This window comes from Terrimonas ginsenosidimutans (assembly GCF_022012415.1).
Lineage (GTDB): Bacteria > Bacteroidota > Bacteroidia > Chitinophagales > Chitinophagaceae > Terrimonas_A > Terrimonas_A ginsenosidimutans.
In genome coordinates this window covers 461,372-519,042 of sequence record NZ_JAKLTR010000002.1, presented here as the reverse complement: position 1 = coordinate 519,042, position 57,671 = coordinate 461,372, and the positions used below count along the sequence as shown (strand labels likewise).

Genomic DNA, 57,671 nt, shown 5'->3' with positions numbered 1-57,671 from the left:
ATTCTGACTGTCCAGTCCGGTATTCTGATACGCGACACTGATCTCCACAGGGTTGATCCTGTACCCCGCTCTCAATGCCCAACTGAATGAAGTCTTTGAAAGATCGGTACTGGCATTGGTTGTCTTGATATGAACGTTATTAAATCCGACGCCTGCATTGGATTCCAGGAAAAAACCACCTAAAAAATAACGGTAACCGAGCAGCACCGGCGTTGTGGATAAATTGGCTTCAGCGCCGGCGGGGAGGCCTTTCACCGGGAAACGCGAATAGCCTACAGTCAGTGTTACTTGTTGGGGTTTATCACTGAATCCTAAAAATCCACGTGCATATCCGCCATAACCTGTCTTGGCTCCATCAGCCATATCAAAAACGGGAAATCCAATATGACCCGAGATCTGCAATTGATTACTCCCTTTTTGAGATTGAGCACTGGTTGCCAGAATTAGCAGGCAGATAAGTGTTGAAAGACTTCTCATACGTTTAATTGTTTTGGTATTTGGTGTTGATCATGATCGGGCGTAGGTGTAAACACGTAGCTATCCTAAACGCTGATCAAATTTAATTACAAAAATTAACTGAATAATGGGATATGTCTAAGATTTATATAAGACTCTTTTCATCCTTGTTGATCGATGTCGTTTAGTTCAATGATTTTCCCGAAAGTTCATTCGATGGCCGTTGGCCGAATATATATATATATACCTACTAGTGTCAATACCCTATACCAATTGCCCGCAATAGTTTCCATCCAAATGCGGCCATCGGCCATCGAGCTAGTGTAGGATCTCTTAACTAAACGACATTGCCTATTTGTCGTACCCGGGTTGATGTCAGCTTATGCCCAATACTGGTTCAATCCCAAAAAAAGCTTGCAAAGACTGATCCATTTTAAGCTGATCATGTTCCTGGGCTTACTGAGATCATTGTCAAAAGCTTTTTTGTTCAATAAATTAAGACTTTATTATTTTTGATCTGCTCCGACAGGCAGCCGTATTACGAAACCGGAGATTACTTCTGATACTGCGTTTGCAGACGACCATTAAACCCGGATCTTATTAATGAAAAACATCCTCAAAATATCAAATTCGTTCAGGTGCCTGATCGGCGGGGCGGCTCTAGTGTTGTCAGCATGCGGAAACGAAACGCCTGCCGATAAAAATACCCGTACAGATTCCCTGGATGCGACCGTGATCAGAAACGACTCAACTCCTCCGGTCGCCACAGATACGACCTCTGCTGAGCATTTTCCCCATACCGATACCGCTACAATCGCATTGATCAAAAATGCGCTCACTACACACTTGCTAACGGAAGATCTGCCGGCTATCCCGGGCAACCAGCGCAATTTTATGTACAGCCGGATCGATCTCAACAATGATAATCATCCCGAAATCTTCGTTGGAATGACGGGCGCCTATTTCTGTGGGACAGGCGGCTGCACAGCCTTTCTTCTTGACTACAAAGGAAAACTGATAACCCGGTTTACGGTCGCAGAATTTCCCATCGTCGTACGGCCTCATTCGACAAATGGCTGGCGTGACCTGCTTATCGGCACAGCTGCTACACATCCGTCTTTGCACCTGGTGAAATGGAATGGTAAAAAATATCCGGGCAATCCTTCTCTTGCACCAATATTTTCAGAAGTGCCAAGCGAACATTCGGCACGAATACTGACCTGTAAAGATCATGCTGAGCACTGGTTCCAATTTTGAATACGTTACTCTTCATAATGACCAAAACTAAAACTACATACTCTGCCCTGAATCGTCTCTTCGCCGGTGTGATCTGCTTGTTTTTTACAATGACGCATACGCATGCACAGGATACCGATTCAACCAAACCCATCACCGATTCAGGCTACGTAGAGAAATTCAACAACTGGATCAATCTGAAGGTAGCACTTGTCAACACTTCGGAATCTTATATTGCACAGGGAGATAATTTCAAACAGGTCCTTAAAGCGAATCCCTCCCAGATCTTCCGCACTTATCTTAACTATCGTTTTATCGCATTCTATGTTGATTATATCCCTCGATTTCTTCCCGGCAATAATGATGAAGCGGAAAAAGGAAGGAGCAAAGGTCTTGGCTTCGGAACCGGCCTCATTTTTCACAACTGGTTTACAGACCTGGGTTTTTCTCATACAAAGGGATATTACCTTGAAAATATGAAAGATCTTAACCCCGCCTGGCAACCGGGAGAGCCATACTTCCAGGTACCTGACTTTCATATAACCAGTTATGACGCGGCAGTAGGATACAATACCAATCCCCGGCTTTCCCTGGTCGCGACGTCTTCTCAAACGTCAAGGCAGTTGAAAAGCGCGGGCGCTTTTATTCCGAGGGCAACGTTTCGCTATTTTATCACGGACAACCGCACCCCCGGTCCGGGTACTACACAAAAAACAAATCATTTCCGGGCGATGCTTGGTGCGGGATATCAGCACACATTTGTCATCAGCCGGTCTGTATATGCAATGGGCGCTTTTACTCCCTATTTTGGCTATATCGTTTCATCAACAAAGACACGTAACAGTCCGCAACTGGGAGACTTCACAAATTATGGTCCGGCTTACCAGTGGGATGCGAAGCTGGGTCTGGGCTATAACGGGCATCGCTTTTTCGGAGGAGCTTATCTGACGGCAGGTTCCGCAAAATTCTCGCAGGGACTTACTTCGGCAACGCAGCAGGATGCCGCCATTTTCTTTCAACTGTTTGCGGGACTTCGATTCAAAGCGCCAAAATTCCTCGACAAAGCCTTAGATAAACTCTGATGTAACAAGAATGAAAATAGCATTCACGATATTACTCCTCATCATCGCCACCGGCATATCTGCACAAAACGGTGACACGATAAAACCTGTCAAGAAAAGATTCTGGAGAGCATCCGGAGAACTGCTGCTTACTGAATTAATGCCATGGTCATACAACCGTTTCATACGCAAGGCGGAGTTTGCCAAAGTCAATTTTAGATCGATCGGAAATAATCTTAAGCCATCCAGCTGGGAATGGGACGATAATAATTTTCAGACCAACCAGTTCGGGCATCCGTTTCATGGTAATCTGTATTACAGTTCCTTTCGTTCTAACGGACATTCCTTCTGGCAGGCCGTGCCGGCGGCTTTCGCTGGAAGTTTTCTCTGGGAAGTAGCCGGGGAAACGCATAAGCCTGCGCCCAATGACTTTATCAATACAAGTCTTGGTGGTATTACCCTTGGAGAAATGACTTATCGTGTGTCCAATAAGATCGTACATCATCCTGCTTCAGGACTAGGGAGGCAGGGCCAGGAGATCGTCGGCTTTCTGATCAACCCTCTTAACGGACTCAACCGTATCATCGATGGCAAATGGGGAAAACGTGAAAAAGATCCGGATAGTAGTATCGTGTTGCACGCCGATCTGAATGCAGGCATACGCCGTTTTGGCTTCCGCGATATGAACAAGCGTTCAAAAGGGAATAATGAATTATTGCTACGGTTTCGTTTGGTTTATGGCGATAAATACAAATCGTCAAACATTCCATTCGAACATTTCTACGCACAGGTGGAAGCGGGCAGCGGTGATTCCACCTATATGAATAATATACAGGTCAGCGGTGCATTAAAAACCTGGCGTTTTCGCGAAGATGCAAAAAGGCTTCATCTCTACTCCATCACGCTGAATTATGATTTCATCAAGAACAATGCCTTTGAATATGGCGGGCAGGGACTAACATTCAAACTTTTGTCCGATTGGAGTAAACAGAAAAAAGCGAAGTTCAGGACAGAGATCGGCAGCGGAGTTACCGTTCTTGGTGCAGTGCCGGACAATTATCTCTATTATGGAGAAGGCCGGAATTATGACTATGGCCCCGGCATTCACGTTACTGCCGCTGCATCACTCAACCTTAACGGGCGACTTGAAGCTGAGCTATATTATAAAGGCTTCCGCTTTCAGACAGTGAACGGTAACCATTCATCTTTTATCGTGAACATGCTGTCCGCTGATATCAGGGCTAACCTCACCAAACGACTCAATATTTCTGCTGGTGTAGGCCAGTATACACTGAGCGGCTTTTACCGGGATTATCCCAATGTCAGCCAGATCTATCCTTTCTCACGGTTCTCTATGGGTTACCGGCTTTGAGCAAAATGAGTTATTTTCAACAACCGATGAACAGCACTAACCGGCTTATGCATAAATTCCTGCTAACATTAATTGCCGCCCTGACCGTACTGTCACACCAATTGATTGCGCAGCAACCCGCCGCGACAGATTCAGTACACAGTGACACAACTGCTCCGCCTTCCCGTATAAACCAGATAGCAACCATTATGCGAAATGGCGCGATCAGCAGCCGCCAGGAATTTGAAGACGAGAAAAAGAAGCTGAAACAAAAACACCTGCTGGAAGCGCTTGAAGCCAGTACCATCAAAGCAAAGAACTATCTCAAACACCAACTGGATACGGCCGACATCAGGGAAGGATTACTCTCCGTCGAACGATGGCTTGAACTCTCAGTGAATGATGTGATCGGCTACCAATCCTACATCTCCTACCGCGACCTTGTCACGACCGGTAAGCTGCTCAACGAACTCGACCAGCGTATCTCAGGTATAAAACAAAGGCTGGATCTCTATGAAAAAGCACTGGTGAATTTTCGTTTTATTGCTGATTCTCTTAGTGCCGACTCTGCCATCTATTACCTACCGGCAGATTCAGCCGGAACGATGGAGTTTCTTCAACAGTACAGCTTCGTTGCTGCAAGGCTCCAGCCTGCAGACAGCATGGTAAGTAAAGCCCTTTCAGGCATTCATGCATTGCAGGGGAAAGCAAACCTGTTACAATACAAGGTAAGTGCGGATCTCGAAGAGATCGACGCTATGCAAAGGCAGACATCAAAAACATTATTCCTTGCCAGCTCCGGGCCGGAAGACCTTCAAACGATACGTGGATCACTTGGCCGGTCAAAAGATAAAACGCTGCTGCTGCTGGGTTTTTATCTTGAACATCATGCGGGGAAAGCTATCGCGATCTTACTGCTGATCGCTGCTTCTACGATCTTCCTTGTTTCGTTAAAAAAAATCGCAAAATCAAGAAACCTCCTCGATGCTGATCATAAGGGCCAGATCGTACTCAGGTATCCATTTTTATCTGCGGTGGTGCTTGTGTTCAGCTTATTCCAATTTCTTTTTCCTGAACCGCCATTCGTCATCAATCTTGCCTGCTGGTTATTCTCAGCCTTTGCGCTGGCCGGTATCTTTCGTGGTTTTGTCGTGCATTTCTGGTTTAGGTTCTGGCTGATCACTGTTGCCTTGTTCACCTGCGCCGGTATATGCAACCTGAGCCTGCAATACTCTGCTTTCGAAAACTGGCTGATCCTTGCCCTGGCTTTTGCCGGCGTCCTTACAGGATCTTATTATTTTTTCTCGCGTAGAAGAAAAGAACTAAAAGAAAAACTCATACTTACGTTCATTGGTTTGCAGATGGTGATCGAGATTGCTTCGATAGCGACAAACCTTTCAGGCTATTTTAATTTATCAAAAGCCTTCTTTGTTTGTGGCTACTGCAATATTCTGATCGGCGTGTTATTCCTTTGGACTGTCAGGTTTATCAATGAGGGTCTTCAACTGGCATCAGAAGTTTATACCAAACAAAGCCCGAAACTTTTTTTTGTCAACTTCAACAAAGTTGGTTCACGTGCGCCTCTGCTTTTATATATTCTCCTGGTAGCCGCCTGGTTAATACTTCTGGGGCGCAATTTTTACGAATACCAGTATATAGCCGCTCCTCTGAAAGAATTTTTTATTAAAGAGAGAACAGTTGGTGATTATACATTTGCCATCAGTAATATACTCATCTTCTTTGCGATCATGTTGCTGGCGGTACTTACATCAAGGATCACTTCTTTCTTTGCGTCGGAAAAACATACCAGCCATTCAGCAGGTACGCGAAAAGCAGGCCTTGGCAGCTGGTTGTTGCTGGTGAGAGTGATCATTATCAGCTCCGGTCTTTTCCTTGCACTGGCTGCTTCCGGTTTTCCGATAGACCGCATCACGATCCTCATCGGAGCGCTCGGAGTAGGTATTGGTCTCGGTCTGCAAAGTCTCGTCAATAATCTTGTCAGTGGTTTGATCATCGCGTTCGACAGACCGGTCAATGTAGGAGATTTTGTAGAGATCGGTGCACACGCTGGTGTTGTCAAAGCCATCGGCTTTCGAAGCAGTGTACTTTCATCGGGAACGGGTGCGGACATTGTCATCCCTAATGGTGATCTGTTAAATGCACACCTGGTCAATTGGACGCTTGGCGGCAATCGCAAACAAATAGAGCTGCGGCTGAATATTGCGTATGGCTCTGATCTGACCCGGATAAAAACGCTGATACTCGACCTGATCCGTGCGGACGAACGCATTCTTGAATATCCGGGGCCGGCTATTTTATTCGAGCAGTTTGGCGCCAGCTCCATCGAAGGAAAGATCTTATGCTGGGCGCGCGATTACCGAGAAGCAGGATCGTCAAAAAGTGATCTGCTGCAGGCTATCAGTACAGCTTTTGAAAAGAATGGTATCAAAATACCATTTCCTCAGCAGGATATATTTCTCCATCAGGATAAGAAAGATGATGCGGCAGAAAAAGATCAACTATAGAAATATGATCCTGCCAGAACGATCCTAAGATAAGTCTGATGTTCTGGCCAGGATGATTGGCGGTAGTCAGATCGTAAAGACGGAGTTCTAAAATATATGTCTGTATAACTCATAAATATCCCAATGATCCCTCAATTCTCCTCAGCAGAAAAGGCGGTTGCCTTTCCACCCGACAGACGTTTTGTGATCAAAGCGAAACCAACAGCGGTGATCCTGCTTATGGTGATCATTGGATCTGCCCTCCTGGCTGCGTGGATCCAGTATCTGATCATGGGACTTCCTGCTGATCCTGCTTTATCTGAGAATCCTACCGGATCAATGGGCACTGCCGGCTTTCCCGCACTTGTCAGATTCACTCACTGGATCAATTTTTTCTTCCTGATATTACTCGTGCGAAGCGGGCTTTCCATCCTGATGGATCACCCGCGCCTTTATTGGAACAATAGCTGCCAGCCCGGATCTGAATGGATAAGGTTTACACCGTTGAAGGTTCCTGCAGACCGGGTATGGACCGCCAAAGACGATGCAAGATATATCAGCCCGCTTGCAGGCTTGCCGGGATATCGCCACACAGTTGGATTAGCCCGCTGCTGGCATTTTATCCATGTTCCATTTTTTTTGGTGAATGGACTAGTATTTATTTCATTCATCTTTTTCACAGACCATTGGAAAAGACTCGTTCCTGCTTCCTGGCAAACCTTTCCCGATGCCTGGAGCATATTCGTCCATTACGCCACGTTTCATATGCCAGTAGAGCCCAATGGGTTTTATCAGTATAATGCCTTACAACAGCTTGCTTATTTCTCAGTGATCTTTGTATTACCGCCTCTCGCAATGTTATCCGGCATGGCAATGTCTCCTGCGATAGAAAACAGGTTTCACTGGTTCCCTAAAATATTTGGTAACCGTCAGGGGGCAAGGTCAGTTCATTTTCTTGTGATGGCCTCTTACCTGGTCTTCATCATTATTCATGTGGCGATGGTTGCTGCAACAGGATTAGCGCGTAACCTGAATCATATCACGGTGGGAACAGATGATCCGAATGATCCGGCCGGACTATACATCGGTGCTGTATTGATCGCCTTGCTGATAGGAACCTGCATTGCTGCACATTGGATCTCCTGGCGCCGCCCCAGGTGGCTGCAATATGCCGAAGCAAAATTAAATGGCACGTTATGGCGTCTGTCAATCAATAAACTCAAACCAAGACGGTATTTTACCAAAAAAGATATTTCTCCTTTCTTCTGGCCTAACGGTAAAATGCCGGTGTCTAAAGAATGGCAAGATCTTTCACTGGAGAATTATGCCGGTTATAAATTGAAAATCGGCGGGCTGGTTGAAAATCCTGTTGAATTGTCACTGGATGAATTGAAAGCATTAGGATCGGATGAGACCATCACCATGCATCATTGTATCCAGGGATGGTCAGGGATTGCGCAATGGCGTGGCCTGCCTTTAAAAGCACTTGCAGATCTCGTTAAACCGCATTCATCCGTTACCACCATCGTGTTCTATTCCTTCGGAGAAGGATTGTATGGCGGCACATATTACGATACGCATACACTGGACAATTGCCTCAAACCCGGGTCGATCCTCGCCTGGGAAATGAATTATCAACCACTTCCTGATCTTTATGGTGCGCCATTGCGGCTAAGAGTAGAAAATCAGCTTGGTTATAAAATGGTCAAATGGATCAGGTCTATCGAATTTGTTGAAACGCACAAAACCGTTGGGAAAGGTTTTGGCGGAAAGAATGAAGATGAAGAATATTTTGACCTGCTGGCTAATTCGTAACCTGTTAACAGGCCCGCGTCAATAAGCCTGTACGCTTTTTCCAATGAGCTGTGGGGAATTTATCGCCGGTACAAGACTCTGTATGCCGGTCTTTCTTGCGTAACCGGGTCGCATCTACCATTAACTGCAGCGATCTCTTCAACACAAACCGATTCGAAGAACAGTCACCTCCGTCATAGCAAGAATACTAATCAATAACAATGGGATAATAGATAACAGTGCCGGGTCTGACCAGGCCGAGATAATGCAACCCCGGCGCAACGCCTGGTAGTGAGACCGTCGTGAATGTCCGGCCGGGGATTACCTGGTAACTATTGATCTCCTGGTCTTTTTTATTGAAGAGTACTATCCGTTCATGCTGCCCGGCGATTGTGTGAAAGACGACCAGGCTGCTGGAACCCGGTGAACCGGAAACGATCAACCTGTCTGCGGCTGAGATGTTGATAGACTTCTCATCACTGTTCAAAGACGTTTGCCCTTTTTGCAAACACCGGATCCTATACACATGAGTGCCTGCAGACGGATACTTTTCAGTATAGATATAGTCCTGGCTACCGCTCCCGGTCACAGAATCGATCGTATAAAATCGTCCATTCAATTTTCTTTCGATAGTAAAACAGCAGCCTTGCGGGTTCATCGGCCCGCGCCATCGCAGTTTTACCGTTGCACCCTCCTGGCTGATAGAAACGTTCAGCGTAAATGGTGCCGGTGCGGGTTTACGCATGCCGGTGTCATCATGCCTGCTGGCCAATGCAAGCAGCAGCACAAAAATAAATTGCATACAGGAACAGAAAGTTTATGATAATCGCAATGATCTCAGGATAGCTTCAGGTTGAATGGATGGTTTCAGCACATATTCAAGTTCCAGCAATCTTGCCGCCAGCAGCTCATCAGCAATATCATCGATGAGAGCAATGATCCTGACTCCTGAATGATCTACTTTTTTTAAGAAATCGAAAAAACCTGGCATCGCAATCCTGGCGAATACGATCATCTTCCCGGTGGAAGAATGAGCGGTAGTGGCCGAACTGAAGTCCGCGTAATGATCAAATGTATACTTCCGGGATTGAAGCGAACCTGCTAAAATCTGTCTCATCTGCTGTACGGTTTGCTGCTCATCGGTGATCAGGGCAAGCCTGACGGCGGTTGACGAATGCAGATTGTAATAATCGTTTGCCTGAAAACCAGCATTGGGTTGGATAGGTGGTTGATACATGGTTGGATGTTTGTACAAAGCTAGTTCGCTTATTCCGGCGGAAAAGTAGAAGTAATCACTTAGTGGGTATAGAATTAATTCTACAAAGAAAGCTGGTCGTTTTGTTGACAAATGTCAAACTATTCACCCCATTTTTTTTCACATAGTAATCTCATCTAAATTGCGGACAATGTCACCATCCTTACAGTTCCTTGTTGCCGAAGATCACAGTATCGTTCGCATGGGGATCAATTTATTGATCAGGGAGATGTACCCATCCGCTTCAGTTACAGAAAGCGCAACGTTCACCGCAGCGGTCCAGGAACTGCAGAAGCGGTCGTTCGACCTGCTGATCCTGGATATCAATATTCCAGGCGGCGGATCCGCTACCATGATCGAAGCTGCCCGTCTCAGAGCTCCTCATTTGCCCATACTCATATTTTCCAGCTATGAAGAGAAGGTTCATGCCCTGCGTTACATGAAAGCGGGAGCCAATGGCTATGTGCACAAAGAATCTCCACCCGAAACGATCAAAATCGCGATCCAGAAAATTCTGAATAACGAGTCGTACGTAAGCGAAACGGTGAAAGAACAATTATTGCAAAAGCTTATCGATCCCAGTGCAGCAGTCAACGAATTATCAGAGCTATCACAAAGAGAACTCGAGGTCATGCAGCTACTGGTAAAAGGTTATTCCTCGAGCCAGATCAAACAGACATTGCATCTTCAATTATCTACGATCAGTACTTACAAGGCCCGTATATTCGATAAGTTGAAAGTTTCCAATGTGATAGAATTGGCGGAAAAGATCAAACAACTCAGTTAATGATTTCGTTCAGACCGGTTTTAAATCGTGCAGTTCGTGTTCTTCTTCTGAAGATAATGGTCATATCTTTTATGCACGGAAGTATCCCTTCGGCATACGCTGCCGATGTTGATACCAGCAGGTACCAGCACATACGTTACACAGATGAGAACGGTCTGCCTCAGAATAGCATCAAAGCAATAGCCGCGGATGAGGTTGGAAATCTTTGGCTCTGTACAGAAGATGGCCTGGTCAGGTTCAATGGAGAAAGATTTGAACAGTTCTCGCGGCATAATATACAGGTGAATTCCAGCCGGTTTGGAGATTTTCTTTATGATGGGCCGGTAAAAAAACTGTACGCGGTCAACTCCTTCCAGGAGATCGTCCGGCTTGAAGGGGGAAAAGTGCTTAACGATTCCGTTTTTTACCCGGCACGCCTCCGGGCTCTTTCACTCCACCGCAATGAAACCGCTCAGCATGACCCCCTGCCCGCCTGGCATCGCGGAGCGGGCCTCTATACGGATACTGTTGTATTCTTTACAAGCGTAGCCGCTCACTATGACTTAACGCGAAATTATATTGCAAAATACAAAGGAACGCAACTGGTATGGAAGCAGCAGGTAAATGTGGCTTTACCCGCGGATCATTTTTTCACACTGGGAGATGATCTGTTTCAGCTACGAGAGGAAGGATATATTGAAGGCTTCACGCAGGATAGCATCCGGAAATTTTCCATATCCGGGTTGACCGGGGCATTAAAAAGCAATTTCAGGATCTTCCGCAGCACGGATGGACGGAATCTGATCCTGTATAACGACCGGCAATTCTTCGAGATCACCAAATCAGGAAATACATTTTCCTGCCGGCTTGTCTTAAATGATTTCGATGCGGATCAGCATGTGATCAATTGCGCGTTTCTTTCTCCGGTAACACAGCAACTTTTTTTAGGCAGTGCAACAGAAGGCTTATACCGGTTTATCACTTCTCCTTTTATCAATAGCAGAGCAGAAACGGCACACGGTTTCAATATCTTTTACTCGCTGCTGGAATTTCAGCCGGGAAGGCTACTGACTGGTCAGGGCATGATCATCGATCGCGGACAGATCAGTAAAGACCGGAGGCCGTTGATGCCACTGGTATCTGACAAATACACGATGCTGAAAGATGCGGACGGTTTTATCTGGACAAAAAAAGAACGGTGGGTCTTCCGCCTGAATCATGATGCGACGCAAGTGCTGGACAGCCTGCTAATGAGCTCGGCCGTCAACGCGCTGTATCGTGGATTGGATAACAGTATCTGGATCGGTACGCAACTGGGCCTATATCGGATCAATGTGAAAAATGGTTTGCATACAGCAGCGCTGATCATCGAGCTTCCCTCGCATGTCACCTGTCTTGCTGAGGCGACCGACTCAACCATGTGGATCGGTACCCTGCACGGATTATATACGCTCAAACGGAACGGCTCTTCTGCATTACTTTCAACAGCATTACCCACTCAGTATATCCGTAGCATTTATACGGAAAAGTCAGGACGTACATGGGTAACAACTTATGGCGATGGCTTTTCTCTTTTTGATAACGGGCAGGCCTGGCGGATGCCATTGGACACTAAGGGTTATCTGCGGAGTAGTCATTGTATCATCGAAGATCCAGGCGGCAATTTCTGGATCCCGACGAATAAAGGTCTTTTCCAGATAAGTAAAAACGACCTGGTCAATTACAGCCGCGACAGATTACTTCATCCGTATTATCAGTATTATTCCACAGAGCAGGGCTTGAACACAAATGAATTCAACGGGGGCTGTCAGCCTTGCGGGAGCATGTTATCCGGAGGGCGCATAACGTTGCCATCCATCGACGGTGTCGTGTCGTTTATGCCTGATTCCATTGCGGGCACCTATCCTTCCTATCCGTTCACTGTGGATGAAATACTGATTGATAACAGACCGGTGTCATTGGCATCCGTGCTGAATGTACCGCGAGGTATGTCTCAACTCACTGTCAGGATCTCTACCGCCAACTGGAGCCACGCAAGCAATCTCCGCATCTTCTTCGCGCTGGTAAAAAAAGGGGAACAACCTGTCTGGTATCCTGTGCCTGATAACCGGACGATCAATCTAACAACACTACCTACAGGCGATTTTACCTTGCGTATCCGCAAACAAAACGGCTTTGGTAAAAGTAACTTTCTTGAATGGTCGATGCCGCTGCACGTGCCCGCTCCATGGTTTCTGCAACCTGTTGCATTCGTCCTGCTGGTGATCATCGCAGCTGTATTGACCTGGGGGATCATCAGGCTGAGGTTGCGGATAGTCAGAAGAAAAAATATCCTGTTGCAGGAGCAGATAAAAGAAAACACCGCAGAGTTGCAGGCAGCGCTGGAAGAACTTACGCTTTCCGAACAGACCCTTCGTCAGCAGACGAAACTGCAACAGCAGTTACTGGCGGCGTTCAGCCATGACATTAAAGCGCCAATGAAACACCTGATGTTCACATTCGAGCGCATCAGTCAGAATATTCAAAACCTGGATCCGGAGTCTTACGGTAAATTCACCGAGTCTATCTATCATCATACCCGGCGCCTTTATCACCTGATGAACAATATCCTTCAGTATATCCGCAGCCAGATGAATGGAGGACAACGTCAGATCGTGACGGTGAAGCTGGCCCGGTTGCTTGAGGAAAAACTAACCATTTTCCAGGATCTTGCCAACGAGCGTGAAACCACTCTGCGCTCCAATGTTAGCGCTGCCCTCGATGTTCAGACAGATGAACTGCTATTCTCCATCATCCTGCACAACCTGGTAGATAATGCTGTGAAGGTAACAGTGGGTGGTGTTGTTACTATCACCGCACAAAGATCCGCTACTGGTTGTGAACTCATTATTCATGATACAGGAATTGGAATGTCTGAAGAACTCATCACCTGGGTCAATGAGCACGCGGATGCTGATCCCAGACCTCCGGAGCAGGTAACCGGGCTCGGCTTAATGATCGTGAAGGATCTGGCAGCACTGCTGCATATTTCCGTTAAAGTGGAAAGCAGGCCGGGTAATACGTTGTTCCGGTTATTCATTCCCGGTTCACCTGCCTGACCACCGGCTTTCCCGATCAGTTATACAGCAGTATCCGCTTTACTTTATAAATAAGACTAGATCCTTCCTCCATTTCCTCCTTATCTCTTAGCCTGTGCTGTAGGGCACTGATAGCTGGTCTTCTTTTTGATACCAATCGGTATGAGTTCAACGGCTGTTTTAGTGCATTCGATCTGTACCATTTTGTCAAATTATGGGGAAAGTGTTGCTTTTGGGGAAATTGCAACAGCGGGGTTGCTTGAAAGGCAGTTTCAACTGCATTCTCTTTGCGATCGCGTACTTAGGTATCCGGATCCGGCATTCGCTGCTTATCCGGTCGCGGACCTTGAGGATCTTGCGCAACATATCGCTGAATCAGCAAAGTCGGACTGGGCCATCTGCACGATCCCCCTTGCGCATCATGGGATCGAAGTACTGGCTTACGGCCATGAACGGCTCTGGCTTCATTACCACCTGCTTCACCCTCCTCAGTTACCCGTTCACTGGCCTCCATGGACGTCCTGTTACGAGATCATAGAATCCTTCAGCATCTTTCTTTCAACTGAATACCTTACCCGGAAAGAGGTCTGACCTATCGGAAAAAAAAGTAAAAAGGCAAAGTAGAAAATAAAAATCGACCCTGGTAAGCAAAGAGTATTCAATGCCCGGAGTTTAGTTTTACTTTCTACTTTGCCTTTTTACTTTGATCTGTTTCAGGCAGAAAAAAGCGGGAGGATCCTCCTCTCCGCTTCGGTTGCTGATTGCTGATAGATATTTATAGATAATCGTGTTTCGGCACACGGATATATCCTTTTGAAGAGATCATTGTCGTTTGTTTGACGGAGTTCTTTTCGATGTTTTCAAGACTGGTAGGAACAACTTTCATCGCCTGGTTCTCTTTACGCACAATGCTAAGCGTTGTAATTGTTGTCGTAACAGTATTGGAATTTGGGTTCATAGTTTAAGATTGATTGTTGGACTGAGTATTAATCAAACTATGTACCATGATGCCTGATAAATAATAAGATGGATAAACCATCGTAATTACTTGTGATAACTACGGGAATACCCGGATATCTTCCGGGAAGGTATTTCAGGGTGTGTGGATTTATCGGGACAGTTGAACAGCGTGTGTAGAAATAGCCTGATAGTTTTTTCATTCCATCCGAAGGTGGAGGTTTGACCCGACTGACGCGGTCAGGCCACGAGCGCTTCCCGGTCTGTGTCCTGACCCAGTTCAGCCAATGGAAAACGAATAGCAATAAAACAACCCTGGTCGGGTGCGGCGTCAAAGGTGATCTCACCCCTGTAAAGCTCCGTTCTGCTGATCATATTGGTGAGCCCCACTCCTTTTGTACGCTGTGTCATACTGAATCCAACGCCGTCATCTGATGTTGTAATAAGAAGATGATCATCATGGACGGAAAAATGGATATCGATGTTTTCCGCCTGCGCATATTTCAACGTATTATTGATCTGCTCCTGCACAATACGAAGAATGTTCAACTTGAATTTCTCATCATAATGAGTTTCTTCGAAATTAAAGCTGGAGATGTTGATCCGCAATTCATGTACTAACATCAGATCTTCTGCAATTCCCCGTATTGAATTGATCAGGCCAAAATCATTAAGCCTGGGTGTGACAAGGTGTTTGGAGAGTTTCCTGATCTCTTCGACTGCTTTTTTCGTGTAGGTTTCCGAGGTCTTTAATAGCTCGTCCCTCTCGGCATCAGTCCTCCTGGCAGTTTGTGTATAAAGAGTGGCTGCGGCTAGTAGCTGGTTTACGTTATCGTGAAGCTCCCTTCCTAGTTCCGAACGTTCTTTTTCCTGCGCAATAAAAACTGCTTCCGTGATCTCAATCTGTTTCTTTGCTTTTTCAGAAGCCAGTTGTTGTTCATGCCGCTTGATCTGTGAGATATTGCTGAGAGAAACACTGATGCCGATCAGGTTCTGCCGGTCATCCGTGACAGGGTGCATGCTGATGTGCAGCCAGAGTTGTCCTGCATTCCTGAGACCGGGGTAATCAATTTCATATTGCAGTACTTCCCTGTTCAGCACCCGCTTCAGTGAAGAGCTGATCATTTCTTTCCTATTTTCCGGCACATGATCCAGGTAGCTGCCACCTGCTACGAGTGGGTGTCCCATGATATGATTGGAGAAGGTGCTGGCAATTCCGTTGAAAGAGATCAACCTGTATTCAAGATCCATCAGAATGAACCCAACATCAGTATTGTTGAAAACGCCACGAAGGTTAGCTTCCGATTTCGCAATTCGCTCCTGCGATCTTCTCTGCTCTTCATTGTGCTTCTCTTTTTCCAGCAGGAGGCCCAGTTGAAAAGTTTGTCCGATACTGGCAATTTTATATTTATTGAGCCGGTATGCCCATAAACCACCGATAAAAAAGACGATACCTGCCAACAGGATATGGATCACAAATGTTTCAACATCCATATAAGGCATTGACGTAAAATAAACATCGCTGGCACCGGAGAACTGCAGATAGCCGAATAAGGCATGGTGGGCGATCACAACGATCGTGAGAGGGATCTGCAGCCGCCAGTTCTGGTAAATGATCAGTACTGCACTGCTGATAAAGGCTACAAAGTGCATTTCGAACATGCCATGCATCTGGTAGATGAATTGCGCCATGAATATACCCAATACAACACTCAGCACATACTGGTAAGCATTGGAGTTTGGCAGCAAAAGCCGTGTGGAATAGAAGGCAAGCAACGCTAAGCCACCGATGCCCGTCGCGATCAGCCATGTGTCATAAAAGAACGCAAGGCAGAGTCCGAATAAGAAATAAGCCGCCAGAAAATAATGAATTGTTTTGTCGGATGATTTCCGGTACTGCAGTAAAATGTTCTGAAGATGCTGCGATTCTGCGTTCCGCTGATCAGATCTTTCTTCTGTGATTATTGTTTGTTGCATGTCGGAAGTTCACAGCCATAAGCCTTAAAAGCCAACGGACCGAATGGAAGATTGTTTTTATGAAGCAGCAGCGAATCAATGGCCATCTGCGCATAATTCGTTTCCGGATCTGTGCAGTAACGGCTTTTATTATAATTACCCCGGAAGAATAATTTATTCTGTTCGATGATCACTGCCTGCGGCGTGGAGTATACCCCGCAGGTAGTGGCAAGGGTTGTATCGAAAGAAACTGGCAGTTTGAGGTCGAACCTGTCCTGTATATCAGCCACTGAGTAACGTTGATCGGGATTCATTGCCACAATGGCGAAATCGAGCGCGTTACCATAAGTGGCGACCAGTTCCTTGAAATGCCTGATGTTGAACTTTGAACAGGGGCAGTCCGGGTTAAAAAAATGGAGAAAGACAGGCTTCTCGCCGTTCATGTCAAAAGGTAATGAGATCGCTAAACTTGATCCTGGCTGTACTTGTTGGTAGTTTGACGGAACCGCAGTAGGTAACTGATATTTCAGCTCATGCGTCCAGAAAAGCCAGGAGATGCCGGAAAGACTGATCCCTAAGATCATCGCCAAAAGAAGTTTCCTCAACAGGTTACTTCCAGGCCGTTGCCGGGATGGTTGGTTCATGGTGGTGTCGATTAATGGAATATTGGATGGTCTGCATCGCAAACATACGACAGAATAATCACTTTCGGTCAAATGCAGGTCGCAAAACTACCCGCTGGGCGTGACAGTTGCAAGATTATTCCATTAAATCTTAATTAATGATCCGGCTATGGTGCTCAAATTGCCACTATGCCGGCAGGAATAGCAGTGTTTATTATTTCGCTTTCATTGGTGGCGGGGCATATGCACCAGTCTTGATCCAGGTGATCCAGACCTTTTTAAATTCTTCATGGCTTAAGGGCGGCAGCGTTCTCCCCTCACCCGGGTTCCAACCCGCTTTGACGAGACCATCATCTGCATGCTCTATCAATTGTTGCATTGATTTGTTCCCATTCGTCCTCGGATTTACCAACTGCTTTGCCAGTTGGTTCGGTGTACGTCCCTCAAAAACCATTTTCATATTTGCGGGAGGTAAGTGCCAGTCGGGATGACCAGGCGGTTTATTCAGACCTTCGATATTTGTTGGCTGGTGACAATTAGTGCATTTCATAGCGTAAAGACCTTTTCCATCCTTACCGCGCTTCGGCAGCATTGCATGCAAATGGCTGTCATCTCCCTGCAAAGGGACATCCCCCGAAGGATGGCAGTTCATACACCGCGGACTCATTAATACCTTATACACCTCAGCGAAAGCTTTAACTGACGCTACACTATCCTTAGCATTGAGTTCCGTTTTCAAGAATTCCGTATGAGCCTGCCCCACAACGGAGTTCCTGATCAGGGATTCACTTTTGAATCGGAAATTCATAAAAATGATCAGTGATGAAAGAAGCAGCAAGATGGCCATTGTCCTGACGGGAAGTATATATCGTTTTTTCACTTACGTAGTAGTTTATGTGGATCATTAGTATCAGAATGAATAGTCGGGACTATGCATCCTGCCGCTGTATTTTGGCGGCAGCATGGATCGCTTCGCGGATCCGCAAATAAGTTCCGCAACGGCAGATATTACCAGCCATGGCGTCATCAATATCCTGGTCAGTTGGATTTTTATTTTCCTTAAGCAATACTGCGGCAGACATTATCTGCCCTGCCTGGCAATACCCGCATTGAGACACGTCAAGATCCAGCCACGCCTTTTGCAGCGGATGCGTGTGCGTTTCGGATAGACCTTCGATAGTAACCACTTTCTTCCCTTCCGCCCGGCTTACTTTTGTTACGCAGGAGCGAACAGCTTCGCCATTAAGATGCACTACGCATGCCCCGCATTGGGCCACACCACAGCCATACTTCGTTCCTACCAGGTTGAGCGTATCTCTCAACACCCACAGTAATGGTGTATCCGGATCAACATCTACATTATGCTCTTTCTTATTTATTGTCAGCTTGATCATAGTAAAAATATAAGTGATGAAAGATGAGATTAAAAAGCGCGTTTATCGGTTACAGGAACAGCAAATGGTTGCTGATATAAACGGTTCCCCAATGTTTTGTACAACGCATTGGCTACTGCCCCAAACACCGGGGGAAACGGAGGCTCGCCCAACCCGGTAGGATCAATATCATTTTGCACAAAACTCACGTCGATCTTTTTGGGTGCTTCGTTAATTCTGATGATGCGGTATTTATTGAAGTTGTTTTGCTGGGCAACACCATCTTTGTGGATCAATCCTCCATAAAAAGCATTACCAATACCATCCACAACAGCTCCCTGCACCATATTGGTAGCTGCATCAGGATTCACTACGATGCCACAGTCCATTGCACTGAACACTCTTTCAACATAAGGTTGTCCGTCTTTCATCACCATATCCACCACATGCGCTGCATAAGAACTATGACAGAAATAGGCAGCCACTCCACGGTTATACTTTTTATTTTCAGGTTTGTTCCATCCTGATTTGTCCCTGATCAGCTTCAGTACACCGGCATACCGGTCAGCATCATACTCATTGTTCTTACCCACAGGCGTTTCTTTTGCCCGCTTCAGCAATTCGAGCCGGAATTCGATCGGGTCTTTACCCATTGCTTCAGCTACTTCGTCCAAAAAAGATTGTTCTGCGGCTGCATTGAAGTTGGAACGTGGTGCGCGGAATGCACCGGTCGTAATATTGGAAGGGATCTGCCAACCTTCTGCTAAATAATTATCTACAGCTCCGGCAGGAAATCTGTTGGCATGAATGGGATGTTCCGGAATGCCGCCGCCTTTTACATGAAAGGCGATCAGGTTCTTATTGGCATCGAGCGCCGCGCGGTAAGTAGCAGTATACATCGGGCGATATACGCCATAGGTCATATCATCCTCCCGCGTGTACATGAGCTTGATCGGCGCTTTCACTTTTTTTGAGATCAGTGCTGCTTCCATCAGGTAATGTCCGTAAGCTCTGCGGCCAAAACCTCCTCCCATCCGGGTCATCTGGATCTCGATCTTATCGGCGGGAAGATTGAGCAGTTTTACCAGCGTTGGTTCCGTCCAGCCCGGTGCCTGGAGCGGCCCTACGAGTAAAGCTTTTTCGTCTGTTACATGGGCAAAGAAATTCATCGGCTCCATGCAGTTGTGCGCAAGAAAGGGTGCAGTATAAGTCCGTTCGATGATTTGTGCTGCATTTTTAAACGCCGTCTCCGGGTCGCCATCTTTTCTTAACTGTTGCGCAGGCTTATCAGCGAATTCGCGCATCTTCTGGTATTGCCTGTCGGTGTTTTCCAGCTCTCCCGGCACAATTCTTTCTGTTTTTCCATTCCGGCCTCCTGCATAATCTTTGGTATCACCGGCGGCTGTCCATTCCACCACCAGTTTTTTCCGGGCATTCATTACTTCCCAGGTCGACTTACCCACCACTACCAGCAGGTCATTGAATGTTCTTGTATCAAATCCTCCCTGTTCAAATCCATCTTCAAACAATTTCAATGTGAACACATCTTTCACGCCCGGCATTTGCAGGGTTTTGGAAGCATCAAATGATTTTAGCTTCATACCGATCGCCGGAGGATGTTCGATCATCGCGATCAGCATTCCTTCGTGTGTATAATCAAGACCAAACAATGGTTTACCCGTTACGATCTTCTCTCCTTCAACGTTCTTCTGCGAATGCCTCACTACATTGAAGCTCTTTACGTCTTTCAGCTTGATGTCTTTCGGAACCGGCACAGTTGCTGCTTTTGAGGCAACATCACCATATTTGGCAGATTTTCCCGATTTTTCATGAAAGAGCATTCCTGCTTTGGTAGTGATTTCTTCCACCGGTACACCCCATGTTTGTGCGGCTGCTTCTTTCAACATATGACGTGCTGCGGCTCCTGCCTGGCGAAGCGGCCTCCAGTACATCCTCACCGAATTACTTCCCCCGGTAAATTGCGGGCCCAGCTTCACATTGTCGTGCGGGCCCATTTCTACGATCACTTTCTTCCAGTCAACATCCAACTCTTCCGCTACGATCATCGGAAGCGAGGTCATTACATTCTGCCCGAATTCCGGATTAGGACAAATGATCTTGATGAGATTGTCGGCCGTTATTTTGACATAACCGTTTATCTCATTCCATTGCTCGGGAAGATCAATGTTTCCGAGTTTTTCAGCAGGGCTGAATCTCGTCAGTCCGCTGAAATGGATCATCAGACCTCCGCCAAGCAATGCGGAAGATCTGAGAAACGCCCGCCTGCTATTAGTTGAATTGCCCTTTTCCATATTGACTGTGTTGAATTATAAGGTTTGTATGTGATGTTATTGCCCGTAATTGTCTTGCACCAATTTAGCTGTTATCCTTTTCTGATCAAAAGTTACAATAAAATATGTACACACGATTCATCAGGATCAGGCTTCATCTGAAAGAAAACAACCTTTTCAGGACCAGCCAGCCTGCTTCCGGCAAGCAGGTCCACGCAGATCTCCCCTGATCAGGGCGCGGATGTACAGATTGGTTACTGATCCAAATTTCTTCTTTCAACCGAATTGATCAGCTATACGAATTACAGGATTTTCTACCATTATTACTGATTGCCTCGGATTCTACCCGCCAATGCTGATCATGCTGCGATTGATCAGCTCATCTCCTTTTAATTCATCTATCGGACTGTTTCCGAACTGACCGCCGAGTTTTGCTGCTTTCGCAAGAATATTATTCCTGATCAACGGTTCCAATGGTAAGCCATTTCTTAGCGCAGACAGCAGATCAGTTTCGTCTTTCGAGAACAAGCAATTTTTCATTTTCCCGTCTGCTGTCAGCCGCATGCGATTGCATCCTGCACAAAACGGTTCGCTCATGGTACTGATCACGCCGAAATTTCCGGCATGTTCCGGAATATGAAAGACAGAACTTGTCGAATGCTCTGCAACGGGTAATTGCTCTATCTCATAAGTGGCGCTGATGAGGTCAAGCATTTCTTTTCGCGAAAATACCTGCGCGCCTTTCCACCGGTTGCCTGCAAAGGGCATGAATTCAATCAGCCTGATCTCAACAGGTTGCTCTTTTGTCCATTTGATGAAATCCAGGATCTCGTTTTCATTTACACCTTTCATCACTACCATGTTTATCTTAACATTGAACCGGCGTTCAATAGCAAGATGGATATTCCGGAAGGTCTGATCAAACAGATCCCTGTGTGTAAGTTCACGGAACTTTTCACGGCATAACGTATCGAGGCTGATATTTAAACTATTGATACCAGCGGCTTGAATGTTGTCCAGTTCACGATGCAGCAATGTGGCGTTAGTGGTCAGGCTCAATTCAACCGGGAGTGGCGATAATCTATTCAGGATCGCATTAAAATCGCAGCGTGCCAGCGGCTCACCACCCGTTAGCCGGATCTTGTTTACGCCTAGTGATACAAATGTTTTCGCAATTGTTTCAATCTCCGCTGGCTGCATCAGGTGGGCCACCGGCATAAAATGATAGTGTTCTTCGGGCATACAGTATGCGCAACGCAAATTGCAAAGATCCGTAAGGGAGATCCTTAAGTAAGTGTGCGCTCTATCGTAAGTGTCAACAATCATGTTTTAGGTGCGGATAATAGTGCGGAATTGAATGATTTACTGCTGCCTGTCCTGATAATCACTAAAGTTGCCGTAAATATTTCGCCCCCGGCTTATACATATTGCGGTATTTACTGCCAAAATTCCTGATCCTGGCTTTGGGAACCCGCCGCAGGGGATAAAAACACTAAATTCGGTCATTAAATCGCAGATGTCATGGATAATATGAGGCGTTTCGAGACCGTAACCGACTACAACTTATTCAATAAGAATGAGACACTGCACCCGCTGGTCAGTGTGGTGGATCTTTCCAAGGCCGATCCCCGTTCAGGTTCAAAAATGTATTTCGGTTTTTATACGATCTTTTTGAAAGATGTGAAGTGCGGAGACCTGACCTATGGGAAAAATCTGTATGACTACCAGGAAGGCACGTTGGTGTTTCTTGCACCGGGCCAGGTGGCCGGACTGAATAGTAATGGTGAGATCTATCAGCCCAAAGGACACGCCCTTGTATTCCATGCCGATCTTATTCATGGCACGCCTCTCGGAAAAACAATACAGAATTATTCCTTCTTTTCTTACTCAGCCAATGAAGCGCTTCACATTTCTGAACGCGAAAGAAAACTTGTACTGGATTCCTTTTCAAAGATCCAGTACGAACTGGAACACGCGATAGATAAACACAGCCGGAAACTGATCGCTTCAAACATAGAGCTCTTCCTAAACTATGCACAACGGTTTTATGACCGCCAGTTCATCACGCGCGAAAATGTTAATCATGGGATACTGGAGCGCTTTGAAAACTTACTGAACGCTTATTTCAAAGCTGACAAGGCCCAAACGCTGGGACTACCCTCTGTGGCGTATTGCGCCGGCGAACTGAATCTTTCTTCAAACTACTTTGGTGACCTCGTAAAAAAAGAAACCGGCAAGACCGCGCAGGAATATATCCAATCCAGGATCATAGATGTTGCTAAGGAAAAGATCTTTGACCTGAGCAAGTCCATCAGCCAGGTTTCTGCAGAGCTGGGATTCAAATACCCTGAGCATTTTACAAGGCTATTCAAACAGCGCGTTGGCATCACGCCCAATCAATACCGGAATTCTAATTAGCCGCGCAACTCACGACAATTGAGTGGCGTGGGTTCCCGCTGATGGACGCGGATCAAGGCGCTGATGCGCAGATGATTTTGTTGACAGAAATTCATCTGCGTATCTGCCTGGTTATATCTGCGTACATCAGTCGGAACCCTACGCCATAGCGAAGCGACGGCCGCAACACGTGCCAAACTTCACACAATCCGCTATAATGGCAGGTAAAACCGGAATCTGTATAATGCCCGGCAACCAGATTGGCTGGACCTTTGCTCTTCATAGATCTTATACACAATGGAAACAATACTATTAAACAATGGAGTGGAGATGCCGGTGCTTGGCTTCGGTGTATTTCAGGTAACTGATCCCGCGGAATGTGAACGCAGCGTTTTGGATGCAATCGATACAGGTTATCGGTTAATTGACACGGCAGCTGCCTACGGTAATGAAAAAGCGGTAGGAAGAGCGATCAAAAAAATTGGGATAAGCAGAGAAGATCTTTTCATCACGACGAAAGTTTGGATCCATGCTGATGGATACGAAGGGACTAAAAGATCTTTTGAAAGATCACTGGAACGCCTTGGCCTGCAATACCTGGATCTTTATCTGATGCACCAGCCCATGGGTGATGTATACGGCACCTGGAAAGCGATGCAGGAGCTGTATCGTGAAAAGAAAATACGGGCAATTGGCGTAAGTAATTTCCACCCGGACAGGTTGATTGACCTGATCGTTCACAATGAAATTGTACCGGCTATCAACCAGATCGAAACACACCCCTTTCATCAGCAACTGGAAACACATCAGTTTCTCAGCGAAAACAATGTGCAGATTGAATCATGGGGACCGTTTGCAGAAGGAAAGAATAATCTTTTCTCCAATGAGCTATTGACATCATTAGCCGGAAAGTATCATAGATCTGTTGCACAGATCGTATTGCGCTGGCTTAAACAACGCGGTGTGATCGCTATTCCGAAATCCGTCCGAAAAGAACGGATGGAAGAGAATTTCAACATTTTTGATTTCCATCTCAGTGACGAGGATATGGAAGCGATCAAAACACTCGATACGAAAGCCAGTCTGTTCTTTGATCACCGTGATCCGGCCATGGTGAAATGGCTGGGCGAACGTGAAGCGATCGATTAGTTACCGGTTCAAAATGCAATGTTGTTTAGTTAAGAGATCGTCCTACACTAGCTCGATGGCCATCGGTCATCGGCCATCGAATGAACTTTCGGGAAAATCCTTAACCAAACGACATTGGATCAACATGGATGCCTTTTGCGCGGGAGAAGACTTCTGCCATGGTTCAGGCATTCTCTGGTATAGAAATAAAAGAATTAATTCAAAAGAAAATACAAGTGAGATGGAAAAACGAATACTGGGAAAAGATGGATTGGAAGTGTCTGCCATTGGATTGGGATGTATGGGACTCAGTTTTGGTTATGGGAAAGTGACAGAGAAGCCTGAAGCGATCAGGCTGCTGCGGGCAGCTTATGATAAAGGCGTTACTTTTTTTGATACAGCTGAATGTTATGGACCTTTTACAAACGAAGAAGTATTGGGTGAAGCATTGCAGCCATTCCGGGAAAACGTAGTGGTCGCAACAAAATTTGGCTTTCAGGATGGCGATTCTACAAAAGGTGTAGATAGCAGCCCGGCAAGGATCAGAACAGTCGTGGAAGAGTCGTTGAAACGATTAAAGACAGGGTACATCGATCTGTTATATCAACACCGTGTTGATCCGAAGGTGCCGATAGAAGACGTGGCTGGCACTGTAAAAGAACTGATCAAAGAAGGAAAGGTCAAACATTTTGGTTTATCAGAAGCCGGTGTTGACACGATCCGTAAAGCACATGCGGTGCAATCAGTATCAGCATTACAGAGTGAATACTCCTTATTCTACCGTGAGCCGGAAAAAGCGATCATTCCCCTGTTAGATGAATTGGGGATCGGCTTTGTGCCCTTCAGTCCTTTGGGAAAAGGTTTTTTAACAGGTACGATCAATGAAGACACCAAATTTGAAGCAAGTGATTTCAGGAATATCGTACCAAGATTTTCAGAAGAGAACCGTAAAGCTAACCAGGCACTGGTGGACCTGGTAAAGAAGATCGCGGTACAAAAAGAGGCGACGCCTGCTCAGATTGCACTGGCATGGTTGCTGGCTCAACAACCCTGGATCTCTCCTATTCCCGGCACGACGAAACTGTATCGCCTGGAAGAAAACATTGGTGGAGCAACTATTGTGTTGAACAGTGATGATCTGGCCACTATCGATGCCGCATTGAAGAATATTGAAATCGTAGGCGCACGATATCCGCAGCATTTGCAGGAACGGGTGGGCAAATAGAGAGCTGAGATTATGCGGTATGGGAAGTGAGAATGAGAAACATTGACCGGGCAATATACTATGCGCCAGTTGGCTGATCGCAACAGTCCGGAGCATCAGTAACGCATCATATATAAATTGGAGAAAATGAACAATCGATCAGTTAAATACCTGGCTGCAGTTGGATGTGATCGGGAAATTTTCAAAAAATAAAAACTGATCATGGCAAAAAACAAAATACTTCTTGCACTGGCGATTGCTTTGAATGCAATTTATTCTACCGCAAACGCGCAGGTTACTTCAACGGAACACAGCATGCTTAGCCCTAAAGAACAGAGCCTGATCGGCATCGGCGCTTCAACAGGAAAAGGCGATCTGTCAAAATTGAAAACCGAACTGAATGCCGGCCTTGATGCAGGTCTCACAGTTAATCAGATCAAGGAAGCGCTTGTCCATGTGTATGCATATGCTGGGTTTCCGCGAAGTATCCGGGGATTACAGACTTTCATGGCAGTAATGAATGAGCGTAAGACAAAAGGGATCACCGACAGCATCGGTGCTGAGGCGTCACCTGTCAATGATCAACGCAGCAAATACGAACGGGGTAAAGCGATATTGGAACAATTATCCGGTGTGCAGGAAAAAGGACCAAAATCTGGTTATGCCGCATTTGCACCGCAAATTGAAATTTTCCTGAAAGAGCATCTCTTCGCAGATATTTTTGAACGCGATATACTGACTTATAAAGAAAGAGAACTGGTTACGGTATCGGTGCTCAGCAGCATCGGCGGCGTGGAGCCGATGTTGAATGCACATCTGAACCTATGCCTGAATGTAGGACTGACACAGCAACAATTACAACAATTTGTGGAAACCCTCATGCAGAAGACCGGTAAAAAAGAAGCGAAAGCCGCGCAAAAGGTTTTGGATGAAGTCCTGAAAAATAAAAAGTAACATCTTACACTTTTCTTCCCATGCAGGTACCCCTGTTAAAAATTCATTGGAATATAATGCCGGATGCTACAGGGAATGCTAAACACACATTAAACAGTACGAAACCAATATGAATAAAATAACAAACTACACAGCTTTAGTTTTCATTGTAACGTTCACAGCTTGTGATAGCAAAACGAAAACTGAAAATACTGAAACAACCAGCTTGAATAATATGATTTTTCCCAGGGGTGAAAAAATTACTAATAATAATTTCACTGGCACAGCATGGCTTAGCAATTTGATCCAGTCGGACAGTATCAATCAGAATTCTGTAGGGAATGTTACGTTTGAGCCGGGCGCCAGAACAAAATGGCATGCTCATCCGGCGGGGCAGATCCTGCTGGTCACAAATGGTGTTGGATATTACCAGGAAAAAGGTGGAGTCAAGAAGATCCTGCGCAAAGGAGACGTTATCAAATGTGCTCCCAATGTTTCACATTGGCATGGTGCCAGTGCGGATACAATGTTCGTTCAACTCGCCATCACAGGAAGGGAAAAAGGAGAAACGGTTTGGATGGAGGAAGTAACTGACGCAGACTATAATAATTGATGCCGGTCTTAGGACCTTCTCTTCGCTTAAATATGGTTACTATGAGACAGATCGTGCTTTCAATCTCTGCACTAATAGCATGGATGATATTGTTGTCGGGCTGTTCGGCAGCTCAAAAGCCTGTATCGGAAGACCGGATTCTGATCGTGTACCTGTCGCGAACAAAGAATACCAAAGCTGTCGCGCACATGATCCATCGAAAGCTTGGAGGCAAGCTGGTGGAAATAGAACCGCAGAAACCGTATCCCGAAAATTATCAGGAGACGGTTGAACAAGTTGCGAAGGAAAACGAAACTTCGTACCTGCCACCGCTGAAGACTAAAATAGACAGCATCGAAAAATATGAAGCCGTGTTTGTAGGGTTTCCGACATGGGGGATGAAACTACCACCACCGATGAAAAGTTTTCTCAGCCAGTATAATTTGAAGGGGAAAAAAGTAATCCCCTTTAATACGAACGGAGGATATGGTACAGGCTCCAGTTTTGAAACAGTGAATGAACTTTGCCCGGAAAGTGAACTCTTAAGAGGATTATCCATACGCGGAGGCTCGGAACGGGACGGAGAACTCTTTGTTATGCATGGAGAAAAGGAGAAGGATGTAGATGGTGAAGTAACAAAATGGTTAAAAACCATCGGCCTGCTTGAATAGCGGGCCGATGATATATCCTCCTCATGAGGACGTGCTATTGGATTCGCATCTTGCCGCCCCGACGACGCTTAAGCAACGGCATTTCACTGACGGCACCCCAAATTTTATCATCAGAAGCCTTTTAAAAAATCACGGGTTTACAGGAAGCTTCCGAATGGTTCGCCAGACAAGGCACATAATTGCAACGCGTGATTACGTTGAAAAATACGTTACGGGCAACCAGAGTTCTATCACTTGAATACCGCCTCCCATTGCTCCAGATACCCCGCGATATAAGCCGCTTGCAACTCCTTGGTATCGTCATCATAATGCACGTGATCCACAAACCGCCGGTTACCCATGTTTTTTGTGAATGAGTACAGGTCCAGAACACTGATGCCTGCCTTTCTAAAAACGTCATCCGCAATGGCATTGAAGGCTTCGAGGTCTGTTGCCAACCGAATAAAAGCTTTATTCTTTTTATGGATGGAATCAACCACCTGTGTACTTCTGATCCAGATCATTGGAATCTTTTTTTGCTTTATGATGTTGACGATCTCTGTCAGATTCCTTCTGTACTCAGCAGAATCAACAGCAAGCGCGCCCGTTGCTGTATCTCGTTTGATATCGTGCAAGCCACAATTAAGGGTGATCAGATCAGGATGAAATTTTCCGTCCGCGAGTTTATAGCGAATATAGCTGAGAGCCATCCGGGAATTGCCAATATTAGAACCCTTGGGTATATCAAGGTTCTGCATTCCTTCTCCATCGTCCTGCTTTCGGATAATGGTGTATTTTCCTTTTACCATTTTCTCCAGGAAAGGACTGTATTGCATTGAAATACTATCACCCAGCAAAAAAAGTTTCTTCGGTTTGTCTTGCCGGAATGCCATGGCTATGATCGCAAGACAAACCAGGCTGATTATTCCCTTCTTCATATTTATTTTTTTATTTCTCTTGTATAGTCAACTTGTTTATTTCCCATGATAAATGTCAGCTCGCCGCCTTTAACCAGATCCGCGTGAGTTATAGAACTGCTATGATATTGCTTTCCATTTAACAGGATTTGCTGAATATATTTGTTATTGGCATCAAGGCCTTTGGCATTTATGACGAAAGACTTCTCTCCTACCCTGATGGTAGATTTTTTATGCAATGGTCTGCCGAAAACATAGGTCGCTGAAACAGGATCGACAGGATAAAAACCCAGTGAACTGAAAATATACCAGGCGCTCATTTGCCCGCAATCGTCGTTTCCGCTTAAACCATCCGGCTTGTTAGTGTAGAATGAGGGGATGATCTGCGAGATCCTGTCTGCTGTCTTCCAGGGCTGACCAGCTAGTGTATACAGGTAAGCTACATGATGACATGGTTCATTCCCGTGTGCATATTGTCCGATCAACCCGGTCACGTCCAGCGTCGATCCGTCGCCATACACATGGGACGGTTGTTCGAACAGCGAATCTAGTTTTTGAAGAAAAGCCTGCTTTCCGCCCATCAGCGCGATCAGGCCGGGAATATCATGTTGAACATGCCAGGTATATTGCCAGGCGTTACCTTCCGTGTAGTCTCCACCAGCTGTACCGGCATGCGACAATTTAAATGGATCAAAACCCTGAACCCAGCTGCCATCCGCGTTTCTTCCACGCATAAAAGCCGTTTCTTTATCGAAGAGGGTTTGGTAGAAAGAAGCCCGTTTCATGAAACTGTCACTCAGCTGCGTGTTCCGGGACAGTGCCGCCAGTTTCGCCACCGCATAATCATCATAACTACTTTCCAGCGTTTTTGACACTGCTTCCCGCGTAGTTATGTCTGACGGGTAGTAGCCATGTTTCAGATAGGTTGTCCAGTCAGAACCTTTATGATCAACCATTGAGCTCCGGCGAACGGCATCGACCGCCTGTTGTATGTTATCAGTACAGATACCTTTAACATAAGCCTCCGCTAAAGTTGGGATAGCATGATTGCCGATCATACAATAATTCTCATGCCCCCACAACGTCCATATCGGCAAATAACCCTGTACGCTGTCATGCGCAAGCATTGAACGGACAATGTTCTTCGTCTCTTCCGGAAGGATAATAGTAAAAAGAGGATTCAATGCACGAAAGGTATCCCAAAGGGATAACGTGGAGTAATAGACCTTGTTGCTGGCGTGATGAACTTCATTATCAGCACCGCGATACTGGCCGTTCACATCGGCAATATTATTAGGGGCAATAAAGGAGTGATACATGGCCGAATAGAAGATCTCCTTCTCTGCTTTGCTGCCCTCTATCTGGATCTTGCTAAGTCTTGACTCCCATGCCAGCGCTGCTTCCTGTTTGACACGCGCAAAATCCCAGTGAGGGATTTCTGCTTCCAGATTCTCAACAGCATTCTTTGTGCTGACAGTTGAGATCGCCACTTTTATCTGTTGCATAAATGCATTTCCAGCACCAAAGTAAAGTGCCAGAACGTGATTACGCCCCGCGGCTGAATCAGAAAGCCATTGATGTGAAGTAATTGGCTGTTGTGCCCTGATGACAAAATGAACGTGCTGCTTTCCCGCCCAGCCCCTGGTGATCGTGTACCCACTGAGCGTATGACTGTCTACAAGAGAAATCGCACTTTCCAGGACATGCGTTTCCAGGTCAGCGATTTTGTTGACTAATCCTGCTTTCAGATTGATCACTATGCCCACTTTATCCGCTGAAGGGTACGAATACTGATGTAAGCCGGCATGTGCAGTTGCCGTAAATGCGGCTTTTATATTGTAGTCATCCAGCTCAACTGCATAGTAACCGGGCGAGGCTTTTTCTTTGTCATGACTGAATGTACTGACAACCGTATCCCCCGGCGTGCCGGTGAAAGGCATCATCAGTATATCACCAAGATCTTTCGCGCCTGTTCCGCTGAGATGCGTATGTGAAAATCCATAGATCTTTTTATCCGCGTAGCGATAACCTGAACAATAGTCCCAGCCGGCGAAACCTGTTTCGGGACTTAACTGCACCAATCCAAAAGGAACTGTTGCTCCGGGAAATGTATGTCCCGTGCCATCTGTCCCGATCATCGGATTCACAAAACTTGTGTATGAGGATGGCTGCGCAACGGATACAGCAGTAAAAAAGATGCAAATAACAGGAATGATGATCTTCATTAGTGTTCGCGTAAGTTCTGGTAAAAGAAATCTGTTACATTGGTTTGCCTGATCATGGCAGAAGGCCTGGCATTATTGCCGGGAGAAAAATCTTTTATATACACACCCTTTACGTCTTCCAGCCAGATAGCTGGTCTTGCATCTGCAGCGGCTATTATGAATTGGATATTATCAAGCGTGATATTCCGGGCATGCCTTACATACAGACCGTAAGCCGGCAGCGTATGGCCAAGCATCCTGTTCTCCGGGTATTTCGCTTCATTCTCCGGCACGGCACGTTTTACATCTTCCTCCGTACCTCCGCCTGTATGCCGGAGTATCATATCTCTGAATGTAACATTCTCAATATAAAAACCGGGAACCGCTGCAATGATGGAAGGGATCAGGCTGTTCGCAGTGGCTGTGATATTAGAGATGAGTACATTCTTTAAAGAACCCACAGCATTTTTGCGATTGCCAAGACGAATAAATACAGGCGTTTGCACACCCGTCATAGTAATATTCGAGATAACGATCTGGTCCATCATGCCGCCATCAACGATCTCCAATGCAATTCCTGCAAGGCCTGAGATAGTATCTTTTACGCCTTTTACAATATTGTGCCATTTCCAGAACGGTGTTTCAGCCGCAGCCTTCAGGACGCAGTTTGTAATGGAAATATTTCTGAACCCGCTGAAGGATCCTGTCCCCATCTTAATAAAATTGCAGTTGGATGACACTATGCAATTAGTCACGGTGATGTTTTCCGTGATCCTGTTCGGATTCTCGCTCTTTAAACAAATGGCATCATCATCACTGTCAATGATGCAATCAGATATTGTCACATTCCGGCTGTCAATATCAATCCCGTCATTATTATGATTGGAATGGGAATAGATAGTTACTCCGCTCACCTGTACATGATCGCTGTCAAACAACTTTAGCGTCCACCTGGCCCCATCATAGAGCTTAACGTCCCGGATGATCACCTGTTTGCTTGATTCAACCAGTACCACAAAAGGCCGGTCCGGACCTTCTTCCACAAATTTGAAATTCTTGCCGTTTCCATTAATTATTCCCATGCCTGTGATGGACACGTTGACTGCATTTCTGACATACACTAATGCCATTGTCTTTCGGTCGTACTCAGACAATTCAGGCGTTGCTTTCAGCACAGCACCATTTGAAAGATGAAGGTTTACATTATCCTTCAGGTAAATACAACCGGTTACAAATATGCCAGCCGGTACCCAAACCGTGCCTCCTCCTTTCAAAGCGCAGTTATCTATCGCCGCCTGGATAGCTTTTGTGTTCAGGGTTTTACCGTCTCCTTTCGCTTTATACGTGGTGATATTATGGTCAACCTGTGCATGCAACCAGTAGGAGGACAACAATGTAAAGAGTAACAGGAAAGATGTTCTCATAGCTTCGGTATTATTTTTTCAGTTCGATTCTACCAACAAATTCGTTCTGCTGTATATTCAACCCGCTAACGGTAGTTACCTTTTTCCCAAGAAGACAAATGTTTTCGAAAACAAGTCCTTCCACTTCATGGCCCTTACTCAAACCGTTTATTGCAATGGCACTATGAAAATCAGATGAGAAATAACAATCTTTCACCAGCACATCCCGGATCACGCCTTTTCCACTTCTTTCTTTGATGGAAAAATGGATCGCCTTTTTTTCAAAATCAGCAAAACCTTTTTCAAAGTAATTATTCAGGAATTGTACATTTTCAAAGCGTGCGCCATCGTAACAATAAAGAACCAGCCCCCTGTCTGCCATCACGATATAATTATTCTGAAAAATAATATCCCGCATTACGGTTGCCTTTGTTTCAGTCCCCACTTTCAGGGCTGATTTTTTTGTAAGAAAAACACATCCTTCCACTTTGATATCATGGCAATCGCGAAGAAGGTTGCTGTTATTGGATGTCTTGATCGCGACATTATCGTCGCTGCAAAAAGCGAAGCAATCCTGGATCCGGACATGACTGGACGCGTCCGGATCAAATCCGTCGGTATTGGGAACATTCAGGTCATTGATCAATTTCACGTGGCGTATCGTAACGCTGTCACTATACAGGATATGCGTATTCCAGGCAGCCGGATCGAAAGAACAGACACCTTCTATCAGGACATTTCTGCTATTTCGGATCCGGATAAGATTTGCCGGCTTACCTGTATTACGTACCTCTGCACCATTTCCATTGATGATCCCCTTTCCCCAGATCTTTACATTGGCAGCATCTTCCACAAGGATCAACCTGCTGTAGGTCATATGTTGCCCGTTATCAGAAAAAGCTTTGCCGTCCCTCAGCTTATTGGCCTCTTTGAATCCTTTGTCAACAATATAATGAGAGGTATCATATGAGCCATCGATCAGGCATCCTTCTGAAAAATAGATCCGCGCATTACTGCCGATTGTCAGCGTCCCTGTTTTATAAACCCCTGCGTCAAAGAACAGGATCTTTCCATTAGCTGATGTCTCATCAATAGCTCTTTGTATTTCCTTCGTAGAAAGGGTTTTGCCGCTTCCATCAACATTAAAGGTCCTGACCGATACGAGATCTTTCTTTTCCTGCGCAGTGAAAACATCCGGGAGGTCGGCAAGAACAAAGAGTTTTTCATTTTCACCTACTGATAATACATAGTACCCGGGCTTTTCAAGTTCGAGCCGGATGCCATCTTTTGCTGAAGCGAATGCATGCTGCGGACTGACCCTGACCTCTCCCGCTTGTTGAAAACCTATCTCCAGTTTTGCTTTCCCGTTCTGCCCAAACCGGGCATAATGGATGCCCTTATAAGATGAAACGGGAATAGTTAAACCGTTTGCCTTTACAGTAAAGATCTTGCTCGTCTCTCCGGTCAATAACGGATACGGCAGTACATCGTTCTGTCCGAGCGCTGATTCACCAACAAACAGGATCGCAAGAAAAACACAGATGATCCTCGAGTTAAAACTTGTCATTTTTTATTGCGTATTTACTTTCCGATGATTTGCCCGTTGACCGATATTTCCGAAAACGGGCAGCTGGATACTATGATCACTTATCGTTTCAACAATTTGATATCTCTTCCGGCAGGAAAACCAACACAGAATGGATCAGGCATAAAAAGTACTTCATCGTATGGTTGTTTTCTTATTGATGATATCAGGTGAATGACATGGCGATATTGTTCGCCGGGCTGTTTACGCCTGCGACAGATCAGTTATAATCCTGATCCTGCAACATCGCTTATCAGCAAACAAGGACGTTACAGATGAAGCAGGCCCAGCCTGATCAATAGCCCGGGTTTTGTGGTTTTAAATTATAATTTGCCTCCATGGCCGCCTGTGGCAATGGATATAGTTCACTTTTCCCGGTTTGAAATCCATAAGCATAGAAATTCACGAATGTGGTTGTGATCGCAGCATTGGCAACCCAGACAACCCGATTAACATTTGCCCCCGAGTTTGGCAAAGTAATATCTGCAATGGCGGGCGTTATGGTATTATCCCTGATGCCGCTTCCGCTTGCAGGGGATGCTTTATAAAATGAGTTGGCCCAGATATTCCCGCTTTGTACTCCGTTCACACGGGAATAGAAATACATGAATCTTGGTAAGGTTGCCGATAGTGTATAGCCAGGAGGAGCTGCCATATAGGAATAAGCCTGCATGGCGGTGCCGGCTGCCATACGTATAAGGTTTGCTTTTGTTTCGGCCAGTGCCACACCAAGCAGGTTCCAGCGTATAAGATCGTACTTACGAATGCCTTCTCCTCCAAATTCCAGTGCCCTTTCTTTTACCAGCAGTTTGAAGAACCCATCTTTATCCGTTGGTATTGCAGGAACAAGGGATGAATTTCCTGAGTGCCCACGCAGGCTTACCTCGCGGAATGCGGCCTGCGCATCAGCTGAAGGCCCGTTATTCAGTTCATTATCGGCTTCAGCAAACATCAGCAATACATCAGAGAAGCGTATCAGGGGCCAGTTCAACTGCATCGTAGTAAGTGACGCATTGGAAGCCGGCGTTAGTGTAACCGGGTTTGTTCCCGTTGTAACACCGCTGCTGAAATAATAGGATGGATTCGACACCCAGTCGCGCCGGAATTTTCCATCATAAATAGAATGACTCGCATTTGCGCGGCCATATATGTCAAGTACGATCTGGTAAGGCACAAGTGTAACATCCCGGCGGACATCAGTTGAATCGAACAGGTAAAAGTATGTAGGCAATGCCGGTCCGAACGGGCCGCCAACGCCATTCATCCTTGTGCCGCTGGCGATACCAATGCGGCTGTCAGATGCGCTGTTGCCCAATGCTGTTGCCACCTGCATCATCAGTTCTCCCTTTGGATCCATCGCCACATGTGCATTGATCACATCTTTAAAAATAGCTTTGTACTCCTGCATCAGCGTGTGCTGGTCTCTTCTTTTTAATAATGAATCGCATTCGGTTCTGGCTACCTGGTAGTAATCAAGATAGTCGGCAGCTCTCTCTATCTGGCCATTTGCCCGCAAAGCATAGCCACCTCTTGTGAGCGCCAGCCTTGCCCTTAATGCCATTGCAGTGCCTTTCGTGAAGCGTTCATCCTGCGCCACCTCGGTACGCCAGGGTAATAAGGTTTTCGCTTGCTCAAGATCAGCGATCACATGCGTCAGTATACTGTCACGATGAGTTCTTCCCAGGAAAGGTGAACCAATGAACGCAGTCGGCACACGCTGCTCCGGAATATCTCCGAATATCCTGGTTAATTCAAAATAATATTGCGCTCTTAACACCAGCGCCTCTCCATGCATCCTTTTCAATTCGCCGGATGTACCGTCTTCCGCGTATTGGCTCATTTTAGGGATGTAGTAGATGCAATTATTTGCGCGTTCTATGCCCTGGTAAAACTGGTTATAGGTGGTAAATATTTCGCCGTTAGTTGCATTCAGGGTATAATGGGCCTGTTGCCTGCGCGCCACATCCAACCCGGCGCCACCGCCTAAAATTGCATCATCATCATATACATACTGGTAGCTGGTAAACAATCCGTAAGCTGCATCGCCTGCCATGGCCATGTAAGCGCCCATCAAAGCGGCTCTCGCATTGACCGTATTCCCGAAAACAATTCCGGTATCAAAGGAAGACAGCGGCTCTGGAGACAGGTACTTTTTACAGGAAGCGAAAGAAAGGCCGGTCACGGCGAAAAGTATCAGTTGAACTCTTTTAAAAGAAAACAAATATTTCATACGCATTACAATCGGAAATTTTAGAAAATAACATTCAATCCTACGATAAATGATTTGCCACGCGGATAGGCAGAATAGTCAACACCGGGTGTAAGGATGCTTCTCCTTGAACTCACGTCAGGGTCATAGCCGCTGTACCCGGTGATCGTCGCGATATTATTGGCAGTGCCATACAATCTCAGGCTCGCTATCTTGATCTTTTTCATTGCGATCTTTGAGAATGTATAACCAAGCGTGATGTTATTGATCCGGAGATAAGAGCCGTCTTCCACGGCAAAGGAACTGGGATAGTAACCGAGCAGGCTGCGGCTTGGTGTCCAGATCCTGGCTCCGCTATTCAATGCGGAAAGCTCTTCCGGGGAAACGCCTATGACGGTGGTTGAGTTCAGCTGTTTCTGCACCAACTGGCCGTTTGCGTCGATCACCCTCCAACGCTCATCCATCAGCGCCAGCATATTTGCATCAAGGTTATAAGCGGTGGAAAGTTCAAGCTTATTTGCATTGTATACATCATTTCCATACGAGAAATTCATGAACACACTCAGATCAAAATTCCTGTAAGCGAATTGCTGGGTAAAGCCGCCGGTGAAAGTAGGCAACACGTTCCCGATCACTGTTCGGTCATCGAGGTCGATCTTACCATCACCATTAACGTCTGCATATTTGATCTGTCCCGGCTGAACCAGGTCAGAGATCACCGCCTGTGGATTAGGCAGTCCCTGCTTGAGTGTGTACTGGTAGGTAAGCCCGGGAAAACCTGCATTGGTGATCGGGTTGGTGTCAAAATCATCTACAGTATAAAACCCTTCCACTTTCAGTCCGAACACGGTTCCGATTGGTTGCCCTTTGCGGATGAGATAGTCTGCCGGATTACCTGCTGTGGCGAAGAAGCCGGAAGAAGCCATGAACTGTTGCTGATCTCCAAGACTAACCACCTTATTTTTATTGAAGGATATGTTGAAATTACTGCTCCAGGAGAAATCTTTCTTTTTGATCACCGTTCCTCCCAGTTGAATCTCTACACCATTATTTCGGACAGTGCCGACATTCTGATACTGCGTGCGGTATCCCGTATTTCCGGGGAATGAATTTTCCACCAAAAGGTTTTTCGTGCGGTTGCTGTAAACATCTACCGTTACATCAAGCCGGCGGTTGAACAACGAAAGATCGATGCCAAAGTTGGCCGAGCTTAGGGATTCCCACTTTATATTCGCATTACCAAATCTTGCAGGTGGGAGCAGCGTGTAATTCAGCACATCATTGAGTCCATAGCCTGAATTCGCTGCCGTTGAAAAATTTGTTGCATAACCATACGGATCGATCCTGTTATTTCCCGATACACCATAGCTCAGCCTGATCTTCGCATCGTTGACAAAGGAGATATTTTTCATGAATCCTTCCTGCGAAAACTTCCAGGCTGCTGATGCCGACGGAAAGAATCCCCATTTATTATTCATCGAGTCTGGAGAAACAAAGACGTTGCTGTAATCGGGCCCGAATAAGGAGGATCCATCAGCACGCATGTTAAATGAGAACAGGTATTTCTGTTTAAAATCATAAGACCATCTTGTAAAAAAAGACAGTTGTCTTGTGCGGATATCTGCCGAAGTGGGTTTGGGCTGGGTAAATCCCACCGGTGGAGTCGCCAGTCCAAAATTGGCAAAGGCAATCTCCTGTGTTGTCCCTATCGGGAAATAACGAACGATCTGGCTGTTTGAGACAGTCCGCGTTTCGAAGATCTCCTGTCCCGCAAGCACCGTTAACCTGCTACCGGCTCCCAGAAAACGATTGTTGGAATATGTGAACACGTTTGAGTTATTGATCACCGAACGCCTGGTGTCAGAAAGTCCGGCAATGGGCATCCTTGCGCCATTATTCTTGGAATTCGCTGTGATCGTATCATCAAAACTCTTTCCCTGTGTATTCGTGAAATCATAACCAAATGTGCTCCTGAAAGAAACGCCTTTGAACAGGTTTATATTAACATACCCGTTGAAATTATACAACACGGCAGCCGACAACCGGTATTCCGCCTGCGAAAGCAAAAGCGGATTGATCAGGTTCAGCTGATTGCCGGGATTAAAATCGCTGAGTGCCTGGTCATAAAATTCTTCATCCTGTCCCGGAAGAAAAAGCGGCCTGTATCTTGTATACTGTCTCAGGCGATTCGCATTGGCACTACCCGCATCAGACGTGCCTGCTCCGGTAATGCGCTGGTTATTGTAGCGGACATTGAATCCCATCTTGATCGCGTTGCTGATCTTCTGATCAAGACGAAAATTCACCAGCTTCCTGTCGAGCTTTGAATAGAGTAACAGACCCTCCTGTATATTATTGGTTAAACTCAGGTTGAACTGAGTCGCCTGGTTACCGCCGGATACATTCAGGTTCTGTGTTGTCTGAAAAGCATTCCGGCCCATCATGCGATCCTGCCAGTCCATCGCATCGGGATAATTCATAAAGGTGGGCGCGATCGTATCGAAGTTATTCGGGTCACGGATGTATTTGCTCACAGAGTTCATATCATTCGTGCTGGCCGTATATTTTGCTTTCTCATACTGGTACATCACAAACTGGTATGGATCCATCATATCCAGCTGCTTCGTCAGTTTATTCACACCGGCAAACGTGTTAAAGCCGACTGTGTACTTACCATTGGTATTTTTGCCGCCTTTTGTAGTGATGATCACCACACCGTTAGCTCCTCTCGCGCCATAGATAGCCGTGGATGCGGCATCTTTTAATACGTTGATCGATTCAATGTCCTGGGGCGACAATACATCCAGCGCATTTTCCACCTGAACGCCATCTACCACGTATAGTGGTGAACCGGATTGCGTAATAGAGCTCCTGCCCCTGATAAATACATCAACCGGAGCGCCGGGAGCTCCTTCCCCTACCACGATCTGCACGCCGGCCAATCGTCCCTGCAATGCCTGGGCCGCGGAGTTGATCGGAATATCCTTCAGGTCTTTATCTGTGAGCGCGGAAACAGCGCCTGTAAGATCTTTCCGTTGCACTGTTCCATAGCCAATAACCACCACGTCTTCCATCTCTTTTGGCATTTCCTTCATTGAAACGTTTACAACGGAGCGGCCATTTGCGTTGACCTCTGTAAGTTCGTAACCGATCATCGAGATCAGTAAGACCACAGGCGTCTTGCTTTCCCGGATATTCAGCGTATATAAACCAAGAGAGTCGGCAGTGGACGCATTGCCGGTGCCTTTTACATTGATAGTTGCCCGGTAGAGCGGCTCATTTTTTTCGTTAGTGATCCGCCCGGTCAGTGTGATCTCCGCAGAAGGATTTTCCGGCGGGGCCGCGGGAATCGTTTGCTTTCTTTTGAAAACAACTGTTTTTTCATTCTTATTGATATCGTAGGTGATCCCACGCGGAACGAAATACTTGTCAAGCATATTCGCAAGACTAATATTTGTTACCACAATATCAACCGGTTTGTCGTCTTTAAACAGTTCTGCGTTGTACAAAAAGTCGTATCCGGTCTGCTGTTTCAGCAACGGGATCACTTTGATCAAAGGGATAGATTTCTGGTTAATGGTAATGGATTGAGCCCTCAACCCGATGCAGGAAAAAATACTTAAAATGATCAAAAGCAGTATTGATTTTCCGGGCAATAGCTTTCTCATAAGAGACTGCGGCATTCCGCAATCCCCGAACAAATGATTAGTAAGCAGCATTTCGTTGTTTTTATTTCATATTAGCAGCTGGTGTGCCTTAACCTGTTCCCTGGTGCAAAAGATCGCGCGACTCTTTTGTCAGGGCATGACCGTTACATTTTTACCTTCGATTTTAAAATGTATTGTATTGGTGATCTCGAGACTCTTCAATAATTGCTTCAGACTTTTTGTACGGGAGAAAGTTCCTCCAAATGCACTCGCTTCCACGCCGGCCTCGTACGTCACCCTGACATCATACCACCTGGAGATCCGCCGCATGATATCCCTGATATTCTCATTCCGGAATGTAAAATATCCGTTCTTCCAGGCTACGGCATCATCTACATCAGCCGCTGAGACATCAATCTTTTTAGCTCCATTCCGGATCAATGCCTGTTGTCCGGGAGTAAGATTTTTCTGCTGCTGACCGGTCTCCATTCTTACCGAACCTTCAAGAAGTGTTGTCGTCACATCTTCTTCATCATTATAGGCCTTGATATTGAAATGCGTTCCGAGCACCCTGGTAGTTGTGCCCGCGGCGGTCACAGTAAAAGGTTGAGATGCATTATGTGCGATCTCAAAATATGCTTCGCCAGACAATTCGACGTTCCGTTCTTTACCCGTAAAAGCAGCCGGGAATCGCAATGAGCTTGCGGCGTTCAGCCATACTTTAGAGCCATCCGATAAAACTATTTTGAATTCCCCTCCATTGGGTGTCGAAATGGTATTATAAGAAACAGATGCTGCTTCATTTTTTAATGAAGAGGGGGCGGTATAAACAAGAAGGCCCTCTTCTTCTTTATTCAGGGATGCGTTTCCCTGTTGCAATCCGGGCTGGATAGAATCTGCCAGGTTAATAACGCTTCCATCTGCAAGCTGTAAGGTTGCGATATCTTTACCAGGCGCCACGTCATTCCTATAAAGACCATCGCTTGCAATGGTCTGTTCAGGCAGAGCATCCTTCTTCACAGCAAGATAAGTACCGGCTCCTGCAATCAGTAAAAGAACAGCAGCTGCGGCGGCCTTCCAATAGCGGCGTAACGATCTTACCGGCGCAACAGGTATTTGTTCATCAGGTTTCATCGCCTGTAATATCCCGGAAAGAATACGTTCCTTAACCGCCTCTTCATTGCCGGGCAGTTCCGTCACCACAACCAATTCATCATCTTTCCATTCATCATACCACGCATGTAATTCCGCTTTCTCTGCCTCCGTAGCGGAGCCATCGAGAAATTTTGAAGCAAGCAGATCTATCCTTTCGTTTTGCATAAAACAAACTGGTGTATTTACTAAGAGTGTTTTTAAAACAGTTTACCCTTAGTGGTTTCAAAAAAAAGTTACAGAAACAGTGAAAAAAAGGTATCACCCATTTTTGTACGGATGATTTTCAACGCTTTGGAGAGATGAGCTTCCGCGGTTTTAATAGAGATCCCGAGGCCTTCGGCAACTTCGGGCAGGGGGCGATCCAGCAATTTGTTATTGATAAAAACAAGACGGCATTTTTCAGGGAGGTCATTGGCCAGGCGGTTAACAATTTCCAGCAGCAGCTTGTTTTCAAAGCTTCCTTCTTCCATTGCATGCCGAAGGCTCCCGTCATCCAGTTTTTCAAGTGTGGTAATATGTATCTTCTTCCGTTGCTTCAATTTATGATATACGGCATAGCGGGTCATTGCGGCAAGATAGGCTGCCAGAGAGTCAATTTGCAGTGCGCTTTTTTTGCTCCACAGCGTGATAAACACTTCCTGCACGATCTCCTCGGCATCCGCAGCCTCACCCAGATGTTTGTATGCGACAAAATAAAGCTTGTTCCAGTAACGGTCATAGATCTCATTAAATGCATCATGGCTGCCAGCCTGCAATTGTGTGAGTAGGGAAGTATCCGGTAAGATGTTCATTTTATCCATGACGTGTGGCAAGTGAATGGCGATAAAAATAATGAGTTTCCCTTAGCGTGCCAAAGAATGATTAGGGTCTTTGTTTTTAAAGCTTGCGAAATCGAAGTCGCTCTTGCCTGGTCTTAGTGACGAGGATTATTTTATATTTTTTGAGCCAATGCGTGACGGAGATAAGATCAAGAACAACCGCACTGCCTGTACAGCAGTGCGAGAGATTACCGCTCGGGAAAGAAGTGCGGTTTGCTGGAGATTGATTTTCTTGCATGAAAGGGAATGCTACTTTCATGGTTTGTAAGTAGACGGCTCGATACATCGTTTAACTTACTACATTCTTTATCCCACATGAAATGAACTCAACAAATGTCGAGGATTGTATGTAGTCTGTGACTACATACCGGTTTCGAAAAAACCGTCCGCTTGCAGATTTCAGGTGGTAGCAGTTTAATCTGGTATCGAAAAGTCCCTGGCATTATAGGCCTTCTTCAAAGGCGCAAAAAAATCAGTTGGCGATATATCGGTCACTAACTGGCTGATGACAGGAGGCGGGCGGCTTCTGCAAAGCCGATGCGTAATCGGAGACATACGCATAACTCTTGAATGTTGTTGAGTTCGTTACTGGTAAGGAACAAAGAGGACTGCGGTCAAGCTATAATAGTGGATAAAATGATCAGCGCGATCATTTATTATTTGATATTCTTGATTATGCGTCTGATCATATGTTGAAAGACCTTGTGAAATAGATATTTTATAGAGACAGAATGAAGATAGTATGGAGAACAGGAGGAGCTGTGTCTGCCGAATGTCTGCTTATTGTCCGGTTAATGTCTGCTAAAAGTCTGTGTAAGGTCCCAAAATGTCCCAAGAAATCCCAAAATGTCCCAAAGACTCAAAAAGGCTCAAAATAGCCTGGGTGAAGCAAAATCAATCAGCCGACCATGTATGCATCGACTGAATATTTGTATATTGATCTACTGAGTTGTAAAATACGAAAAATCGATTTTATGGCAAAATCAAAGTCTATTTCCAGGGATCTTCATCTATATAATTGTAATAAGTGGGCTGTTCCGCCAATTGTTGGTAGCAGTGTTGCAACGCCTCCAAAAATTTCTCACTAAGCCCGGCTTGCTTTCCTTCGTACCTAGGCCAATAACTGAAAAACTCATTGTCATCACGGGCATCCAACTGCCATACTTTAACAATCCCAATCGACGCCCACCCGGGACGGGCAACTAGCTCCATTCAAAGGTTTCTATGCCAGGCCTTTCTTCGTCGCTTAACATACTTGATTAGGGATAACAAGTCACTTAAGCAATCCATCCGGAAGTTGCCCTGTCCAGCAGACCGGCAGATCCTTATCCCGGATCCCTAATAATTTAGCGATCACGATGGCCGTATTTTTATTGCTGTTGAAAAAATCAACAAGTCCGGCATGCCGGATCTTTGGCCCCGTTAATCCCCAGGGCACCTGCATTTCGTCCATGCTCGTACCGCCATGCCCGGTAGAAACATGGCCACCATGATCCGTGATCAGCAGGAAATGGGTGTCATCAAATAATTTCTCATTTTTTAATTTGTCTATGAATACTCCGATAGCGGTGTCTGCTTTTTCAATTGCGGAGATATACTGCGGAGACATCCACTTATACGTATGCCCGGCATGGTCTGTATGAACACTGTACAGGAATACCAGTTCGGGAGATTGCCGGTTGGCTTTTATAAAGTCGAACGCATCATTGTACAAACTGTCAAAACCATCTCCCTGCTGAAAGAGCAACCGGTCAAAATAGTTCTTATTAAATGCATTGATCAGCTCCGGCCAATTGTAATAAAAAGCTGTTTTCACATTCAGGACCTTATCTTTCGCAAGCTTGAATATAGAAGGATAATAACCGCTTTCATCTGCCTGAAGAGGTTGCAGTGAATGCTGCGCTACAGTCCAGGTATTACTTGTTACGCCATGCTCTTCCGGACCTGAAGCAGTAAAATGACTTGTCCAGTTGGGCAGCGTCACGGAAGGCATCACCGGACGCGTCGTAAGCGACAATACGCCTTTCTCCAGCAGCCTGTCGATATTGGGATGTTTTGCAGTTTTATACCCATCCACACTCAGCCCATCAAGACCAATCACGACAATACGGGCGGGTTGTGCGAACGATATTACCGGCAATAACAGGCAGATCAAAAAGAATACGTCAAATGATCGCATCCAGCCTGTAGTAAGATAAGGGGACGTCTTTCTCATTGAATTAAGCGATGAAATGGATGGAATATTCTTCAGTCTGGAAATGGACGCTCAGTAGATACGATCCATTTTCTTCCTTAAACCAAATATATGACTTTCTTAAGAGAAGGGATCTTATGGAAAGTAAAACTGGTTCATCCGGATACTCCAGGGTAAGGTATATTCTGGATCCGGCGGTCTTAAAAATTTCCTTACCTGGCGAAATTTTAAAACATCCATTTTTGCGGTAAAATGTGTACCGTTAGCCAAGTACCAGATGAAGAGGGAGATCGCTAGTACGACTACCAATTCATTTTGTGGTACATCGATCCCGCATACCTGTTTAAGGATTTATCTCATTCTAATAGACGTGAATTAAAGCTAAATAATGGCTATCCGTTACATTCTGATCAGCCTGTAAGAGATAAAAAAATGAGGTTGTATCCGGGAACCAGCAGGATCTTCAGTCATCTTTTAACTCTTGTAAACTCAATTTCACTTCCTCTTCGGTATTTCCCCTTTTCTTCCTGATCAACCTCCCATTTGTAGTGATCCGTGTCAATAAAGATAAAGCGGAAATGGTCTTTTGTCTTCATTCCCGGGATGGGTTCAAATTCAGAATCAAATGTAATGGTTCTTGTCGTTGAATCATAAGCACCTTCTGATGCAGCGATAAAACTGTTGAGATGATTGCCTATGGATGATCTCACGAATTTCTTTTTCACATTATCATAGCCTTCAATCTCGAAGCCTTGAAATTTTACTTCTTTCATTTTTCCTTCCTGAACAGGCATTTCTAATTTACCGTCGGAGGTGACATTTACAATAAAATAACGTCCATTGGCAAATGATTCTCTTACAACAGTGCCGCTGTACTCTAATGAAACTTTGCTTGTGACAGAATCTGTCCATTCGAAGTGTCTGCCTTTAAAAATCCATCTGCCTACCAGGTCGGCAAGTAACTGGTGATATTTTCCCGGCCTGGAGTAATCAAGCATTTGTTTATATGTATCCTCTGATGCCGAATATACGGATGTGGTGGTGTCTTTATTCGTTTGCGCAGGTAATGCGCCCGGAATAAAAGCGGCTATCATAATCAGAAAAGACAATGAAGACTTTTTTAGAATATTAGATCTGTTTGCTTTATTGTCGTTGCAGCCGATCTGGTAATTTTTTTTCGGTGTCATAACATGAATTTTAAAATGGGAGAAGGTTTGAGGAGTTATGCGGTACTACACACAACGTGTGTATAATGTAATGTACGCAAATAGTAAACGGTTTTCCGAATTACTCTTTTACCAGTTAAATTAAAAAAGCGCGAGGGTGGATGAGTGGCGTAAATACTTAGTTAGTTTATAGTATGAATTGTCCTGATAATCTCTGGTAATTTGAAGGGTCTACGAGTTGCCTGTTTGTCTGTAAAACCCGGCAAAACTATGACCACATAGGTGTATCTGGCTGTTGCATTTTGGGAGAAAATGAGCGAATAAGGGCGCATTATCGAAGTACTCGTTGTGAAAGTGGGCGGACGGTTTCTTTGAAACCGGTGCGTAGTCAAAGACATACCCGCAACGCTTAAGAGTTGTTTGGGTTCGTTAGAGGTAAGGAAGAAAGGAAAACCACAAACAATCTTCACTTAATTTATCCAGGCGCTCAAAGACCGATTGAACTCATGCCGACTCCCTGCCCTGCAGCCGTTCCATCACCGATTGCTTATACAATCTCCCGATGGGGATCTGACATTGCCCTACCTGCACGGCCAGCGCATTATAACCGGAAATTTTGCTGAGGGAGACAATGTACGACCGATGCACCCGGACAAACTTGTGATCGGACAAAATATTTTCAATTACACTAATGGCGCGCTTTACCAGCAAATGCCGGCCTCCAGTTAGAAAGATCTTTACATAATCTTTCCAGCTCTCGACGTACTCAATTTCATTCACAAACACTTTTTTCATATCCCTGTCTACTTTCAGGTAAATGAAAGCGGCCGGGTCAGGCGTTTCATTTATGGCGGTCAGGGACATTTCACGGCCCATCATCCGGTTTAATTTCGAGATGGCTTTAAAAAATCGTTCAAAGGACACAGGCTTCACCAGGTAATCCACTGCATCCAATTCAAAACCGTCAATGGCATATTCCCTGTAAGCTGTAACAAAGATCACCTTTGGTGGATGGGAAAGATTTTTTAGAAAATCAGTACCGATGATACTGGGCATCTTAATATCGAGGAAGATAATATCAACCGTTTTGTGCCGCAATACACCAAGTGCTTCAATCGCGTTTCTGCACTGCCCTACAATTTCCATGTCGTTAAGGGACGAAATATATGTAGCCAGCACTTTCAATGCCGGAGGCTCATCATCTACAAGCAGGCAGCGAAGTTTCATGCTGTAATGGTTTGAGCAGTTACAGAAGACAGAGGTGCGATCGCATAATCTGATATGCTGCCGCCCAGTTTAACCATTAATGAAACTGAAAAGAAATCTCCTTCATCATTTATCTTCAGCTCATATTTTCCCGGGTAAAGAAATCCGAGACGTTTTTTCACATTGTTGATACCGATCCCGTTATCGCTGTGCGAAATATATTCGTTTTTGCTATTGGCTATTTTAAATTTCAATATACTGTTCGAGACCGATATATCTATTCCCATCCAGGGTTTTTCAATTTGTTCAGATGCGCCGTGCTTAAATGCATTTTCCAGGAAAGGAAGCATCAGCAAAGGTGATATGAAATTACCCCTGATGTCACCTTCCACCGTCCACGATATTTCCAGCTTATTCCCATAGCGCTCTTTTTCCAGGTCAATATAATCTTTCATGATCTCCACTTCTTTGTCCAGCCTCACTTCTTCTGCCTTGCAATCATAAAGCATGTAGCTGAGCAATGATGAAAGTTTCAAAATAAGTTCCGGCGTTTTAGGAGATCCGTCGAGAGAAAAGGAATAAATATTATTAAGCGTATTAAATAAAAAATGAGGATGCACCTGTGCTTTCAGCAGCTGCAGCTCTGCCGTCATTTTTTCCTGTTGGGCTCGCAGAAAGTCTCTCTGCTTTAATAACCATTGCTTCCCTAAGGATAAAGAAGAGAAGCAAGCTGCGGTGGTCATCACACAAAGGAAACATTGCCATACATAATTATCACCGCGCGGCATGTGCATCAGATCTAACACCGGAGCGGATATATACTTAAGATAATAGACGCTCAGGAACCACCCAACTACAAGCCAGCTGATAATTGAACCCAGGAATACCAGGTATTTGCTTTTTAACAACAGCTTTGGAATAGCAATGTATGCAATAGGATAACTGAAGAGGATAAATGCAGGGATCCAAAGTCCGATGCGAATAAAATTACCGGTGAATGTTGACCAGATCAATGTGAGGAAACCAGCCCATCCTAAAAGCCATAACAGCCAGAACGAGACGTGCCGCAGCACCCCGTATTTCGGGGAAAAAATTATCTCGTTCGTTCTGATCATACAAAGACTGAAGCTTGCTTTCCACAATTTAAGAAATTAAACTACATGGCTACTTTACCTGAAAGTAAAATAGACAAACAACACTCAATCGCAGACAAACAACACTTTTTCCACCGGAAGACCACAAGCGTGTTTTAATTGCCTTGTTACGGGAAACAGATCTGTTAAGCGATTTGAATTTATAATAGGCAAAGCTGTGTCTATTTTTCCGCTGCGTTAGATGGTCGCCCGATTTTCCTGAGGTGCACACAAGATGCAATCCTTTCAGCGGCTCTTTTTGTGCTGCTGCCAAATGTGTCCCTGATGCCTAAGCAACCGGAATGACAGGCCGGAGGAAAACCTTTAGGCAGTTATCAAAAAGGCCAGTCACAAGCCCGGTTAAAAGAAGTAAAAACGGCATTCGGTTTTAAGATAGCACCTTTCACTGATCGCAATGTATCATTAACCAATATTAAACACTCAACCATGAAACAAAGAATCGCTTCTGCCATGTTGCTGGTTGCAACTGCATCATTATTTAGTCTTTCCTGTAAGAAAGATTCAGACCAGGAGACCAATGGTCATCTGCAACAAACCAAAACTTATTCTTCAGATGTGGTAAGAAAATGGCTGGGTGTTCAATTGCCTCTGTTGTATTCCCCTCCGGCTTCTTATGGAATTAATGCGGGCAGATACATGGCTTATTGCGGTGTAGCCTTATACGAAGCTGTAGTGCCCGGCATGCCTTCGTATAAGAGTCTATCCGGCCAGTTAAACGAGATGCCGCAAATGCCTCAAACGGAGCCGGGTCAGGCATATCATTGGCCAACCTGCGCCAATGCCGCTTTGGCTGAAATGACCAGGAAGCTTTTCACCTTTACTTCTGCAACGAACGATGCGGTGCAGAAGCTCGAAGATGAATTAAATAGCGCCTATAAAACGGAAATCCAAGATGATGCAATCTTTGAACGGTCAAAGGCCTTTGGAAAAGCGGTAGCCGAAAAAGTCTTTAACTGGTCCAATACAGATCGTCCATGGTCTTCCTGGTCACCCCTGGTACTGACCAGCAACAGTCCGGGCCTTTGGTGGCCGGAAAATAACAACCCCACCATTGCGAACGGTGTTGCTTATTGGGGTGATACCCGCACCATGGTTGCCGGCAGCATCGATAATGTAACCTCAGCGCCTTATGCATATAATGATGCGGATGCTGCTTCTTCTTATTATAAAGATTTTAAGGAAATATATGACCTGTCGAAAAGCCTGACCTATGAGCAAAAGCGTCTGGCCAAATATTATGATGACCCGGCTGTTAATGGTTATCCCTCCGGAGCAAGCTATATTCCTGTATTCAAACAAATCCTGGAGCAAAAAAATCCGGCACTCGATATCTCCGCATTTGCTTATGCTAAAACAGGCATCACCCTGTTTGATGCAACGATTGGTTCCATGAAAGCAAAATTCCGGTTCATGCAGGAAAGACCGTTTCAGTTTATTCGCAGGGTGATCGCACCCTCCACTGACCCGGCCACCTGGTGGAAACCATTTATTTCCACACCGGGCCATCCAGATTTCCCTGCAAATCACGCAACTTTTAGTGGTTCATTCGCGGAAGCACTTACCACCATTTTCGGTGATCATGTGTCCTTCATCAACAGTACTTATAAAGGTCAAATGATCGATTTGGGAAAAGGTCCGGAGGACATGGGTACCTATTCCTACAATTCTTTTTATGAATTCGCCAATGCCATTGCGATTTCAAGAGTTTATGGCGGTATTCATACCCGTCATGCGGTGGAAGAAGGCACAAAACAGGGAATAAAAACAGCGCAAAATATTCACAACAAGGTAAAATTCCTGAAATAATAAAAAGACGGGGAAATAATATCGGGGAAGTCTTATGTGCGATTCTTCAAATTATCTCCTTCAGGTCTGTCTAAATAATCCTACCACACGCATGTAACATTGAAAGCTTTCATACGTAATGGGCTTTACACCCCGATAAGAGGAGTGTTAAACCTAAACTTATGCCAGCCAGCTACTTGAAATTATTCCGGCGTAACCTGTTGAAGGAGCGCCAATTCAGCATTCTGAATATTGCAGGCCTGTCTACCGGGCTTGCCTGTGCACTTTTCATTTTTATGTGGGTGTCCAGTGAAAAAGAGGTTGACCGGTTTAATGAAAATGATAACAGGTTGTTCCTGGTGATGAAAAATTTCACCAATGCAGATGGTTCTATCCGTACTATGGAGACCACGCAGGGTATGCTCGCAAAATCTGTGGCGGAGGAACTGCCGGAAGTGGAGTATTCAGTATCTGTTAAGAGTGATGGAACGGGAATCATTGGGGCTGGCGATAAGAACCTGACGGCCAGGGCAAGTTTTGCGGGCAGGGATTTTTTAAAGGTGTTCTCTTACAAGATTCTTGCAGGAAATAAGGAAACCATGCTGACCGGCACTGCTGGTATACTTCTCTCCGCGAACATGGCAAAAGCTTTATTTGACGGTTCCGGAAATATCATCGGACAGACGATCAATTGGAACAGGGGAAATGAATTCAGCGGATTATATACCGTTGCCGGAATTTTTGAGCAACCGCCTACGGGATCAACCGATCAATTCGATATTCTATTCTCATATGATCTCTATACTCAGAAAAAAGCGGAAGATGTTGCAGATTGGAGCAGTAACAGCATGCGAACTTTCTTATTATTGAAAAATGGCACCGACACCAAAGCCTTTAATGACAAGATCCGGGATTATACAAGAAACAAGCTGATAGCGCTTCATGGAAAGAATGACGAAAAGATCAATAAGGAAGGTTCAATTTTTCTGCAGCGGTATTCCGACAGATACCTGTATAATCATTTCGAGAACGGCAAACAGAATGGAGGGCGTATTCAATATGTAAATCTATTTTCGCTTATTGCTGTCTTCATTCTGCTTATCGCCTGCGTTAATTTTATGAATCTGTCAACTGCCCGCGCATCAGCCCGGATGAAGGAAATTGGTGTCCGGAAATTAATGGGAGCCAGTCGAAGCGGCCTGATTTTACGATTTATGACAGAATCAGTTTTGATGTCAATTTTTTCGTTATTGATTGCCATCGGTTTGGTTTTTGTTTTCCTTGAGCCATTCAATAATATAACGGGCAAGCAGCTATCATTCCCCGTGAATATACAATTCTTTATAAGCATATTCTGCACTGCATTTCTTACCGGAATTACCGCCGGAAGTTATCCTGCAATATTTCTCTCCGGTTTTAAACCCGTTCGGGTTTTGAAAGGCAAACTGTCTACATCCCTGACTGAATCGCGTGTACGAAAAGGATTGGTGGTTTTCCAGTTTACTGTTTCTGCGGTTATGATCATCTCTGTGCTGGTTGTAAACATGCAAATGAAATTGATACAGGAGAAGAATCTGGGATATAGTAAAGATAACATCATCCGCTTCTCAGGCATGGGAAAACTGCGTAAAGAAGGCTTGTCCGCGTTCATAACCGAGGTACAAAAAATTCCTGGTGTGATCGGAGTATCCAGTATGAGCGGCACGACCACCGGGAGATTCAGCCAATCCGGCAGCCGTATTGAATGGCCTGGAAAAACAGAAGGAAAAGGAATCGAATTCGACGGCCTTGATTTGGGGTCCGGAATGATGGAGTTGCTTGACCTCACCATTAAAGAGGGACGCAGTTTTTCGACAGATCACACATCAGATACTAATAGTATCATCTTTAACGAAACTGCGATTGCTGCAATGAAACTTGAAAACCCTATTGGTAAAACAGTTAACGTCTGGGGCAAACCTAAACAGATTATTGGCATCGTAAAAGATTTTCAGTTCGAATCCATGTACAAGAAAGTAAATCCTTTTTTTCTTCGATATGTACCAAACAATAACATGGTTTATGTCAAAATAAATGCCGGCCAGGAAAGAAAATCGCTGGCGGCCATTGGTACTTTTTATAAACAATACAATATGGGGCTTCCCTTCGAATACAGGTTCCTTGACGAAGATTATGATCTACTATACGCGACCGAGGATAGAATATCCACGCTATCAAGATACTTCGCGGGTATTGTCATCATCATTTCATGCCTTGGTCTTTTGGGTCTTGCTGCATTTACTGCCGCAAGGCGAAGAGCGGAAATCGGCGTCCGGAAAGTAATTGGCGCATCTGTAACAGACATCGTGGTCATGTTATCCGCGGATTTTCTTAAACTGGTAGTGATAGCAATATTAATTGCATCTCCTTTCGCCTGGTGGATCATGCATAGTTGGCTGCAGAATTTTTCTTACCGTGTGGATATGAACGTTGGTATTTACCTGATCGCAGCATTGCTCATTATCATTCTCTCCCTGATTACTACCGCTTCACAGGCGATCAGGGCCGCGGTTGCAAATCCGGTAAAGGCATTACGGAGTGAATAGAGAAAGCGCCGGAGCAAAATATGTGTTGGAATCAAAATGGTGGGTTCATAACAATGGGTAAAGCGCTATATGACCCTGAAAAGATTATGGTCATTAAAAATGATCGGGGACAAAAGGGCTTCTGTTGCGGATCTCAGAGCCACTGATTGGGACAGCCTCTATGCGAAGACCGAAGTACCCCGGCTTTATATCCAGGTCTACCGATGACAGGTTAATTGCTCCGTTTGTTGTATATGAAATAAAACGCCTGATGTTTATGGCAATCATTCATTTCGAAAGTAAAAGATGATCATGCATCGTTCAACATCCGATAACTGGCGGTAATGATCCGGGGGCGAAGCCCTGCGCGGGCAGGGCCACATATTCCTGTCCGCAGGCATGCAGCGATAAGTTGTAAAATGATCCACGATAAGGCAAAATAATCAATAAAAGAGATAGTGGCGGGAACCCTGGAGGCAAATACAGGCAGGAATGTAATCTTCGATGCCACGCAAAAAAGGCTGTAAATTGGATAACTAAAAACCTGATAATGCAAACCTCATCATTGATACTGGAGCCCTACCTTTTTTTTGGTGGCAATTGCCGCCAGGCCATGGAATTCTATAACGAGATCTTCGGGGGTAAGCTGGAGCTCTCGACATTTGGAGAAGCCCCGGCGGGGGCACATGGTGATAGTAAGACGGCCAGTGCCGAAACAAAAGACCTGATCATGCATGCCCGATTAAGTGGTCCTTTCGTGATCATGGCGAGTGATAACCCCGAACATCCCGTAAAACATTCCGGCCAGGAGTTCAGCCTGTCCATAAGCGGTACCGACAAAACATTGCTTGAAGGTTATTTTTCCAAACTGAGCCAGGCGGGTAAGATCACCCTGCCTTTAAGCAGACAGTTCTGGGGTCCCGTGTTCGGCATGCTGACTGATCAGTTCGGCATTAATTGGATGATCTCCATTCAGGAATCCAGATAATGATAGGCCACTGCGAAAATGCCACGCAGAGCAGGTGAAGCATAATGATCTCTGGATATTCATTCTTCATGGAGAGACAAATATGATGACTACTGTTCTCAAAAAGAACGCTAAACAAAGCAAATAGCCTGCTGTTATACACAATCATACCAAAACTGCTGTAGCAGATTAACGGTATCGTTGATCGAAACTGTTTAATAGCGTATTCGCCATTTCATAAAGATGTGGCCGGTCAAGCCCTTCATAAGCTGATAACATTTCCTTCAGATATTGTTTGGCGAGTGTATAATTTGTCCACTCGTGCCAGTACAGTTCCTTCAGGTAAAAGAGTTGTGACCCATAAAGTCCCTTAAGCCGCATTTCCTCCGCTATTGCAGCATAATGGGTGCCGGATCGCGAGCGGTCCAGCGGCTGATAATCGAAAATGTGGTTCTCCGCAAAATGGCGTGCATCAGCGAAAACCCCGGCACCATCGCTGGTGTCAACAAAACGCCAGCCTGGCTTAGCAAGAGGGCGTATCCGTAAAGACTGACCCGCAGCATCATAACGCGCTTGCGGTGCTTCTTCAGGCTGTAATCCAAGTGAGGTGATCAGATCTTTAAAAGGTTCAAGGGCATCAGAGTTACGAAGAAGTTCCTGGAACATTACCGTGGTATTGTGCCCGATGAGTACTATGCCATCGTCGTCCATCGGGCAGAGTTCGCCCGATGGATAATCAACTTCATCAAGGGTATGGGCAACAAATCCAAAGTGAATACCATCGCCGCCCGTACTGGCAAAAGGGAATAACTCGACCGGTGTTTGCTGATAGCGAGCCTCCATGCCTGATAGCCGCAAGATCCCAAAGACCTCAAACAAAGTATCCAGGGTAACATATCCACGCTCCTGGCAAAAACGGTCTATCGCCTTAAGATATTTGAAGAACAGGCGGGGTATTGGTGCCCCAAAATAGGCTGCGGCGCCCGCGTAATCATCAAATGGTAGACCGGTCATCTGATAGTAGTGTTTTAATGATCAATGAAATCTCTGTCGGAGAATGCACAAATAAACGGTTAATACGGCAAATTTCTTATTTATAGGCAGGTTTCCTAAGCCACGTTGTATGGAAGACTGCACGTCGCCTATTTTCTGTATCCCTGCGGCGAAATGGAGCTGTTGTTGCTCCCGTCGATGCTGAACTCTGGTAATTCCTGCGGTCGATAAACAGCAAGGTTTCTCCGATTCATTTACATTATATACTTCCATTTCCGGTTGGCCAGTACTGATTGAAATACACTTCTCCTTCACGATGTTAGCCTAAGCTGCCTGGGAGAATTGTGCAAAATTATGTGCGTTCAAGCGGCTCTGTTTGGCGTATAAATAAGCCCTATCCCTGTACAGGATTTTTTATTCATCCATTATGCACCGGCCACCGGATAACAGACATGCTGATAAAAGGCATCTGCATTTTCAGGATCTATACTCTTACGCAATCGCATTACAGAAATTTCGATTGCTTTATACCGGTCTATTCTGCGTTACCTGAAAAGCCACATCGCAGAGCTGGCGGAACGGGTATTATCTGACAGTGCAATGGATTGGCTGAATGGTCGATTGATCGGTCCAACTGGTGTCTTTTTTCATTTGCCCTGCCTGCGGATTTCACCTCCTTACTCCGGTGTGTGATCCGGCTAAACACTAATGGCGCTCAGCAACGCCAGGCAAATTCCATGATAAAGTAAAAGCTACCAGAACTGATTTTTCTGTTCTCAGCAGCTAAGCCGTCAAAGGGAGATTTAGCCGATATTAAATCCGCCAATATAAGACCTGAGAACTTCCTGACTGTTAATACTGATCTGCTTATCATTAAAAACAATAAGCCCCTCCGCATCCATTTCGTTCAACATCCGGAAAAGCGTTTCATAAGTGGTGCCAACGTAGGAGGCCAGATCCTGCCGGGATATTTTTTCATTGATCGTTTCATGAAATTGATCACCGAAATGAGCTGACAGCGTAAGAAAAGCCTGTGCTATCCGGCCCTTTACCGGCATGTGCGCGAGATTGCGCATGTTCTTTTCCGACTCTTTCAATTCACCGGCAAAGAACAGCATCAGCTGAAGAAGTAATTCATGATTTACTTTGAGGGAAGCATAAAAAAGATCATTATCAATAAAACACACAACTGTTTTCTCCAACGCCGTCGCTGATACAGGATAATGATTATCGCCACCAAGCCCCCTGTGGCCCACGATCTGACCATCTCTTGCAAAGCGGACGATCAGCTCCTTGTCATTACCCCAGTGTTTGTGCACCTTCACCGTGCCCTGATAAACGAAATAGATGCCGGTCATCAATTCTCCTTCGCGGAAAAGTAACTCGCCTTTTTTCAGCTCGAAATTTTTATGACTGGCGGCGATAGCGGGAAGCCATTCTTTCAGACATAGCTTGCACAAGAGGCACCGATCCTGGTTGCAGGGTTGCTTCAACGTTTTCATCGGGATGAATGTAGCATAATTTAAATTAATCACGCACTCACTTGGGTCGATTTGAAGCAGGAAAGTACCGTATCGAGTGCCAGCCTTTTGCTGACCACTTCACCGATGATGATCACAGCAGGATTCGTCAGTCCCGCATGCTGACTTCTAAACACAATATCCCTGATGGTGCCGGTGACGATTTTCTGCCGGGTTGTGGTAGCTTCATGAATGATCGCAACCGGAGTGCTGGCTTTACCTGCTCCTGCAAATATATCCGCGATCTGCTCCAGCTTATTCATGGCCATTAATATGATAACCGTTGCCGAAGAGCCTGCTGCGATCTGTACGTAAGGCGAGATCTCACCAGACTGCGTAGTACCGGTAGTTACCCAGAAGCTCTCGTTCACACCGCGACAGGTCAGCGGGATCATTGCCGAAACAGGTGCCGCAATACAACTGGAAATTCCCGGCACCACTTCCACTTCCATTCCTGCAGCACGCGCTGCTTCCAGCTCCTCCATCGCCCGGGCAAAGACAAACGGATCACCCCCTTTTAATCTCACAATGTTTGCATGCTTTGCACCATAATCAACAATGCATTGATTGATCTCCTGCTGGGACAGGGAGTGACAGCCGAAGCGTTTTCCGGCAAAATGGAGAATAGCGGAGGAACCGGCATAGCGCAGCAGCTCTTCGTTGGCGAGGGCATCATATAATATTACATCCGCCTTTTGCAGAACCCTGATCGCTTTCAATGTGATCAGCTCGGGATCGCCCGGACCTGCTCCAACCAGGGATAGTTTAGCCATACATTTTATATTATTCAAATAAATATATAATTTATATCAGCTAATTTGGAACAATTTGTTCAATAGTTCACTATATTTATTACATATATTTATATTCAATATGATTGCCTGCCGACATTAACCTTTAAATGATCGGTATATGAAAGTAGTAGTTATTGGTAACGGCATGGTCGGCTATAAGTTCTGCGAAAAGCTGATTGCCAAAAGTTTACCAGGCCTTGAGCTAACAGTATTCGGTGAAGAAATGTTCCCGGCTTACGATCGGGTGCACCTGAGCGAATACTTCGCCGGCAAAACGCTGGCTGATCTGTCTATGACAGAATTTTCGTGGTATGCTGATAATGACGTAAAACTTGAACTTGGCAATCCGATCGTTCGCATCGACCGGACGCAGAAGAAGATCCATTCATTTTCGGGCGCTGAAACCGCCTATGACTATCTTGTAATGGCTACAGGGTCCGCGCCCTTTATTCCTGCCATCCCCGGCATCGACAAAGAGGGTGTTTTTGCTTACCGGACGCTCGAAGACCTGCACCTCATACAGCGTCATGCTCCGCTCAGCCGCAAAGCCATTGTTATCGGCGGCGGGTTGCTGGGCCTTGAAGCGGCGAAAGCCATGCTCGACCTCGGCATTACCGATACACATGTTGTGGAGTTTGCGCCAAGGCTTATGCCGAGACAGCTCGATCATAATGCTTCAGTTATTTTACAACAGAAGCTCAGCGCACTGGGCATTACCTGTCATCTTAATAAAAACACGATTGCTGTATTGGGAAATGAATCGGTGCGGGGCATTATGTTCAGCGATGGAAGTATGCTGCATGCCGATATGCTGGTAATATCAGCCGGTATCAAGCCGCGCGATGAACTGGCGAAAGCCTGCGAACTGCCGGTGGGGCATCGTGGTGGAATTATTGTAAACGACCTGATGCAAACAGCAGATCCCTCCATCTATGCCATCGGGGAATGTGCGCTTCATAATAATATGATCTATGGCCTGGTGGCGCCCGGTTATGATATGGCGGATACAGTGGTGGCGCATCTTTCGGGTGCGTCAAAAATGTTCTGTGGTTTTGATATGAGTACAAAGCTCAAGCTGATCGGCATTGACGTGGCAAGCTTCGGAGATCCTTTTATCGGCGGAGAAGAAGCAAAAACGATTGTATTTGAAGATAGCCATAACGGCATCTATAAGCGGATCAATTTCACACCTGACGGTAAACAGCTTCTTGGCGGTATTTTGGTTGGAGACGCGAGCTCCTATAACATGCTTCAGCAGGTTTGCCGCAACCAAATGACACTCCCACCCGACCCCATGGATCTGATCATCAAACCGCGCCAGGGAAGCAGCATGGCTGGTGTCGACGCTCTTCCCGCGGATGCATTGGTCTGCAGTTGCGAAAATGTAACCAAGGCTGATCTCACAGATGCCATGTCCGCGCATGGCTGCGAGACAGTTGATGCGTTAAAAAAATGCACCAAAGCAGGAACCGGGTGCGGCGGCTGTGTACCGATGGTGAAAGATATTCTCCTGCATACGATGAAACAGCAGGGCCGCTATATCCGGAATGTGATCTGCGAGCATTTTCAGTATTCGCGCCAGGAATTATTTGACCTGATCCGTCTGAAAGAATTAAAAGATTTCGATGCGGTGCTGGATACTTATGGTAAAGGCGATGGCTGTGAGATCTGCCGCCCGGTGGTCAGCTCGCTACTTGCGTCATTGTGGAATGAGATTGTATTAAAAAAAGAAAATCATACCTCACAGGATACCAACGACCGCTTCCTCGCCAATATTCAAAAGGGC

43 protein-coding genes (2 of these 43 running past the window's edge) are annotated in these 57,671 nt (G+C 45.6%); 18 read left to right on the top strand and 25 right to left on the bottom strand.

All coding sequences use genetic code 11. From position 1 onward, the window contains the following. Positions 1-477, bottom strand: partial view of a porin gene (locus tag LZZ85_RS04630; RefSeq protein WP_237868902.1) — the 5' portion only. Its footprint begins 63 nt before the window's first position; only the first 477 of its 540 coding nucleotides appear in the window; the start codon lies at positions 475-477; its stop codon lies off the left edge, out of view. A 582-nt stretch (positions 478-1,059) separates the two neighbouring features. Between LZZ85_RS04630 and LZZ85_RS04625 the strand changes: the two genes are divergently transcribed. The 5 genes from LZZ85_RS04625 (at position 1,060) to LZZ85_RS04605 (ending at position 8,423) form a co-directional block, all read left to right on the top strand. Further along, positions 1,060-1,713, top strand: a complete 654-nt coding sequence (locus tag LZZ85_RS04625) for a hypothetical protein (RefSeq protein ID WP_237868900.1) — start codon at positions 1,060-1,062, stop codon at positions 1,711-1,713. A gap of 17 nt (positions 1,714-1,730) precedes the next feature. Beyond that, a complete protein-coding gene (locus LZZ85_RS04620; RefSeq protein ID WP_237868898.1) occupies positions 1,731-2,774 on the top strand; it encodes a DUF4421 family protein in 1,044 nt (347 codons plus the stop codon). A gap of 10 nt (positions 2,775-2,784) precedes the next feature. Further along, positions 2,785-4,125 (top strand): DUF3943 domain-containing protein, encoded by a 1,341-nt coding sequence (locus LZZ85_RS04615; RefSeq protein ID WP_237868895.1) that lies wholly within the window; start codon positions 2,785-2,787, stop codon positions 4,123-4,125. A 5-nt stretch (positions 4,126-4,130) separates the two neighbouring features. Beyond that, the gene (locus LZZ85_RS04610) at positions 4,131-6,629 is read left to right on the top strand and encodes a mechanosensitive ion channel family protein (RefSeq protein ID WP_237868893.1); all 2,499 of its coding nucleotides are present in this window, start codon (positions 4,131-4,133) and stop codon (positions 6,627-6,629) included. Positions 6,630-6,752: 123 nt separating this feature from the next. Next, entirely contained in the window at positions 6,753-8,423 is a 1,671-nt protein-coding gene (locus tag LZZ85_RS04605) for a molybdopterin-dependent oxidoreductase (protein ID WP_237868886.1), read from the top strand. Positions 8,424-8,610: 187 nt separating this feature from the next. Here the strand turns inward: LZZ85_RS04605 and LZZ85_RS04600 are convergent, their stop codons facing one another. Both LZZ85_RS04600 and LZZ85_RS04595 read right to left on the bottom strand, forming a co-directional pair. Continuing rightward, entirely contained in the window at positions 8,611-9,204 is a 594-nt protein-coding gene (locus tag LZZ85_RS04600; protein WP_237868884.1) for a hypothetical protein, read from the bottom strand. Positions 9,205-9,219: 15 nt separating this feature from the next. Then, positions 9,220-9,639: a hypothetical protein gene (locus tag LZZ85_RS04595; RefSeq protein WP_237868882.1), complete on the bottom strand. Its 420-nt coding sequence runs from the start codon at positions 9,637-9,639 to the stop codon at positions 9,220-9,222. 169 nt (positions 9,640-9,808) lie between these two features. Here LZZ85_RS04595 and LZZ85_RS04590 point away from each other — a divergent pair, with 169 nt between their 5' ends. The 3 genes from LZZ85_RS04590 (at position 9,809) to LZZ85_RS04580 (ending at position 14,091) form a co-directional block, all read left to right on the top strand. Beyond that, positions 9,809-10,444: a response regulator gene (locus LZZ85_RS04590; RefSeq protein ID WP_237868880.1), complete on the top strand. Its 636-nt coding sequence runs from the start codon at positions 9,809-9,811 to the stop codon at positions 10,442-10,444. Between the two features lie 71 nt (positions 10,445-10,515). Then, complete coding sequence (locus LZZ85_RS04585) at positions 10,516-13,521, top strand: sensor histidine kinase (RefSeq protein ID WP_237868878.1); 3,006 nt, start codon at positions 10,516-10,518, stop codon at positions 13,519-13,521. Positions 13,522-13,662: 141 nt separating this feature from the next. After that, a complete protein-coding gene (locus tag LZZ85_RS04580) occupies positions 13,663-14,091 on the top strand; it encodes a hypothetical protein (RefSeq protein ID WP_237868867.1) in 429 nt (142 codons plus the stop codon). Between the two features lie 184 nt (positions 14,092-14,275). On the opposite strand, the gene LZZ85_RS04575 is transcribed toward LZZ85_RS04580, so the two are convergent. From LZZ85_RS04575 to moaA, 7 genes are all read right to left on the bottom strand, one after another. Then, positions 14,276-14,458 (bottom strand): hypothetical protein, encoded by a 183-nt coding sequence (locus LZZ85_RS04575; protein ID WP_237868865.1) that lies wholly within the window; start codon positions 14,456-14,458, stop codon positions 14,276-14,278. Between the two features lie 239 nt (positions 14,459-14,697). After that, positions 14,698-16,434, bottom strand: a complete 1,737-nt coding sequence (locus tag LZZ85_RS04570) for an ATP-binding protein (RefSeq protein ID WP_237868863.1) — start codon at positions 16,432-16,434, stop codon at positions 14,698-14,700. Beyond that, positions 16,419-17,057: a peroxiredoxin family protein gene (locus LZZ85_RS04565; RefSeq protein ID WP_237868856.1), complete on the bottom strand. Its 639-nt coding sequence runs from the start codon at positions 17,055-17,057 to the stop codon at positions 16,419-16,421. Before LZZ85_RS04565 ends, LZZ85_RS04570 begins: the two co-directional genes overlap by 16 nt. Positions 17,058-17,250: 193 nt before the next feature. After that, a complete protein-coding gene (locus LZZ85_RS04560; RefSeq protein WP_237868848.1) occupies positions 17,251-17,916 on the bottom strand; it encodes a cytochrome c in 666 nt (221 codons plus the stop codon). A 49-nt stretch (positions 17,917-17,965) separates the two neighbouring features. Beyond that, complete coding sequence (locus LZZ85_RS04555) at positions 17,966-18,430, bottom strand: (2Fe-2S)-binding protein (protein ID WP_237868846.1); 465 nt, start codon at positions 18,428-18,430, stop codon at positions 17,966-17,968. Positions 18,431-18,459: 29 nt separating this feature from the next. Next, on the bottom strand, positions 18,460-20,721 hold the full coding sequence (locus tag LZZ85_RS04550) for a xanthine dehydrogenase family protein molybdopterin-binding subunit (RefSeq protein WP_237868844.1): 2,262 nt from the start codon (positions 20,719-20,721) through the stop codon (positions 18,460-18,462). A 321-nt stretch (positions 20,722-21,042) separates the two neighbouring features. Next, positions 21,043-22,026, bottom strand: coding sequence for a GTP 3',8-cyclase MoaA (gene moaA / locus LZZ85_RS04545; protein WP_237868837.1), 984 nt, complete (start codon positions 22,024-22,026; stop codon positions 21,043-21,045). Between the two features lie 195 nt (positions 22,027-22,221). Here moaA and LZZ85_RS04540 point away from each other — a divergent pair, with 195 nt between their 5' ends. From LZZ85_RS04540 to LZZ85_RS04515, 6 genes are all read left to right on the top strand, one after another. Continuing rightward, positions 22,222-23,118: a helix-turn-helix domain-containing protein gene (locus LZZ85_RS04540; RefSeq protein ID WP_237868835.1), complete on the top strand. Its 897-nt coding sequence runs from the start codon at positions 22,222-22,224 to the stop codon at positions 23,116-23,118. Positions 23,119-23,394: 276 nt separating this feature from the next. Next, on the top strand, positions 23,395-24,246 hold the full coding sequence (locus tag LZZ85_RS04535) for an aldo/keto reductase (RefSeq protein ID WP_237868833.1): 852 nt from the start codon (positions 23,395-23,397) through the stop codon (positions 24,244-24,246). Between the two features lie 220 nt (positions 24,247-24,466). Further along, positions 24,467-25,450: an aldo/keto reductase gene (locus tag LZZ85_RS04530; protein WP_237868831.1), complete on the top strand. Its 984-nt coding sequence runs from the start codon at positions 24,467-24,469 to the stop codon at positions 25,448-25,450. 201 nt (positions 25,451-25,651) lie between these two features. Then, positions 25,652-26,383: a carboxymuconolactone decarboxylase family protein gene (locus tag LZZ85_RS04525; protein WP_237868829.1), complete on the top strand. Its 732-nt coding sequence runs from the start codon at positions 25,652-25,654 to the stop codon at positions 26,381-26,383. Positions 26,384-26,492: 109 nt separating this feature from the next. Further along, positions 26,493-26,975 carry a (R)-mandelonitrile lyase gene (locus LZZ85_RS04520; RefSeq protein ID WP_237868827.1) on the top strand — a complete coding sequence of 161 codons (483 nt, stop codon included), beginning with the start codon at positions 26,493-26,495 and terminating at the stop codon, positions 26,973-26,975. A gap of 41 nt (positions 26,976-27,016) precedes the next feature. Next, entirely contained in the window at positions 27,017-27,625 is a 609-nt protein-coding gene (locus LZZ85_RS04515; RefSeq protein ID WP_237868825.1) for a flavodoxin family protein, read from the top strand. Between the two features lie 230 nt (positions 27,626-27,855). On the opposite strand, the gene LZZ85_RS04510 is transcribed toward LZZ85_RS04515, so the two are convergent. From LZZ85_RS04510 to LZZ85_RS04455, 12 genes are all read right to left on the bottom strand, one after another. Then, positions 27,856-28,542 (bottom strand): SGNH/GDSL hydrolase family protein, encoded by a 687-nt coding sequence (locus LZZ85_RS04510; RefSeq protein WP_237868823.1) that lies wholly within the window; start codon positions 28,540-28,542, stop codon positions 27,856-27,858. A 2-nt stretch (positions 28,543-28,544) separates the two neighbouring features. Next, positions 28,545-30,746: a GH92 family glycosyl hydrolase gene (locus LZZ85_RS04505; RefSeq protein WP_237868821.1), complete on the bottom strand. Its 2,202-nt coding sequence runs from the start codon at positions 30,744-30,746 to the stop codon at positions 28,545-28,547. Further along, positions 30,746-32,149: a glycoside hydrolase family 28 protein gene (locus LZZ85_RS04500; RefSeq protein ID WP_237868812.1), complete on the bottom strand. Its 1,404-nt coding sequence runs from the start codon at positions 32,147-32,149 to the stop codon at positions 30,746-30,748. Before LZZ85_RS04500 ends, LZZ85_RS04505 begins: the two co-directional genes overlap by 1 nt. A 10-nt stretch (positions 32,150-32,159) precedes the next feature. Next, positions 32,160-33,695: a glycoside hydrolase family 28 protein gene (locus tag LZZ85_RS04495; RefSeq protein WP_237868803.1), complete on the bottom strand. Its 1,536-nt coding sequence runs from the start codon at positions 33,693-33,695 to the stop codon at positions 32,160-32,162. A gap of 313 nt (positions 33,696-34,008) precedes the next feature. Then, positions 34,009-35,949, bottom strand: coding sequence for a RagB/SusD family nutrient uptake outer membrane protein (locus tag LZZ85_RS04490; RefSeq protein WP_237868796.1), 1,941 nt, complete (start codon positions 35,947-35,949; stop codon positions 34,009-34,011). Positions 35,950-35,963: 14 nt separating this feature from the next. Next, positions 35,964-39,641 carry a SusC/RagA family TonB-linked outer membrane protein gene (locus LZZ85_RS04485; RefSeq protein WP_237868788.1) on the bottom strand — a complete coding sequence of 1,226 codons (3,678 nt, stop codon included), beginning with the start codon at positions 39,639-39,641 and terminating at the stop codon, positions 35,964-35,966. Between the two features lie 78 nt (positions 39,642-39,719). Further along, on the bottom strand, positions 39,720-40,889 hold the full coding sequence (locus LZZ85_RS04480) for a FecR family protein (RefSeq protein WP_237868786.1): 1,170 nt from the start codon (positions 40,887-40,889) through the stop codon (positions 39,720-39,722). A 68-nt stretch (positions 40,890-40,957) separates the two neighbouring features. Further along, positions 40,958-41,524, bottom strand: coding sequence for an RNA polymerase sigma factor (locus tag LZZ85_RS04475; RefSeq protein WP_237868777.1), 567 nt, complete (start codon positions 41,522-41,524; stop codon positions 40,958-40,960). 1,291 nt (positions 41,525-42,815) lie between these two features. Further along, positions 42,816-43,757: an alkaline phosphatase family protein gene (locus tag LZZ85_RS04470; RefSeq protein ID WP_237868775.1), complete on the bottom strand. Its 942-nt coding sequence runs from the start codon at positions 43,755-43,757 to the stop codon at positions 42,816-42,818. Positions 43,758-44,203: 446 nt separating this feature from the next. Next, the gene (locus tag LZZ85_RS04465) at positions 44,204-44,923 is read right to left on the bottom strand and encodes a DUF1579 family protein (protein ID WP_237868767.1); all 720 of its coding nucleotides are present in this window, start codon (positions 44,921-44,923) and stop codon (positions 44,204-44,206) included. A gap of 483 nt (positions 44,924-45,406) precedes the next feature. Next, positions 45,407-46,129 (bottom strand): LytR/AlgR family response regulator transcription factor, encoded by a 723-nt coding sequence (locus LZZ85_RS04460; protein ID WP_237868765.1) that lies wholly within the window; start codon positions 46,127-46,129, stop codon positions 45,407-45,409. After that, positions 46,126-47,223: a sensor histidine kinase gene (locus tag LZZ85_RS04455; RefSeq protein WP_237868763.1), complete on the bottom strand. Its 1,098-nt coding sequence runs from the start codon at positions 47,221-47,223 to the stop codon at positions 46,126-46,128. The genes LZZ85_RS04460 and LZZ85_RS04455 overlap by 4 nt, the downstream gene beginning before the upstream one ends. A gap of 465 nt (positions 47,224-47,688) precedes the next feature. Between LZZ85_RS04455 and LZZ85_RS04450 the strand changes: the two genes are divergently transcribed. The 3 genes from LZZ85_RS04450 to LZZ85_RS04440 all read left to right on the top strand — a co-directional run bounded on the left by LZZ85_RS04450 (position 47,689) and on the right by LZZ85_RS04440 (position 52,599). Beyond that, positions 47,689-49,068: a vanadium-dependent haloperoxidase gene (locus LZZ85_RS04450; protein WP_237868756.1), complete on the top strand. Its 1,380-nt coding sequence runs from the start codon at positions 47,689-47,691 to the stop codon at positions 49,066-49,068. Positions 49,069-49,229: 161 nt separating this feature from the next. Next, positions 49,230-51,632 carry an ABC transporter permease gene (locus tag LZZ85_RS04445; protein WP_237868754.1) on the top strand — a complete coding sequence of 801 codons (2,403 nt, stop codon included), beginning with the start codon at positions 49,230-49,232 and terminating at the stop codon, positions 51,630-51,632. A 529-nt stretch (positions 51,633-52,161) separates the two neighbouring features. Further along, positions 52,162-52,599, top strand: coding sequence for a VOC family protein (locus LZZ85_RS04440; RefSeq protein WP_237868745.1), 438 nt, complete (start codon positions 52,162-52,164; stop codon positions 52,597-52,599). 168 nt (positions 52,600-52,767) lie between these two features. On the opposite strand, the gene LZZ85_RS04435 is transcribed toward LZZ85_RS04440, so the two are convergent. The 3 genes from LZZ85_RS04435 to cobA all read right to left on the bottom strand — a co-directional run bounded on the left by LZZ85_RS04435 (position 52,768) and on the right by cobA (position 55,864). Then, on the bottom strand, positions 52,768-53,592 hold the full coding sequence (locus LZZ85_RS04435) for a hypothetical protein (RefSeq protein ID WP_237868743.1): 825 nt from the start codon (positions 53,590-53,592) through the stop codon (positions 52,768-52,770). A gap of 782 nt (positions 53,593-54,374) precedes the next feature. Further along, positions 54,375-55,073, bottom strand: a complete 699-nt coding sequence (locus LZZ85_RS04430; protein WP_237868740.1) for a Crp/Fnr family transcriptional regulator — start codon at positions 55,071-55,073, stop codon at positions 54,375-54,377. Between the two features lie 29 nt (positions 55,074-55,102). Further along, complete coding sequence (gene cobA, locus LZZ85_RS04425) at positions 55,103-55,864, bottom strand: uroporphyrinogen-III C-methyltransferase (protein WP_237868738.1); 762 nt, start codon at positions 55,862-55,864, stop codon at positions 55,103-55,105. A 139-nt stretch (positions 55,865-56,003) separates the two neighbouring features. Here cobA and nirB point away from each other — a divergent pair, with 139 nt between their 5' ends. Continuing rightward, on the top strand, positions 56,004-57,671 hold the 5' portion of the coding sequence (gene nirB / locus LZZ85_RS04420; RefSeq protein ID WP_284698419.1) for a nitrite reductase large subunit NirB. The gene runs 822 nt beyond the window's last position; 1,668 of the gene's 2,490 nt are visible here — the first part of the coding sequence; it begins with the start codon at positions 56,004-56,006; the stop codon falls past the right edge of the window.

What these genes read in the sequence shown, in the direction of transcription:
- LZZ85_RS04530 (WP_237868831.1), top strand. Translation starts at nt 24,467, where the DNA reads ATGGAAAAACGAATACTGGGAAAAGATGGATTGGAAGTGTCTGCCATT.
- LZZ85_RS04585 (WP_237868878.1), top strand. Translation starts at nt 10,516, where the DNA reads ATGCACGGAAGTATCCCTTCGGCATACGCTGCCGATGTTGATACCAGC.
- LZZ85_RS04455 (WP_237868763.1), bottom strand. Translation starts at nt 47,223, where the DNA reads ATGATCAGAACGAACGAGATAATTTTTTCCCCGAAATACGGGGTGCTG.
- LZZ85_RS04450 (WP_237868756.1), top strand. Translation starts at nt 47,689, where the DNA reads ATGAAACAAAGAATCGCTTCTGCCATGTTGCTGGTTGCAACTGCATCA.
- LZZ85_RS04615 (WP_237868895.1), top strand. Translation starts at nt 2,785, where the DNA reads ATGAAAATAGCATTCACGATATTACTCCTCATCATCGCCACCGGCATA.
- LZZ85_RS04465 (WP_237868767.1), bottom strand. Translation starts at nt 44,923, where the DNA reads ATGACACCGAAAAAAAATTACCAGATCGGCTGCAACGACAATAAAGCA.
- LZZ85_RS04495 (WP_237868803.1), bottom strand. Translation starts at nt 33,695, where the DNA reads ATGACAAGTTTTAACTCGAGGATCATCTGTGTTTTTCTTGCGATCCTG.
- cobA (WP_237868738.1), bottom strand. Translation starts at nt 55,864, where the DNA reads ATGGCTAAACTATCCCTGGTTGGAGCAGGTCCGGGCGATCCCGAGCTG.
- LZZ85_RS04520 (WP_237868827.1), top strand. Translation starts at nt 26,493, where the DNA reads ATGAATAAAATAACAAACTACACAGCTTTAGTTTTCATTGTAACGTTC.
- LZZ85_RS04510 (WP_237868823.1), bottom strand. Translation starts at nt 28,542, where the DNA reads ATGAAGAAGGGAATAATCAGCCTGGTTTGTCTTGCGATCATAGCCATG.
- LZZ85_RS04605 (WP_237868886.1), top strand. Translation starts at nt 6,753, where the DNA reads ATGATCCCTCAATTCTCCTCAGCAGAAAAGGCGGTTGCCTTTCCACCC.
- LZZ85_RS04435 (WP_237868743.1), bottom strand. Translation starts at nt 53,592, where the DNA reads ATGACCGGTCTACCATTTGATGATTACGCGGGCGCCGCAGCCTATTTT.
- LZZ85_RS04525 (WP_237868829.1), top strand. Translation starts at nt 25,652, where the DNA reads ATGGCAAAAAACAAAATACTTCTTGCACTGGCGATTGCTTTGAATGCA.
- LZZ85_RS04505 (WP_237868821.1), bottom strand. Translation starts at nt 30,746, where the DNA reads ATGAAGATCATCATTCCTGTTATTTGCATCTTTTTTACTGCTGTATCC.
- LZZ85_RS04570 (WP_237868863.1), bottom strand. Translation starts at nt 16,434, where the DNA reads ATGCAACAAACAATAATCACAGAAGAAAGATCTGATCAGCGGAACGCA.
- LZZ85_RS04620 (WP_237868898.1), top strand. Translation starts at nt 1,731, where the DNA reads ATGACCAAAACTAAAACTACATACTCTGCCCTGAATCGTCTCTTCGCC.
- LZZ85_RS04440 (WP_237868745.1), top strand. Translation starts at nt 52,162, where the DNA reads ATGCAAACCTCATCATTGATACTGGAGCCCTACCTTTTTTTTGGTGGC.
- LZZ85_RS04445 (WP_237868754.1), top strand. Translation starts at nt 49,230, where the DNA reads ATGCCAGCCAGCTACTTGAAATTATTCCGGCGTAACCTGTTGAAGGAG.
- LZZ85_RS04470 (WP_237868775.1), bottom strand. Translation starts at nt 43,757, where the DNA reads ATGAGAAAGACGTCCCCTTATCTTACTACAGGCTGGATGCGATCATTT.
- LZZ85_RS04540 (WP_237868835.1), top strand. Translation starts at nt 22,222, where the DNA reads ATGGATAATATGAGGCGTTTCGAGACCGTAACCGACTACAACTTATTC.
- LZZ85_RS04580 (WP_237868867.1), top strand. Translation starts at nt 13,663, where the DNA reads ATGAGTTCAACGGCTGTTTTAGTGCATTCGATCTGTACCATTTTGTCA.
- LZZ85_RS04485 (WP_237868788.1), bottom strand. Translation starts at nt 39,641, where the DNA reads ATGCTGCTTACTAATCATTTGTTCGGGGATTGCGGAATGCCGCAGTCT.
- LZZ85_RS04550 (WP_237868844.1), bottom strand. Translation starts at nt 20,721, where the DNA reads ATGGAAAAGGGCAATTCAACTAATAGCAGGCGGGCGTTTCTCAGATCT.
- LZZ85_RS04610 (WP_237868893.1), top strand. Translation starts at nt 4,131, where the DNA reads ATGAGTTATTTTCAACAACCGATGAACAGCACTAACCGGCTTATGCAT.
- moaA (WP_237868837.1), bottom strand. Translation starts at nt 22,026, where the DNA reads ATGATTGTTGACACTTACGATAGAGCGCACACTTACTTAAGGATCTCC.
- LZZ85_RS04535 (WP_237868833.1), top strand. Translation starts at nt 23,395, where the DNA reads ATGGAAACAATACTATTAAACAATGGAGTGGAGATGCCGGTGCTTGGC.
- LZZ85_RS04475 (WP_237868777.1), bottom strand. Translation starts at nt 41,524, where the DNA reads ATGGATAAAATGAACATCTTACCGGATACTTCCCTACTCACACAATTG.
- LZZ85_RS04575 (WP_237868865.1), bottom strand. Translation starts at nt 14,458, where the DNA reads ATGAACCCAAATTCCAATACTGTTACGACAACAATTACAACGCTTAGC.
- LZZ85_RS04430 (WP_237868740.1), bottom strand. Translation starts at nt 55,073, where the DNA reads ATGAAAACGTTGAAGCAACCCTGCAACCAGGATCGGTGCCTCTTGTGC.
- LZZ85_RS04565 (WP_237868856.1), bottom strand. Translation starts at nt 17,057, where the DNA reads ATGAACCAACCATCCCGGCAACGGCCTGGAAGTAACCTGTTGAGGAAA.
- LZZ85_RS04500 (WP_237868812.1), bottom strand. Translation starts at nt 32,149, where the DNA reads ATGAGAACATCTTTCCTGTTACTCTTTACATTGTTGTCCTCCTACTGG.
- LZZ85_RS04480 (WP_237868786.1), bottom strand. Translation starts at nt 40,889, where the DNA reads ATGCAAAACGAAAGGATAGATCTGCTTGCTTCAAAATTTCTCGATGGC.
- LZZ85_RS04590 (WP_237868880.1), top strand. Translation starts at nt 9,809, where the DNA reads ATGTCACCATCCTTACAGTTCCTTGTTGCCGAAGATCACAGTATCGTT.
- LZZ85_RS04515 (WP_237868825.1), top strand. Translation starts at nt 27,017, where the DNA reads ATGAGACAGATCGTGCTTTCAATCTCTGCACTAATAGCATGGATGATA.
- LZZ85_RS04490 (WP_237868796.1), bottom strand. Translation starts at nt 35,949, where the DNA reads ATGCGTATGAAATATTTGTTTTCTTTTAAAAGAGTTCAACTGATACTT.
- LZZ85_RS04600 (WP_237868884.1), bottom strand. Translation starts at nt 9,204, where the DNA reads ATGCAATTTATTTTTGTGCTGCTGCTTGCATTGGCCAGCAGGCATGAT.
- LZZ85_RS04625 (WP_237868900.1), top strand. Translation starts at nt 1,060, where the DNA reads ATGAAAAACATCCTCAAAATATCAAATTCGTTCAGGTGCCTGATCGGC.
- LZZ85_RS04555 (WP_237868846.1), bottom strand. Translation starts at nt 18,430, where the DNA reads ATGATCAAGCTGACAATAAATAAGAAAGAGCATAATGTAGATGTTGAT.
- LZZ85_RS04595 (WP_237868882.1), bottom strand. Translation starts at nt 9,639, where the DNA reads ATGTATCAACCACCTATCCAACCCAATGCTGGTTTTCAGGCAAACGAT.
- LZZ85_RS04460 (WP_237868765.1), bottom strand. Translation starts at nt 46,129, where the DNA reads ATGAAACTTCGCTGCCTGCTTGTAGATGATGAGCCTCCGGCATTGAAA.